The sequence below is a fragment of the Arthrobacter sp. sptzw32 genome, assembly GCF_059089735.1.
Window position 1 is genome coordinate 563813 of the sequence record NZ_JBNHEZ010000001.1, and the last position, 56636, is coordinate 620448.

Annotated in this window: 54 protein-coding genes (2 of these 54 running past the window's edge); 47 read left to right on the top strand and 7 right to left on the bottom strand. The window is 65.2% G+C overall.

Going from position 1 to position 56636, the window contains the following annotated elements; translation table 11 throughout:
• The 26 genes from argS to AC5RVN_RS02855 form a co-directional block, all read left to right on the top strand.
• Positions 1 to 322: the 3' end of an arginine--tRNA ligase gene (gene argS, locus AC5RVN_RS02730; RefSeq protein WP_494137030.1), read on the top strand. Its footprint begins 1343 nt before the window's first position; only the last 322 of its 1665 coding nucleotides appear in the window; its start codon lies beyond the left edge, outside the window; its stop codon occupies positions 320 to 322.
• A gap of 5 nt (positions 323 to 327) precedes the next feature.
• Entirely contained in the window at positions 328 to 1800 is a 1473-nt protein-coding gene (lysA, locus tag AC5RVN_RS02735; protein WP_494137031.1) for a diaminopimelate decarboxylase, read from the top strand.
• On the top strand, positions 1801 to 3129 hold the full coding sequence (locus tag AC5RVN_RS02740; protein ID WP_494137032.1) for a homoserine dehydrogenase: 1329 nt from the start codon (positions 1801 to 1803) through the stop codon (positions 3127 to 3129).
• Positions 3130 to 4236 (top strand): threonine synthase, encoded by a 1107-nt coding sequence (thrC, locus tag AC5RVN_RS02745; protein WP_494040059.1) that lies wholly within the window; start codon positions 3130 to 3132, stop codon positions 4234 to 4236. It begins immediately after the preceding gene.
• A gap of 2 nt (positions 4237 to 4238) precedes the next feature.
• Positions 4239 to 5213, top strand: a complete 975-nt coding sequence (gene thrB, locus AC5RVN_RS02750) for a homoserine kinase (RefSeq protein WP_494040058.1) — start codon at positions 4239 to 4241, stop codon at positions 5211 to 5213.
• Positions 5214 to 5509: 296 nt separating this feature from the next.
• Complete coding sequence (gene rho / locus AC5RVN_RS02755) at positions 5510 to 7690, top strand: transcription termination factor Rho (RefSeq protein WP_494040057.1); 2181 nt, start codon at positions 5510 to 5512, stop codon at positions 7688 to 7690.
• 233 nt (positions 7691 to 7923) lie between these two features.
• On the top strand, positions 7924 to 8997 hold the full coding sequence (gene prfA, locus AC5RVN_RS02760) for a peptide chain release factor 1 (protein ID WP_494040056.1): 1074 nt from the start codon (positions 7924 to 7926) through the stop codon (positions 8995 to 8997).
• 20 nt (positions 8998 to 9017) lie between these two features.
• Positions 9018 to 9890: a peptide chain release factor N(5)-glutamine methyltransferase gene (gene prmC / locus AC5RVN_RS02765; protein ID WP_494137033.1), complete on the top strand. Its 873-nt coding sequence runs from the start codon at positions 9018 to 9020 to the stop codon at positions 9888 to 9890.
• A 12-nt stretch (positions 9891 to 9902) separates the two neighbouring features.
• The gene (locus AC5RVN_RS02770) at positions 9903 to 10709 is read left to right on the top strand and encodes an L-threonylcarbamoyladenylate synthase (RefSeq protein ID WP_494040054.1); all 807 of its coding nucleotides are present in this window, start codon (positions 9903 to 9905) and stop codon (positions 10707 to 10709) included.
• A gap of 1 nt (position 10710) precedes the next feature.
• Positions 10711 to 11622, top strand: coding sequence for a glycosyltransferase (locus AC5RVN_RS02775; protein WP_494040053.1), 912 nt, complete (start codon positions 10711 to 10713; stop codon positions 11620 to 11622).
• Between the two features lie 6 nt (positions 11623 to 11628).
• Positions 11629 to 12591, top strand: a complete 963-nt coding sequence (locus AC5RVN_RS02780; RefSeq protein ID WP_494106428.1) for a glycosyltransferase — start codon at positions 11629 to 11631, stop codon at positions 12589 to 12591.
• A gap of 189 nt (positions 12592 to 12780) precedes the next feature.
• Positions 12781 to 14559, top strand: a complete 1779-nt coding sequence (locus AC5RVN_RS02785; protein ID WP_494040155.1) for a polysaccharide biosynthesis protein — start codon at positions 12781 to 12783, stop codon at positions 14557 to 14559.
• Positions 14556 to 15581 carry an MraY family glycosyltransferase gene (locus AC5RVN_RS02790; protein ID WP_494040051.1) on the top strand — a complete coding sequence of 342 codons (1026 nt, stop codon included), beginning with the start codon at positions 14556 to 14558 and terminating at the stop codon, positions 15579 to 15581. Before AC5RVN_RS02785 ends, AC5RVN_RS02790 begins: the two co-directional genes overlap by 4 nt.
• Before the next feature lie 96 nt (positions 15582 to 15677).
• Positions 15678 to 16160 (top strand): Cg1360 family ATP-synthase-associated protein, encoded by a 483-nt coding sequence (locus AC5RVN_RS02795; protein WP_494040154.1) that lies wholly within the window; start codon positions 15678 to 15680, stop codon positions 16158 to 16160.
• Positions 16153 to 16491 (top strand): AtpZ/AtpI family protein, encoded by a 339-nt coding sequence (locus AC5RVN_RS02800; protein WP_494106430.1) that lies wholly within the window; start codon positions 16153 to 16155, stop codon positions 16489 to 16491. Before AC5RVN_RS02795 ends, AC5RVN_RS02800 begins: the two co-directional genes overlap by 8 nt.
• An 81-nt stretch (positions 16492 to 16572) precedes the next feature.
• Entirely contained in the window at positions 16573 to 17373 is an 801-nt protein-coding gene (atpB, locus tag AC5RVN_RS02805) for a F0F1 ATP synthase subunit A (protein ID WP_494040049.1), read from the top strand.
• Between the two features lie 80 nt (positions 17374 to 17453).
• Positions 17454 to 17657 (top strand): ATP synthase F0 subunit C, encoded by a 204-nt coding sequence (atpE, locus tag AC5RVN_RS02810; protein ID WP_009356484.1) that lies wholly within the window; start codon positions 17454 to 17456, stop codon positions 17655 to 17657.
• Positions 17658 to 17709: 52 nt separating this feature from the next.
• Positions 17710 to 18261 (top strand): F0F1 ATP synthase subunit B, encoded by a 552-nt coding sequence (locus AC5RVN_RS02815; RefSeq protein ID WP_494040048.1) that lies wholly within the window; start codon positions 17710 to 17712, stop codon positions 18259 to 18261.
• Positions 18261 to 19088 carry a F0F1 ATP synthase subunit delta gene (locus AC5RVN_RS02820; protein ID WP_494137034.1) on the top strand — a complete coding sequence of 276 codons (828 nt, stop codon included), beginning with the start codon at positions 18261 to 18263 and terminating at the stop codon, positions 19086 to 19088. Before AC5RVN_RS02815 ends, AC5RVN_RS02820 begins: the two co-directional genes overlap by 1 nt.
• A gap of 79 nt (positions 19089 to 19167) precedes the next feature.
• Entirely contained in the window at positions 19168 to 20805 is a 1638-nt protein-coding gene (gene atpA / locus AC5RVN_RS02825) for a F0F1 ATP synthase subunit alpha (RefSeq protein WP_494040046.1), read from the top strand.
• A gap of 73 nt (positions 20806 to 20878) precedes the next feature.
• Positions 20879 to 21769 carry a F0F1 ATP synthase subunit gamma gene (locus AC5RVN_RS02830; protein ID WP_494137035.1) on the top strand — a complete coding sequence of 297 codons (891 nt, stop codon included), beginning with the start codon at positions 20879 to 20881 and terminating at the stop codon, positions 21767 to 21769.
• A gap of 83 nt (positions 21770 to 21852) precedes the next feature.
• Positions 21853 to 23307 (top strand): F0F1 ATP synthase subunit beta, encoded by a 1455-nt coding sequence (atpD, locus tag AC5RVN_RS02835; RefSeq protein ID WP_494040044.1) that lies wholly within the window; start codon positions 21853 to 21855, stop codon positions 23305 to 23307.
• Between the two features lies 1 nt (position 23308).
• The gene (locus tag AC5RVN_RS02840) at positions 23309 to 23593 is read left to right on the top strand and encodes a F0F1 ATP synthase subunit epsilon (RefSeq protein WP_494040043.1); all 285 of its coding nucleotides are present in this window, start codon (positions 23309 to 23311) and stop codon (positions 23591 to 23593) included.
• A gap of 10 nt (positions 23594 to 23603) precedes the next feature.
• The gene (locus AC5RVN_RS02845; RefSeq protein ID WP_494040042.1) at positions 23604 to 24035 is read left to right on the top strand and encodes a DUF2550 domain-containing protein; all 432 of its coding nucleotides are present in this window, start codon (positions 23604 to 23606) and stop codon (positions 24033 to 24035) included.
• 5 nt (positions 24036 to 24040) lie between these two features.
• Positions 24041 to 25351, top strand: a complete 1311-nt coding sequence (locus AC5RVN_RS02850) for an alpha/beta hydrolase (RefSeq protein ID WP_494137036.1) — start codon at positions 24041 to 24043, stop codon at positions 25349 to 25351.
• A complete protein-coding gene (locus tag AC5RVN_RS02855; protein ID WP_494137037.1) occupies positions 25348 to 27891 on the top strand; it encodes a bifunctional lysylphosphatidylglycerol flippase/synthetase MprF in 2544 nt (847 codons plus the stop codon). The genes AC5RVN_RS02850 and AC5RVN_RS02855 overlap by 4 nt, the downstream gene beginning before the upstream one ends.
• A 156-nt stretch (positions 27892 to 28047) precedes the next feature.
• Here the strand turns inward: AC5RVN_RS02855 and AC5RVN_RS02860 are convergent, their stop codons facing one another.
• On the bottom strand, positions 28048 to 28251 hold the full coding sequence (locus AC5RVN_RS02860) for a cold-shock protein (RefSeq protein WP_494137038.1): 204 nt from the start codon (positions 28249 to 28251) through the stop codon (positions 28048 to 28050).
• Positions 28252 to 28564: 313 nt separating this feature from the next.
• Entirely contained in the window at positions 28565 to 29260 is a 696-nt protein-coding gene (gene nucS, locus AC5RVN_RS02865; protein ID WP_494040039.1) for an endonuclease NucS, read from the bottom strand.
• A gap of 35 nt (positions 29261 to 29295) precedes the next feature.
• Between nucS and AC5RVN_RS02870 the strand changes: the two genes are divergently transcribed.
• Together AC5RVN_RS02870 and AC5RVN_RS02875 are read left to right on the top strand one after the other, a co-directional pair.
• The gene (locus tag AC5RVN_RS02870; protein ID WP_494040038.1) at positions 29296 to 29652 is read left to right on the top strand and encodes an Rv1322 family protein; all 357 of its coding nucleotides are present in this window, start codon (positions 29296 to 29298) and stop codon (positions 29650 to 29652) included.
• A 34-nt stretch (positions 29653 to 29686) separates the two neighbouring features.
• Positions 29687 to 30487, top strand: coding sequence for an alpha/beta hydrolase (locus tag AC5RVN_RS02875; RefSeq protein ID WP_494040037.1), 801 nt, complete (start codon positions 29687 to 29689; stop codon positions 30485 to 30487).
• A gap of 39 nt (positions 30488 to 30526) precedes the next feature.
• On the opposite strand, the gene AC5RVN_RS02880 is transcribed toward AC5RVN_RS02875, so the two are convergent.
• The gene (locus AC5RVN_RS02880; RefSeq protein WP_494040036.1) at positions 30527 to 31834 is read right to left on the bottom strand and encodes an AI-2E family transporter; all 1308 of its coding nucleotides are present in this window, start codon (positions 31832 to 31834) and stop codon (positions 30527 to 30529) included.
• A gap of 190 nt (positions 31835 to 32024) precedes the next feature.
• Here AC5RVN_RS02880 and AC5RVN_RS02885 point away from each other — a divergent pair, with 190 nt between their 5' ends.
• The 9 genes from AC5RVN_RS02885 to AC5RVN_RS02925 all read left to right on the top strand — a co-directional run bounded on the left by AC5RVN_RS02885 (position 32025) and on the right by AC5RVN_RS02925 (position 41700).
• Positions 32025 to 33731 (top strand): DUF8094 domain-containing protein, encoded by a 1707-nt coding sequence (locus AC5RVN_RS02885; protein ID WP_494040035.1) that lies wholly within the window; start codon positions 32025 to 32027, stop codon positions 33729 to 33731.
• Between the two features lie 53 nt (positions 33732 to 33784).
• Positions 33785 to 34777, top strand: coding sequence for a co-chaperone YbbN (locus tag AC5RVN_RS02890; protein WP_494106434.1), 993 nt, complete (start codon positions 33785 to 33787; stop codon positions 34775 to 34777).
• Positions 34777 to 35874 (top strand): NADH:flavin oxidoreductase/NADH oxidase, encoded by a 1098-nt coding sequence (locus AC5RVN_RS02895; RefSeq protein WP_494137039.1) that lies wholly within the window; start codon positions 34777 to 34779, stop codon positions 35872 to 35874. Before AC5RVN_RS02890 ends, AC5RVN_RS02895 begins: the two co-directional genes overlap by 1 nt.
• A gap of 14 nt (positions 35875 to 35888) precedes the next feature.
• The gene (locus AC5RVN_RS02900) at positions 35889 to 36176 is read left to right on the top strand and encodes a DUF3253 domain-containing protein (protein ID WP_494040032.1); all 288 of its coding nucleotides are present in this window, start codon (positions 35889 to 35891) and stop codon (positions 36174 to 36176) included.
• 90 nt (positions 36177 to 36266) lie between these two features.
• Positions 36267 to 37061: an ABC transporter ATP-binding protein gene (locus tag AC5RVN_RS02905; RefSeq protein ID WP_494106436.1), complete on the top strand. Its 795-nt coding sequence runs from the start codon at positions 36267 to 36269 to the stop codon at positions 37059 to 37061.
• Positions 37043 to 38614 carry a transporter gene (locus AC5RVN_RS02910; protein WP_494106437.1) on the top strand — a complete coding sequence of 524 codons (1572 nt, stop codon included), beginning with the start codon at positions 37043 to 37045 and terminating at the stop codon, positions 38612 to 38614. Before AC5RVN_RS02905 ends, AC5RVN_RS02910 begins: the two co-directional genes overlap by 19 nt.
• Positions 38615 to 38674: 60 nt before the next feature.
• Positions 38675 to 39457: a glucosamine-6-phosphate deaminase gene (nagB, locus tag AC5RVN_RS02915; protein WP_494106438.1), complete on the top strand. Its 783-nt coding sequence runs from the start codon at positions 38675 to 38677 to the stop codon at positions 39455 to 39457.
• A gap of 120 nt (positions 39458 to 39577) precedes the next feature.
• Positions 39578 to 39919, top strand: coding sequence for a DUF3039 domain-containing protein (locus AC5RVN_RS02920; RefSeq protein WP_494040153.1), 342 nt, complete (start codon positions 39578 to 39580; stop codon positions 39917 to 39919).
• On the top strand, positions 39919 to 41700 hold the full coding sequence (locus AC5RVN_RS02925; RefSeq protein ID WP_494040028.1) for a DEAD/DEAH box helicase: 1782 nt from the start codon (positions 39919 to 39921) through the stop codon (positions 41698 to 41700). The genes AC5RVN_RS02920 and AC5RVN_RS02925 overlap by 1 nt, the downstream gene beginning before the upstream one ends.
• 93 nt (positions 41701 to 41793) lie before the next feature.
• Here the strand turns inward: AC5RVN_RS02925 and AC5RVN_RS02930 are convergent, their stop codons facing one another.
• Positions 41794 to 42432 (bottom strand): isochorismatase family protein, encoded by a 639-nt coding sequence (locus AC5RVN_RS02930; RefSeq protein ID WP_494106439.1) that lies wholly within the window; start codon positions 42430 to 42432, stop codon positions 41794 to 41796.
• Between the two features lie 9 nt (positions 42433 to 42441).
• Positions 42442 to 43770 carry a nicotinate phosphoribosyltransferase gene (locus AC5RVN_RS02935; protein WP_494137040.1) on the bottom strand — a complete coding sequence of 443 codons (1329 nt, stop codon included), beginning with the start codon at positions 43768 to 43770 and terminating at the stop codon, positions 42442 to 42444.
• A 173-nt stretch (positions 43771 to 43943) separates the two neighbouring features.
• On the opposite strand from AC5RVN_RS02935, the gene clpS reads away from it, so the two are divergent.
• The 6 genes from clpS to rdgB all read left to right on the top strand — a co-directional run bounded on the left by clpS (position 43944) and on the right by rdgB (position 48286).
• The gene (gene clpS / locus AC5RVN_RS02940) at positions 43944 to 44327 is read left to right on the top strand and encodes an ATP-dependent Clp protease adapter ClpS (RefSeq protein ID WP_494040025.1); all 384 of its coding nucleotides are present in this window, start codon (positions 43944 to 43946) and stop codon (positions 44325 to 44327) included.
• Positions 44320 to 44886: a DUF2017 domain-containing protein gene (locus tag AC5RVN_RS02945; protein ID WP_494040024.1), complete on the top strand. Its 567-nt coding sequence runs from the start codon at positions 44320 to 44322 to the stop codon at positions 44884 to 44886. The genes clpS and AC5RVN_RS02945 overlap by 8 nt, the downstream gene beginning before the upstream one ends.
• A gap of 102 nt (positions 44887 to 44988) precedes the next feature.
• Positions 44989 to 46005: a glutamate racemase gene (gene murI / locus AC5RVN_RS02950; protein ID WP_494040023.1), complete on the top strand. Its 1017-nt coding sequence runs from the start codon at positions 44989 to 44991 to the stop codon at positions 46003 to 46005.
• A complete protein-coding gene (locus tag AC5RVN_RS02955) occupies positions 46002 to 46799 on the top strand; it encodes an MBL fold metallo-hydrolase (protein WP_494137041.1) in 798 nt (265 codons plus the stop codon). The genes murI and AC5RVN_RS02955 overlap by 4 nt, the downstream gene beginning before the upstream one ends.
• A gap of 75 nt (positions 46800 to 46874) precedes the next feature.
• Entirely contained in the window at positions 46875 to 47633 is a 759-nt protein-coding gene (rph, locus tag AC5RVN_RS02960) for a ribonuclease PH (RefSeq protein WP_494040021.1), read from the top strand.
• The gene (gene rdgB, locus AC5RVN_RS02965) at positions 47630 to 48286 is read left to right on the top strand and encodes an RdgB/HAM1 family non-canonical purine NTP pyrophosphatase (RefSeq protein ID WP_494106600.1); all 657 of its coding nucleotides are present in this window, start codon (positions 47630 to 47632) and stop codon (positions 48284 to 48286) included. Before rph ends, rdgB begins: the two co-directional genes overlap by 4 nt.
• A 101-nt stretch (positions 48287 to 48387) precedes the next feature.
• Here rdgB and AC5RVN_RS02970 read toward each other — a convergent pair whose 3' ends face one another.
• Positions 48388 to 49182 (bottom strand): DedA family protein, encoded by a 795-nt coding sequence (locus tag AC5RVN_RS02970; protein ID WP_494040152.1) that lies wholly within the window; start codon positions 49180 to 49182, stop codon positions 48388 to 48390.
• Positions 49183 to 49329: 147 nt separating this feature from the next.
• Between AC5RVN_RS02970 and AC5RVN_RS02975 the strand changes: the two genes are divergently transcribed.
• Positions 49330 to 50343: a 3'-5' exonuclease gene (locus tag AC5RVN_RS02975; protein ID WP_494106601.1), complete on the top strand. Its 1014-nt coding sequence runs from the start codon at positions 49330 to 49332 to the stop codon at positions 50341 to 50343.
• Positions 50344 to 50375: 32 nt separating this feature from the next.
• Here the strand turns inward: AC5RVN_RS02975 and AC5RVN_RS02980 are convergent, their stop codons facing one another.
• A complete protein-coding gene (locus tag AC5RVN_RS02980; RefSeq protein WP_494106602.1) occupies positions 50376 to 51479 on the bottom strand; it encodes an ADP-ribosylglycohydrolase family protein in 1104 nt (367 codons plus the stop codon).
• Between the two features lie 203 nt (positions 51480 to 51682).
• Here AC5RVN_RS02980 and AC5RVN_RS02985 point away from each other — a divergent pair, with 203 nt between their 5' ends.
• From AC5RVN_RS02985 to AC5RVN_RS02995, 3 genes are all read left to right on the top strand, one after another.
• Complete coding sequence (locus AC5RVN_RS02985; protein WP_494137042.1) at positions 51683 to 52873, top strand: exonuclease SbcCD subunit D; 1191 nt, start codon at positions 51683 to 51685, stop codon at positions 52871 to 52873.
• Complete coding sequence (locus AC5RVN_RS02990; protein WP_494137043.1) at positions 52870 to 55941, top strand: AAA family ATPase; 3072 nt, start codon at positions 52870 to 52872, stop codon at positions 55939 to 55941. Before AC5RVN_RS02985 ends, AC5RVN_RS02990 begins: the two co-directional genes overlap by 4 nt.
• Positions 55942 to 56031: 90 nt before the next feature.
• Positions 56032 to 56636: the 5' end (the start) of an MFS transporter gene (locus AC5RVN_RS02995; protein WP_494137044.1), read on the top strand. 727 nt of this gene lie beyond the right edge of the window; only the first 605 of its 1332 coding nucleotides appear in the window; its start codon is at positions 56032 to 56034; its stop codon lies beyond the right edge, outside the window.

Consider the following 56636-nt stretch of genomic DNA (forward strand, 5'->3'; position numbering starts at 1 on the left):
ACGCCGTGTGGACGGCACCGACAGCTTCGACGCCTCCCTCCTTGACCACGCCACGGAGAACGAACTGCTCTCATACCTGGGCAGCTACCCCTCGGTGGTGGCAAAGGCCGCGGAACTGCGTGAACCACACCGCGTGGCACGGCACCTGGAGACCATCGCCGGGGCATACCACCGCTGGTACGACGCCTGCCGCATTGCGCCCATGGGGGACGAACCGGTTACTGATGTCAACCGCACCCGCCTGTGGCTCAACGACGCCACCAGCCAGGTGCTGGCCAACGGCCTTAACCTCCTTGGCGTTTCCGCGCCGGAACGGATGTGACGGAAATGTCTGTAGAAACCACCAGGACCGCGTCGCCGCTGGCACCCGAGTGGCTCGCGGTGCCCGCTGACCTGAACGCCCTCCAGGAACCGATGTGGGCGGGCAGCGTGCAACGCAACGACGCCGGCTCGCTTACTGTGGGAGGCCTCACCGTCCAGGAGCTTAAGGAGCAGTTCGGCTCACCCCTCTTCGTCCTGGATGAGGCCGATTTCCGCTCCCGGGCACGGGCTTTCAAGGATTCCTTTGATGCTGCCTTCGCTGACATCTGCGGCGGGGTCGATGTTTACTACGCGGGAAAGTCCTTCCTCTGCACCGCTGTTGTGAAGTGGGTTGAGGAGGAAGGCCTGCGCCTGGACACGTCCTCCGGGGGAGAGCTGGCCGTGGCTGCACGCGCCGGAATTCCCGGTGAGCGGGTGGCGCTGCACGGGAACAACAAGTCCGACGGCGAGATCAACCGTGCCCTGGACATGGGACTCGGCCGGATTGTTGTGGACAGCCTGTCCGAGCTGGTGCGGGTGGGCGACATGGCCCAGGCCCGCGGAATACAGGCCAAAGTCATGCTGCGGCTGACCCCGGGCGTCCACGCCCACACGCATGAATTCATCGCCACCGCGCACGAGGACCAGAAGTTTGGCCTCTCCATGGCCGCAGACACCACGGAGCAGGCCGGCCTGTCTGCTGCCGAAGAAGCCGTAGCGGCCGCATCCGCGCACCCCGGCATCGAGCTCCTGGGCCTGCACTGCCACATCGGCTCCCAGATCTTTGAGCCCGACGGTTTCGCCCTGGCGGCGGAGAAGCTCCTTCGTTTCCTCGCCGCCATGCAGGAAAAGTACTCCATCGTCATGCCGGAACTTGATCTCGGCGGCGGCTACGGCATTGCCTACACCCCGGTGGACACCCCCCGCCCCGCAGCAGAGATTGCGGCGGCGATGGCCGCCGTCGTCCGATCCACCTGCGCTGAACTGGGCATTGACTCACCCCGGATCTCCATCGAACCGGGGCGCGCGATCGTGGGCAGCACCACCTTCACCCTGTACGAGGTGGGTACGCTCAAGACCGTCCGCGTGGATGCGCCCGGCCAGGATGCATCCGACGCTGCCGGCAACGTTACGTATCCGCGCCGCTATGTGTCGGTGGACGGCGGCATGAGCGACAACGCCCGGCCGGTGCTCTACGACGCGGATTATTCGGCCGTCGTGGCCTCCCGCACGTCAACCGCCGGGCCTCAGCTGTCCCGCGTGGTGGGCAAACATTGCGAGAGCGGCGACATAGTTGTTAGAGATGTATATCTGCCCGAGGACGTGGCAGCCGGTGATCTGCTTGCTGTACCGGGTACCGGCGCCTACTGCTGGGCCCTCTCGAGCAACTACAACTATCTGGCCCGGCCGGGCGTTGTCGCGGTGCGCGACGGATCTGCCCGGCTGATTGTCCGCGGGGAAACCGAAGAAGATCTGCTGAACCGCGACATGGGAGCCTGAATGTCTGAATTGCGAACCCTGAAAGTGGCCCTGCTGGGCTGTGGCAACGTTGGGGCCCAGGTTGCGCGGATTCTCATTGAAGACGCCGACGCCCTTGCCGCCCGCACAAGCGCCCGCCTGCAGCTGTCCGGCATCGCCGTGCGCAACGTCCACTCCAAGCGGGACGTTGAGTTGCCGCAGGAGCTCTTCACCACCGACGCCGAGACCCTGGTCAAGGACGCAGACCTGGTCATCGAACTGATGGGCGGCATCGAGCCGGCCCGCACACTGATCCTCTCCGCGCTGCAAAACGGCGCCTGCGTGGTCACCGGCAACAAGGCCCTGCTGGCCCAGGACGGACCCACCCTCTACGAAGAGGCGGACAAGGCGGGCGTGCAGCTGTCCTATGAAGCTGCCGTGGCCGGCGCCATCCCCATCCTGCGCCCCATCCGCGACAGCCTTTCCGGCGACCGCATCACCCGGGTCCTGGGCATTGTCAACGGCACCACCAACTTCATCCTGGACCAGATGGATTCCACCGGCGCCCAGTTCGCCGATGCCCTCGCTGAAGCCCAGCGGCTCGGCTATGCGGAAGCGGACCCGACGGCCGACGTCGAAGGGCACGACGCAGCCGCCAAAGCGGCCATCCTGGCCACACTGTCATTCCACACCCGGTTCGCTCTGGAAAACGTCCACTGCGAAGGCATCAGTTCAGTCAGCGCCGCTGACATCGCCGCGGCCAAGGAGGCCGGTTTCGTCATCAAGCTGCTGGCCATCGCTGAAAAGCTTCCCGCCGGAGGCACTGACACAGACGGCGCCGAAGGCATTTCCGTGCGCGTGCACCCCACGCTCCTTCCCCGGGAGCACCCGCTGGCTGCCGTCCACGGCGCCTTCAACGCTGTGTTTATCGAAGCCGAGAACGCCGGCGAATTGATGTTCTACGGCCAGGGCGCGGGTGGCACCCCTACCGCGTCCGCCGTCCTCGGCGACCTTGTCTCAGCTGCCCGGCGCCTGGTCCTGGGTGGGCCCCAGCGAACGGAAACCACCACTGGCCACGTTCCGGCCCTGCCCATCGATGCTGCGGTGACCAGCTACTACATCGGCCTTGATGTGGCGGACCAGCCCGGCGTACTGGCCAGAATCGCCCAGTTGTTCGCCGAGCACGGCGTCTCCATCGAAATCATGCGGCAGACCATCCACCGGGATGCGGATTCCAACGTGGAATCGGCCGAACTGCGGATTGTCACCCACCGCGCATCAGAGGCCGCCCTTGCGGCCACCGTTGAGGCTGTGAAGGGCCTCGACGTCATCAATTCAGTTACATCCGTTCTGCGGGTAGAAGGAGTCTAAGTGGCTCACCAATGGCGCGGCGTTATCCGCGAATACGCTGACCGTCTGCCCGTGACGGAGTCCACCCGGGTCATTACCCTGGGCGAGGGCGGCACCCCCCTGGTGCACGCGCAGAAACTCTCCGAGCTGACGGGCTCGGAGGTGTACCTCAAGGTGGAAGGCATGAACCCCACCGGCTCCTTTAAGGACCGCGGCATGACCATGGCCATGACCGCCGCCGTCGAATCCGGCGCCCAGGCCGTAGTCTGCGCCTCCACCGGCAACACGTCCGCCTCCGCAGCTGCCTACGCCACGGCCGCGGGCCTGAAGTGCGCGGTCCTGGTGCCCGAAGGCAAAATCTCCATGGGCAAGCTCAGCCAGGCCATCGCCCACGGCGCCACCCTCCTCCAGGTTGACGGCAACTTCGACAACTGCCTGGACATTGCCCGGAAGCTGGGGGAGTCCTACCCGGTGTTCCTGGTCAACTCCGTCAACCCCGCGCGCATCCAGGGGCAGAAGACCGGTGCTTTCGAGATCGTCGACGCCCTGGGTGACGCCCCCGACATCCACGTGCTTCCGGTGGGCAACGCCGGCAACATCACCGCCTACTGGAAGGGCTATAAGGAGTACGCGGCTCCGTTTGAGTCCGCAACTGCCGGCACCCTTCCCGCCGTTTCCACGAAGACCCCGGCCATGTGGGGCTTCCAGGCAGCGGGTGCCGCGCCCTTCGTTGCCGGCCACCCCATCACCGAACCGGACACCATCGCCACCGCCATCCGGATCGGAAATCCGGCGTCCTGGGAGGGTGCCATTGGTGCCCGCGACGAATCGGGCGGACTCATCGATGCCGTGACCGATGAGGAAATCCTCAACGCCCACCGCTGGCTCTCCTCCCGTGAAGGTGTCTTCGTTGAACCGGGTTCGGCAGCCGGCGTGGCGGGCCTGCTCAAGAAGCACGCCGCAGGTGAGGTTCCCGCAGGCAAGACCATCGTCATCACCGTCACGGGCCACGGCCTGAAGGATCCCCAGTGGGCCCTGCGCACCGAGGACGGCAGCGATGTGCAGCCGGTCAAGGTTTCCAATGACGTGGTTACCGTTGCAGCTGAGCTGGGACTGGAAGAAAAATAGCCTTGGACGCCACCTCGCAGACCGCCGTCGGACTGCAGCTTATTGAACCCGGGCAAAGCGTCACGGTCCGGGTACCGGGCACGTCGGCCAACCTTGGCCCCGGCTACGACAGCCTGGGCCTGGCCCTGGCCCTGCACGACACGCTCACAGTGGAGAGCCTTGAATCGGAGGAACTCCTGTTCAACCTTCGGGGCGAAGGCGCAGACACCCTTCCCCGGGACGCGAGCCACCTTGTCATCCGGGCCATGGAAGCGGCTTTCGAACGGCTGGGGTTCCGCCACGGCGGGCTGAAGGTCACCGCTGACAACGTGAATCCCCATGGACGGGGGCTGGGCTCGTCCGCATCGGCAGTAGTGGCAGCCGTTTCCGCCGCAAACGCTCTGGTTCCCGAGGCAAGCCGCCGCGGGAAGGATTGGATCCTTCAGCTCACCAGCGAACTCGAAGGGCATCCGGACAACGTGGCACCTGCCATTTTCGGCGGACTGGCGCTGTCATGGCAGGACAGTGACCAGTACAGCAGCACCAGCGCGACAGTGTGTGAAACCGTGGTTCCCGTTGTCGCGGTTCCCGATTTCGAACTGTCGACCGAGACCGCACGTGCGCTGCTTCCGGCCTCAATTGGTCATCATGCAGCCGCTATGAACTCCGGACGTGCGGCACTCCTGATCCATGCCTTAACCAGAAAGCCCGAGTTCCTGCTGGCCGGCACGGAGGACTACCTCCACCAGAGTTACCGTGCAGAAGCCATGCGCCCAAGCGCCGCCCTGATTTCGGCGCTCCGGGCGGCCGGGCACGCGGCAGTGGTTTCAGGTGCCGGGCCCACCGTGCTGGTCCTGGCCAATGGACAGGCTGAAGCGGCCGCCGTCGTTGCCTTCATTGAAGAGTTCACCGCCGTGAACGCGCCGGAAATTGGGTGGCGTGTTCTGAAGCTCGCAGTGGACGTCGAAGGTGCTAAGGTGGAGTTGCACCGGCGGTAATTGACGCCTATCTGATCTGCTATTGCACTAGTTGCCGCTTGGTCTCTTACTGCGCAATCTATTCCGGTGCCGCCTGCTTGGTCTGTCGCAGGAATCTGCAGCACACAAACTGCCCCTAAAGCGTCAGTCCTGCGTCCCGCCATGGGCGGAGCGCAAGGTGAATTAGTATCCGGCCCTGCTGGCCGATATCCAACCGGCAAGGCCGAACAATCCGGCTGCAGATCTGAACTGCAGCCCAGATCAAATCATCGCGTCCAGCTCCCAGTCTGGACGCCGTCGAGGGGGAAGGATCCTTCGTGACCGAAACCACTGAGCTGTCGCCAGCTGTGGAACTATCTTCTGCTGCCGAATCACCGGCCGCACCCGCCAAGAGCAGCGGGCTTGCCGGCCTTAAGCTCGCCCAGCTGCAGGCGCTTGCCAGCCAGCTCGGGATTTCCGGCGGTTCCCGGATGCGCAAGGGGGACCTGGTTTCAGCCATTTCCGCACACCGCGCCGGCACCCCTATGACCAAGGCCCCGGCCAAGGCAGCGGAAAAGGCTGTTGAGAACGTATCCGCCCCGGCCGTTGTCCCGGCAGTCTCCGCCCCCGCAGCGGCTGCTGAACCAACCGAGGCTCCTGCCGAGGGAACGCGGGCCCGCGGCCGTGGCCGCAGCCGCCGCGCCGTCAGCGACGGAGTCGTAGCCCCTGCAGCCGCCGAACCGGCTGTTGCCGAAGCCGCCCCCGCAGCTCCGGTGGAGGCTCCCGCCGCCGCTGAGGCTCCAGAAGCTGCTGAAGGCACTGCCGAGCGCCGCCAGCCGCGCACCCGCAACCGCCGCCGCAGCGAAGCAGCCGCAGCAGCGCCGCAGGGCGCCGAAGGTGTGGAGGCACCGGCAGAACAGGCCGACGCCGAGCAGCCCGCCGGAGCGCAGGCCAACACCGAAAACCGCACGGCAGAACGGGCCGCCGAGCGGACCGAAGCCGAAGCCGGCGACGCCGGGCAGCGCACGGACCGCCGCGAAGGTGGACGCACCCGCGGCCGGGACAACGCCGCACGCGAGAACGCCGACGGCGGCCGCGACAACGCCGGCAGCCGCGAGGCAGGGCAGCGTGAAGGCGCCCGCCGCGAGGACAACCGTGACACTGACGACGCCGACGGCGGCAGCCGCCGGAACCGCCGAAACCGCCGCGACCGCAACGATCGCAACGAGCGGAATGACCGCTCCGGCGGCCAGGACCGGGACAACTCCCGCAACGACCGTTTCCGGGACCGCAACGACCGCCGCCGTGGACGCGCCCAGGGACCGGACGTCGACGACGTCGAGGTCACCGAGGACGACGTCCTGCTCCCGGTTGCCGGCATCCTGGACGTGCTGGAGAACTACGCGTTCATCCGCACCTCCGGCTACCTTCCTGGCCCGAACGACGTGTATGTCTCCCTCGCCCAGGTGAAAAAGTACAACCTGCGCAAGGGTGACGCCGTGGTTGGCGCCATCCGCGCTCCCCGCGACGGCGAAGACCGCAGCCAGCAGTCGGCCCGCCAGAAGTTCAACGCCCTGGTCCGCGTCACGTCCGTGAACGGCAAGACCTCGGAAGAACTCAAGGACCGCGTCGAGTTCGCCAAACTGGTACCGCTGTACCCGTCCGAGCGCCTGCGCCTCGAGACCGACCCCAAGAAGATCGGCCCCCGCGTCATTGACCTGGTTGCCCCGATCGGCAAGGGCCAGCGCGGCCTGATCGTCTCCCCGCCGAAGGCCGGCAAGACGCTCATCCTGCAGTCCATCGCCAACGCCATCACCACCAACAATCCTGAGGTCCACCTCATGATGGTGCTCGTTGACGAACGTCCTGAAGAAGTCACGGATATGCAGCGCACGGTCAAGGGCGAGGTTATTGCCTCCACCTTCGACCGCCCGGCCGACGACCACACCACTGTGGCCGAACTTTCCATCGAACGCGCCAAGCGCCTCGTGGAAATGGGCATGGACGTGGTGGTCCTGCTGGACTCCATGACCCGCCTGGGCCGCGCCTACAACCTGGCAGCACCGGCCTCCGGCCGCATCCTGTCCGGCGGTGTCGACTCCGCAGCCCTGTACCCGCCCAAGCGCTTCTTTGGTGCGGCCCGCAACATCGAAAACGGCGGCTCGCTCACCATCCTGGCAACGGCTCTCGTGGAGACCGGTTCCAAGATGGACGAAGTCATCTTCGAAGAGTTCAAGGGCACCGGCAACATGGAGCTCCGCCTGTCCCGCCAGCTGGCGGACAAGCGCATCTTCCCGGCCGTGGACGTCAACGCGTCCGGCACCCGCCGCGAGGAAAACCTGCTTTCCCCCGAGGAAGTCAAGATCATGTGGAAGCTGCGCCGCGTCCTCTCCGGACTCGAAACCCAGCAGAGCCTTGAACTCCTGACTAACAAGATCCGGGAGACCCAGAGCAACGTCGAGTTCCTCATGCAGGTTCAGAAGACGACGCTTGGTGCAAAGTCCGATAACGACAAGTAACGCTTCGGTCAGCGGCTGATTCTGCTGCCCCGGTGCTGACGCCGCACAGATTTTTCCGCCCCCGCCCCTACGCTGGGAGGCTTCCGATCTTCGATCGTTAGCCTCCCAGCTCCGGCAGGCCCGATGCCACTCCCGGGGCGGAAAAATCTGTGCGGCTTCGTCGTTAAGCCCACCAGCCGCGGCACGTTCCCGTTTGTTACTAGACTTGTACAAGTCGAAAGAGGTTTTGAAAAATGTTTGAGTCCGTACAGGGCCTGCTTGATGAGCATGATGCTATCCAGGCGCAGCTGGGGGATCCTGCTGTTTATGCTGATCAGCGGCTTGCCCGGAAGCTTGGGCGGCGTTCGGCTCAGCTCAATGGGATTGTAGAGGCGTACCACAAGTGGGAAGGCCTGCGTGATGACCTCGCTGCTGCCAAGGAGATGGCTGACGAGGATCCCGAGTTTGCTGCTGAGGTGCCCGAGCTGGAGGAGGCGCTGGAAGCAGCGGCTGCCAAACTTCGGCGCCTGCTCATTCCCCGCGACCCTGACGACGCCCGCAATGTGATCCTCGAGGTCAAGGGCGGTGAAGGCGGCGATGAGGCTGCCCTGTTCGCCGCCGACCTTCTGCGGATGTACACCCGGTACGCGGAGTCCCGCGGCTGGAAGACGGAAATCATCTCCGCCACGGAATCAGACCTTGGCGGCTACAAAGACGTGCAGGTTGCCGTCAAGGGCAGCTCGAACGATCCGGCGGAGGGCGTTTTCGCCCGGCTCAAGTTCGAAGGCGGCGTGCACCGTGTGCAGCGCGTTCCCGTGACGGAGTCCCAGGGCCGCATCCACACTTCTGCCGCCGGCGTTCTCGTCCTCCCTGAAGTGGATGAGCCCGAAGAACTTGAAATCAACCAGAATGACCTCAAGATCGACGTATACCGGTCGTCCGGACCCGGTGGCCAGTCCGTGAACACCACCGACTCTGCTGTGCGCATCACCCACCTGCCTACCGGCATCGTGGTGGCCATGCAGAACGAGAAGTCGCAGCTGCAGAACCGTGAAGCCGGCATGCGCGTGCTGCGGGCCAGGATCCTCGCCCACCAGCAGGAGCAGATTGACGCGGAAAACTCTGCCCAGCGGAAATCGCAGATCCGCACCATGGACCGGTCCGAGCGCATCCGCACCTACAACTACCCGGAAAACCGGATTGCGGACCACCGCACCGGTTACAAGGCCTACAACCTGGACCAGGTGATGAACGGCGATCTGGAACCGGTTATCCAGTCCGCTATCGAGATGGACGAACAGGCCCGCCTGGACGCCATCGGCGACTGACGCGTCCCGGAATACAGCGCATGACACTCGGTCAAGGCCAGTCCCTCGCAGATGCCGTCAGCGAAGCTACGGGTATTCTGCGCGAGGCCGGCGTACCCAGCCCGCGGGTGGACGCCGAGCTGCTCGCCGACCACCTGCTGAACGTCGGGCTGGGCCGGCTGCGTGCCCTGATGCTCGGTGATACCCCTGTGCCTGCGGGTTACGCGGCTTTGGTGGCGGAGCGTGCCAGCAGAATACCGCTCCAGCACATCACCGGAGTGGCGCATTTCCGCTACCTCCAACTCGCCGTGGGGCCCGGAGTTTTTGTACCCCGGCCGGAAACCGAATCCGTTGTTCAGCTGGTCATCGACCACGTCAAAGGCATGCGGAATCCGCGGATTGTTGACCTCGGGACCGGATCCGGCGCCATTGCCGGATCCATCGCCCACGAAGTGCCCGGAGCGGAAGTGCATGCGGTGGAATTCAGCCCCCTCGCCCACGCCTGGGCGGCGAAGAACCTGGCCCCCCTGGGCGTCCGTCTCGTGCTGGGGGACCTGCGGGACGCGCTGCCGGAACTCGACGGGACCTTCGACGTCGTCATTTCCAACCCGCCCTACATCCCGGCCGAAGCGGTCCCCATTGAGCTCGAAGTGGCCCTGCACGACCCTCCGGAAGCACTGTACGGCGGGGGAGCGGACGGCATGGAACTTCCGACGGCGGCAGCCGCCTCGGCTGCCCGGCTACTGGTACCGGGGGGCTACTTTGTCATGGAACACGCCGAAGTCCAGGCGGGCTGGATCTCGGCCATGCTGGCACGGACAGGGAACTGGACCGCCATCAGCACGCATCGGGACCTCAACGGCAAGGAGCGCGCCACCAGTGCCCTGCTGACGGAACCGGACCACAGGGAATGAAAGAATAAGCCAGTGACCACAACCTATGACTGCACCAGCGACGACGAGCGCGCCCAAGGACTTGAGCACGCCCAGCGGGCCATTGGCGAGAAGAAATGCGTAGTTTTTCCCACCGATACGGTCTACGGGATTGCCGCCGATGCCTTCTCCCCACAGGCCGTAACCATGCTCCTGGTGTCCAAGGGACGCAGCCGCACCATGCCGCCGCCCGTGCTGATTCCGCGCATCAACGCCCTCGACGGGCTGGCCACTGACGTATCGGCGGACGCCCGAAAGCTTGCCGAAGCGTTCTGGCCCGGCGGCCTGACCCTCATCCTGCATGCCCAGCCGTCGCTGGACTGGGATCTTGGCGAAACCAAAGGCACAGTGGCGCTTCGGATGCCCGATGATGAGATCGCCCAGGAACTGCTGACGCTCACCGGGCCGCTGGCCGTTTCTTCCGCCAACCGCACCGGCCATGCTCCCGGGCAGACAGCCGCCGCAGCGCGCGAACAGCTGGCCGATTCGGTTGAGGTTTACCTTGAAGGCGGCGTCCGTCCCCTCGACGGTGCTGCTGCAGTACCGTCCACCATTGTTGACGCCACCGGCCCCCGCCTGCGCGTGGTCCGGAACGGTGCCGTGAGTTTGGACCAGCTCCGGGAGCATGTTCCCGGCGTCCTGGGACTCGGCGAAATTCCCATGGTTGCAGAAGAACCGGAGGTTCCGGAGCCCTCGGAGGCCCCGAAGGTTTCTGCGGCATCGGATGCACCGGAGGCCGGCGCCCGCCCCGCCGCCGGCAGCAGTGCCGTCAACAGCACCGACAACCTCCCGGGGATCTGACATGCAGCCCAAAGTGGCCGTCGCGGCCGTAACCTTTGACCGCCACGAGGAGCTTGCCCTCCTCCTGAAGGGTTTGGCGGCGCAGACAGCGCCCATCCACTCCATCGCACTGGTGGACTCCGGCACTGACCCGGCCACCGCCGTCGTCAATGCCGGGGGAGCGCAGAACATCAACTACCTTCGCTCCGAAGCCAATCTCGGCGGCGCAGGAGGATTCGCCTACGCCATCCTGGCGGCCATGGCCAGCGGCGCCGAGTGGATCTGGATGATGGACGACGACGGCCACCCCGAGGACGCCACCTGCCTGGCCGAACTGCTGCGCACCGCTGAGGAACACCAACTCGACATTGTCAGCCCGCTGGTGGCCGCCACCGCCGACCCCAACCGGCTCTCCTTCAACTTCCGCATCAACGGGCTGCTGACCAACGACAGGTCCCGGCTGGCGCCCATGGGCTACCTTCCGGACATGGTGCACTTTTTCAACGGTGCACTGATCAAAACCGAAGTTTTCTACAGGATTGGCATTCCCGACGTTAAGTTCTTCATCCGCGGCGACGAGGTTGATTTCCTGTCGCGCGTCAAGAAAGCAGGACTGAAGTACGGCACCCTCGCCACCGTCGCGGTGCAGCATCCCGCCACCTGGACGGAGATGAAACCGGTGTTCGGCGGATTCATCACCCCCGTGATCCCCGAAGGTGAGTTCAAGCGCTACTGCTACTTCCGGAACCGGGGCTACCTGACCCGCAAGTACCGGAACCTGCGCTGGTTCAGCGCGGACGTCGTCGGCTTCCCCTATTACTTCCTGAAAGCCGGGGACCTCAAAGGCCTGGCGCACTGGTTCAGGGCCTATTCAATCGGCTTCCGCGGCAAGGGTTTCGGCTCGCCCGCGGAACTGATGTCCGCAAACAGCTAGGCACCCGTGGAGAACCTTTACGCCGTCGTCGTCACCTACAACCGGGCAGAATTCCTGCGCAACCTGCTCGATTCCTTCGCCCGGCTGGACACTGCCCCTGCGCGGATCCTCGTAGTGGACAATGCCAGCACCGACCACACTCCGGACGTGGTCGCCCAGGCCATCGAAGCCGGCGGGCCGCCCATCCAGTACGAACGGCTTGACCGGAACGTTGGCGGGGCCGGCGGGTTTTCGCGCGGCGTGGAGCTGGCACTGGAGTCCGGGGCCGAATGGCTGTGGCTGATGGATGACGACGTCGAGGTTCTGCCCGGCGCGGTGGAGGCATTGGAGAAGTTCACGCCGGAGTACTCCTGCCTCATCGGCCGCCGGTACGACGCCAACGGCAAGCCGTTCTTCTGGCAGCACCATTTCGTCGAGGCGCTGGGCATCTTCCTTCCGGTTTCGCGCGATGTTTTCCGGCACTCTGAGGTCTTCCATACAAACGTAGGGAACTTTGAAGGCATGCTTATCCATGCTTCCGTTGCCCGTAGCATCGGCCTGCCGGATCCCCGTTTCTTCATCACCTGGGACGACCTGGTCTACGGCTGGCTTGCCGCGCAGCAAACACCGGTGGTGTACGTCAATGCCTTTGTCATCAAAAAGGTCCGCGCGCAGCGGCAGGTGGACCTGGGACTGCGCCATCTCAATGATTCCTCCGACCTGAGCCGCCGCTATGTGATGCGCAACCGCGGGCATGTGGCGCACTACCTGCGGGCATACGGCAAATTCAACCGGGCGGGTTTCGCAGCCGGCACCGCCCTGACCTTCCTCAAGGAACTTGTCCGCCTGGTCCTGGTCGAGAGGACCCTCAAGGGGGCGGGCGCACTCTGGCAGGGATGGCGTGAATCACGAATAATCCTTGCGGACAGGGGCTGGGAACCCATGCCGCCGCTGCCGGCATATCCGGGCAGCGGAACCCGAAGCAATTAGTATCGTCTTAGGCCCCTTCGCCGTCCGACGGTCTTGCGGCGGGGTATTTTGAAACAGGCGCCTGGCCGCCGTGGTATTGGAAGTCGGTTGCATCTTTCGTTGAGTACAAAATCAGAAACGCAGGCATCTGCCGCGGTACGGGACGAGAAACCCGCACTCTGGATCTGGATCCAGCTCTTCCTGGACTCAATGTCGTGGGTTGTGGCGATCGGACTGGCGCTGCTGCTGCGCTATGAGATGGGCATCCGGATGGAACAGTTCGCCGGAGCGGTCGTTATCGCTGCCATCGCGGTGGTGGCCCAGATGCTGGCCGGCTACTCCCTCGCCCTGTACCGCGGCCGGTATCCCTTCGGCAGCTTCCAGGAGGCCAAGGCGCTGGTCTTCGTCACCGTCATTGTCGCCGCCACCATCACTGCGAGCCTGCTGGTGCTCTACGAAGCCATCAGCATCGGCCGCAGCGTGGGCCTGATCGCCTTTCCCTTCGCCTGTCTCTTTATGTGCGCCGCCCGGTACGCGAAAAGGCTCTATGTGGAAGGCAAGGCACGGCCCGGGGACGGGGCACAAAACACGCTGGTTTACGGCGCCGGATTCCTCGGCAACTCCCTGGTGACACGGATGCTGCAGGATCCGGATTCCCCGTACTTCCCGGTGGGCCTGGTCGATGACGACCCGGCCAAAAAACACCTGCGGCTCTCCGGCGTCCAGGTACAGGGCCGCGGCGATGACCTGCCGGCCATCATCCGCCGCACCCGCGCCTCGGTCCTGGTCCTGGCCTTCGCCAACGTCGAGGCCTCCGTAGTCCGGCGCATTTCCGATGCCGTGGCGGGCCTGAACGTGCGTGTGCTGGTGCTTCCCCCGCTGCGGGACATGCTGGGCGGCGGCGCACCTGCCGGTTTTTCCGATTTCCGCGAGGTGGCGGTCGAGGACCTGATCGGCCGGCGGCCGGTGGACATCAAGGTCGACGAGATTGCGGGATACATCAAGGGCAAACGGGTTCTGGTGACCGGCGCCGGCGGATCCATCGGATCCGAGCTCTGCCGGCAGATCGTCCAGTTCGAGCCGGCGGAACTGATCATGCTGGACCACGACGAGACGGGCCTGCAGCAAACCCAGATCTCCATCACCGGCCACGGCCTGCTGGCAGGCCGGGACACAGTGCTGGCCAACATCCGCGACGCTGAAGCACTGCAGAACATCTTCGAGGACCGGCGCCCTGAAGTGGTCTTCCACGCCGCCGCCCTCAAACACGCGCCGCTGCTGCAGCAGTATCCGGTGGAGGCCTGGAAGACCAACGTCTGCGGCACCCTGAACGTCCTGCGTGCTGCCCAGCGGGCCGGTGTCTCGCACTTTGTGAACATTTCCACCGACAAGGCGGCCAACCCCACCACCGCCCTTGGCCACTCCAAGCGGGTGGCGGAAAAACTTACCGCCTGGATGGCAGGCCAGACCGGCAGCAAGTTCGTGTCGGTCCGCTTTGGCAACGTCATGGGCAGCCGCGGCTCGATGCTGCCGCTCTTCACCGAGCAGATCCGTGTAGGCGGTCCCGTCACCGTCACCGACCCCGATGTCACACGGTTCTTTATGACCATCCCCGAGGCATGCCAGCTGGTGATCCAGGCAGGTGCCATCGGTACCGGCGGCGACGTACTGATCCTGGACATGGGTGAACCGGTCCGCATCCTGGATGTCGCGCAGCGGATGATTGCCATGTCGGGCAAGGACGTGGAAATCATCTACACCGGGCTGCGGCCGGGGGAGAAGCTGCACGAAGTGCTGGTCGGCAGCGGTGAACGGGACCAGCGGCCCCTGCACCCAAAGATTTCACACACCAAGGCCACCGAGCAGGACCCGGACAAGCTTGACCTCAACGTCTGGCTGGCCCGCTGTGAGGCAGAACAAGGCGCCAATATCACCGCCATCCCCGATGATGAGGCCAACGACGCCGGTGAGATCCGGGTGGCCTCATGATGCCGTTGGCCCTGGTGGCCGGGATCACGCTGTTGGCCAGCCTGCTGCTTCCCTTTGCCGTGAAGCCCTGGCTGGTCCGGATGGGCGTGGTGGATGTTCCTTCCGCCCGTTCATCGCACGTCAAAGCGACCATCCGCGGCATGGGTGTCGCCGTGGCCCTGGCAACAGCACTTGGCTATGCCGCTGCGGTGCTGCTGGGGGTCGTGACAGTGGACCGCTCAGTATTCGCCGTCGTGCTTGGCATCATTGCCGCGTGCGCAGCCGTGGGGTGGGCCGAGGACCTGCGCGGCATGTCCATCCGCGGGCGCGCGGGCGCCCAGCTCGGCATCGGGGCCGTCGGCTCGGCGGTGCTCATCGCACTGACAGGACAGTCGTTCTGGTGGCTGCCGCTGGCTGCCGTGGCGATCGCGGCCTACGTGAACATCGCCAATTTCATGGACGGCGTCAATGGCATTTCGGGCCTGCACGGGGTGACAGCCGGGGCTGCCTATGCCGCGGCCGGCTGGCTGTCCGGACAGCCATGGCTCGCGGCCGGTGGTTTGGTGCTGGCCACGGCATTCCTCGGTTTTCTTCCATGGAACCTCAGCCGCGGTTCCGTCTTCCTTGGCGACGTCGGCAGCTACCTGCTGGGTGCCTCGATTGCCGCCCTCGCCGTAGCCGGCTTCCTCGGCGGCGTCTATGTCGAATACGTTCTTTCACCAATCCTGGTGTACGCCGCGGACACCGGCTACACCCTGCTGCGCCGGATCAAGGCAGGGGAGCGGTGGTACGCCTCGCACCGGGAGCATGTATACCAGCGGCTCACCGACGTGGGATTCTCGCACCTCCAGTCTGCAGCAACTGTCACGGTGTGCACCGCCGCCGTGATCATCCTGGGCTTTGCCGCCGCCACTGCGCCGCTTCCGGTCGTCGCCCTGTGCGTGGCCGCGACCGTGCTGGTGCTTGCCCTGTACCTCGCCAGCCCGGACCTCATCAGGCGGTACCGGCGCCCCTCCAAAGTCACACGGCTTCCGGTGAGCTAGCGGTGTTCTATCTCGTGTAGAATTCGAAGGCAGCCAAAGCTGCCCTTCAAACTGCCTCCTGGCTCCGTGCCTGATGCTGCCGACGATTGGGATCAAATGACCTCCAACGCCGAGTCCGGACCTGCCTCCGGCAACGGAAACGTTGGCGCATCCAGCCCCACAACGTCCCTGTGGCTGAACCTCCTGGGACGAAGTTCCGCAGCTGCTGCGGCCGGACTCGCCCTGTGCGCAGTCCCTGCAGCAATCCTCGACGGCGGAAGCGGCGCCGTGTCCAGTACTCTGGGCGGCCTGCTTGTGATGGTGTTCTTCGGGATCAGCCTGCTGGTGGGCCACTTCATGGGGCGCAACAATCCATCCGGGGCCATCGGCATGTTCGTCGCCACCTACTTCGTGAAGGTGGTTGGATTCGCGGCGGTCCTGTTCGTCATCGGGGCTCCGCAGTGGCTGCATGGCCGCTGGTTCGTTGCCGGTGCCGTCACCGCCGTCGTACTTTGGCAGGCTGCCGAACTTTACGGTTTCAGCAAAGCCCGCCTCCAGATCTACAACGATCCAGAAACCAAGGAAACCCGCGATGCGTGATCCCAGGAACCCCAACGAAGCATCCAACGGCACGGGCAAATCGGACGGCTCTGCCCCCGGTGTATCACGCGACGGAACCAGCGGCGGATACAACGCCGGCATGGCCGTATTCAGCTACATCATTGGCGGAATCATCGTCTGGAGTTTGATAGGGTGGGGTCTGGATTACGTGTGGGGAACGCGCTGGATTGTGCTCGCAGGCGCTCTGCTTGGAGCCGTCGGAGGTTTTTACCTTTCCCACATGCATGGCCTTACCAGTTCTCGAAAAATTGCTGGAGAGCGCCATGCTGCCAGCGGGCCGTCCCAGGACGGCGACACTAATGCCAAATAATTTCACAGGGGGAACAGCAGGCCTTTCGTCTGCCGGTCCCCGCCCAACGCCCAATGATGGACACTGCAGAGAGGAAACGCGTTGATCGCGCTTGCGCTCCCGGCCCAAGATTCAGGAGAGTTTACTCCTCCTGGAATTAACGAAATGCATTTGCCGGCAATCCTGCCGTGGGGTGCCGCAGAAGGATTCTCCAAGCAGATGCTGCTGGTCCTCCTCTCTGTTGTCTTTATCTCCGTCTTCTTCGTGCTCGCCGCACGCAAGCAGCAGCTGGTACCCGGCAAGCTCCAGTTCGCCGGCGAGGCCGCCTACGGCTTCGTCCGCAATGGAATCGCCAAGGACATCATCGGCGGCAGGGACTTCATTAAGTACGTCCCGCTGTTGTTCAGCCTGTTCTTCTTCATCCTGGTGAACAACATCTACGGTGCCATTCCGCTGTTCCAGCTCCCCACGTTCTCGCACGTGGGCGGCGCCTACGTACTGGCCGGCCTTGTCTACTTCACCTGGATCGCCATCGGCGTGAAGAAGAACGGACTCCGCTACTTCAAGCTGGCCACCGTGCCTTCCGGTGTTCCCTGGTTCATCCTTCCGATCGTGATCCCGATCGAGATCATCTCCAACTTCCTGGTCCGGCCCGTCACGCACAGCCTCCGTCTGTTCGCGACCATGCTCGCAGGACACCTCATCGTGATGATCGCCGGATCCGGCATCGAGTACCTCATCATGCAGGAGAACCTCCTGCTCAAGGGGACCTCCGTACTGGTTCTCGCCGGCGCCATCGCCATGTACATGCTTGAAGCCCTGATCATGGTCCTGCAGGCCTACGTCTTTACCCTGCTGACCGCGATCTACATTGAAGGCGCGCTTCACGCCGACAGCCACTAGGCACCCTTAAGCTTCCCCTCGCGGGGATGATAGCAACCCAAACAACCTGCCACATGGGTGGCATCTTGAAAGGAAGAAAAATGGAAGGCAATCTCAACCTCGTAGGTTACGGTCTGTCCGCAATCGGCGGTGGTATCGGTGTTGGTCTCGTATTCGCTGCCTACATCAACGGCGTCGCCCGCCAGCCGGAAGCACAGCGTGTCCTGCAGCCGATCGCGTTCCTCGGCCTTGCGCTTACCGAAGCCCTCGCCATCCTCGGCCTGGTCTTCGCCTTCGTTCTCTAGTCCTTAGAACGAAGCGAACTTACAGAACCGAGTAGAAAAGGACGGGTGAAATATGAATCAGCTGATCATCTCAGCCGCCACTGAGGGCGAAGTTAACCCCCTGATGCCCAACCTCTGGGAAATGGGCGTTACCCTGGTGGGCTTTGCCATCCTCATGTTCATCGTGGTCAAGTTCGTTGTCCCGATGTTTGAGAAGACCTTCGCCGAGCGTGCCGAGGCTATCGAAGGCGGCATTGCAAAGGCTGAAAAGGCCCAGGCTGAGGCGTCTGCTGCACTCGAAGAGTACAAGCAGCAGCTGACCGACGCCCGCGCCGAAGCCAACCGCATCCGTGAGGAAGCCCGGGCCGAAGGTGCCCAGATCCTCGCGGATCTCAAGGAAAAGGCAGCAGCAGAGTCTGCCCGCATCACGGCCCAGGCCCACACCCAGATCGAATCCGAGCGCCAGGCGGCCGTTGTGTCCCTGCGTTCGGAGGTGGGCACTTTGGCCACCACCCTGGCTGGCCGCATCGTTGGCGAATCGCTGAACGACGACCAGCGTGCAGCACGGGTAGTGGACCGCTTCCTGGCAGATCTGGAGACCCAGAACGCAGGTGCAGCTAAGTAATGGCAGGCGTATCGAGCGAATCGCTGGCAACAGGGCTGGCCATGTTGGAAGCCAAGCTTCCGACGGCGTCACTGCAGCTGGCAAAGGAACTCTTCGGAATTCTGGGAATGGTGGACAGCTCGGCTGGCTTGCGCCGCGCCCTGACTGACCCGTCCCGCAACGGTGACGAAAAGTCGGCGCTGGTCAGGCAGCTGGTTGGCGGGAAAGTCTCCGCTGATGCTGCAGAGATCGCGGGCGGACTGGCCGGCTCACGCTGGGCAACTGCCCGGGATATCGGCGATGCACTCGAGACTCTTGCCGCAACGGTGGTTATTTCCGTTGCTGAAAACAAGTCGGCCGTTTCTGCCTCCGGAATCTCTGGTCTGGAAGAGCTGGAGAACGATCTGTTCTCCTTCAACCAGGCCGTTGCCTCCAACCACGAGGTACAACGTGCTCTGTCCGAACCACAGGCCAGCGCTGCAGCCAAGGCTGCCCTCGCCGAGAAGCTGGTTCCCGGTGTGAGTGAGGAAGCAAAGGTCCTCATCACACAGGCAGTTACCCAGCCCCGCGGCATCAAGCCCACCCGGCTGGTGGAACGGTTCGCCGAACTGGCGGCCAAGCGGCAGCAGCGCTGGATTGCAACGGTCAGCGTGACCCGCCCCCTGACACCGATGCAGCTTGCACGCCTCCAGGCGGGCCTGAATGCAATGTACGGGCGGGAACTGAAGGTCAACGTCAACGTTGATCCGTCACTTATTGGCGGCATCCGCGTCCAGGTCGGTGACGAAGTGCTCGATGCTTCGGTCATCACCCGCCTTGGCGAGCTGCAACGCCAGCTGGCCGGCTAGCCGGACAAGCACAACAACACTGATAGAAACCCCGGTCATCGCAACGGTGATCACAAAAACAGGAGAGCAGGGACTGCAGATGGCCGAATTGACCATCAACGCCGACGACGTCCGTAATGCGCTGAACGAGTTCGCGGCGTCCTACGAACCCGGAAACGCAGAGCGCGTAGAGGTCGGCCGCGTAACCACCGCTAGTGACGGCATCGCCCGTGTTGAGGGCCTTCCCTCGGTCATGGCGAACGAGCTGCTGCGCTTCGAGGACGGCACCCTGGGCCTCGCCCAGAACCTTGACGTCCGCGAAATCGGCGTCATCATCCTCGGCGACTTCACCGGCATCGAAGAAGGCCAGGAAGTCCACCGCACCGGACAGGTTCTGTCCGTACCCGTGGGCGACGCCTTCCTCGGCCGCGTGGTCGATCCGCTGGGCGTGCCCATCGACGACCTCGGCGAGATCAAGGCCGAGACCACCCGCGCACTGGAGCTCCAGGCTCCCGGCGTAACGCAGCGCAAGTCGGTGCACGAGCCGATGCAGACCGGACTCAAGGCCATCGACGCCATGATTCCGATCGGCCGCGGCCAGCGCCAGCTCATCATTGGTGACCGCCAGACCGGCAAGTCCGCCATTGCGATTGACACCATCATCAACCAGAAGGCCAACTGGGCTTCGGGCGATGTGACCAAGCAGGTCCGCTGCATCTACGTGGCAATCGGCCAGAAGGCGTCAACCATTGCCGCCATCCGTCAGACCCTCGAGGACAACGGCGCACTGGAGTACACCACCATCGTGGCCTCTCCCGCTTCGGACCCCGCAGGCTTCAAGTACCTTGCACCGTACGCCGGCTCGGCCATCGGCCAGCACTGGATGTACGGCGGCAAGCACGTCCTCATCGTGTTCGATGACCTGTCCAAGCAGGCTGAGGCCTACCGTGCAGTGTCGCTGCTGCTCCGCCGTCCGCCGGGACGCGAAGCCTACCCGGGTGACGTGTTCTACTTGCACTCCCGCCTGCTGGAGCGTTGTGCAAAGCTCTCCGATGAGCTGGGCGCAGGGTCCATGACCGGCCTGCCGTTGATCGAGACCAAGGCGAACGACGTTTCGGCCTACATCCCGACTAACGTCATCTCCATCACCGACGGCCAGATCTTCCTGCAGTCGGACCTCTTCAACGCCAACCAGCGTCCTGCTGTTGATGTTGGTGTGTCCGTGTCCCGCGTGGGCGGCGCCGCACAGGTGAAGTCCATGAAGAAGGTCTCCGGTACGTTGAAGCTGGACCTCGCCCAGTACCGCGACATGCAGGCATTCGCCATGTTCGCCTCGGACCTGGACGCCGCTTCACGCCAGCAGCTCACCCGTGGCGCCCGCCTGATGGAACTGCTCAAGCAGGGCCAGTACTCGCCGTTCCCGGTCGAGAACCAGGTCGTCTCCATCTGGGCAGGCACCAACGGCTACCTCGATGACGTTCCGGTTGAGGACATCAACCGCTTCGAGTCGGAGTTCCTGGAGCACCTCACTCACAAGTCCTCCATCCTCACCACGCTGGCGCAGACCAACGTGCTGGACGATGACACCGCGGCAGCGCTGAAGTCCGCCATCGTGGCCTTCAAAAAAGGCTTCTTCGGCGAGGGTGACAACCACTTGGTAGGCGCCGGCCACGAGGAGCACAGCGCTATCTCCGAGGGCGATGTCGACCAGGAAAAAATCGTCAAGCAGAAGCGCTAATTCCACTGGCCGGGTGTGCCGGACCTCCAGGGTCCGGCACACCCGGTCTACGGAATGTTAGGAAAGGATAAGTATGGGAGCCCAGATTCGGGTCTACCGCCAGAAGATCAGCTCGACCACGTCGATGCGCAAGATCTTCAAGGCGATGGAACTGATCGCTACCTCGCGCATCGGCAAGGCCCGTGCGCGCGTAGCAGCTTCACTGCCTTACGCGAACGCGATCACGCGCGCCGTTTCTGCTGTCGCCAGCCAAAGCGAAATCGACCACCCGCTGACCACCGAGCCGGAGCAGATCCGCCGCGCCGCCGTCCTGGTAATCACCTCGGACCGTGGCCTGGCTGGTTCCTACTCGGCAAGCGTGCTGAAGCAGGTGGAGGGTCTCAACGAGCTGCTCCACGCTGAAGGCAAGGAAGTCAAGACGTACCTCGTCGGACGCAAGGCGCAGGCCTACTTTGAGTTCCGGAACCGTGAATACTCACGGGTCTGGACCGGAGGCACCGACGCACCCGAGTTCACTACCGCGCGCGAAGTCGGCGAAGCACTGCTGGCCGATTTCGCAACCGACTACGAAGAGGGCGGCGTGGATGAAATCCACGTGGTGTACACCCGCTTCAAGTCCATGGTCACCCAGGAGCCAACTGTCATCCGCCTGCTTCCCCTGGAAGTTGTGGAAGAGCAGGCGGCTTCAGAAACGGACCTGTTGCCGCTGTACGAGTTCGAGCCGGAAACCGAGAGTGTTCTTGACGCTCTGCTGCCGCGCTACATCGAGTCACGCATCTTCGCGGCCATGCTGCAGGCAGCAGCCTCGGAGCTCGCTGCCCGACAGCGTGCCATGAAGTCCGCAGGCGACAACGCCACGGACCTCATCAAGAAGTACACGCGTCTGCGCAACACGGCCCGCCAGGCTGAAATTACGCAGGAGCTGTCCGAGATCGTTGCCGGCGCCGACGCCCTCGCGTCCTAGCCTGCACGGCCCCGCGTTCAGCTGGACCTGCACCACCACAGATAAACTTAAATCCACGCCATCTACTGAGTGAAGTGAGAGAGATGACTGCCACTGCTACCGAACACGTAGCCGCAACGTCCGGTGCCACCGGCCGTATTGCGCGCGTAATCGGCCCGGTTGTCGACGTCGAATTCCCGGCTGACGCAATCCCGTCCATCTACAACGCCCTGACTACCGAGATCACCCTCAACGGTGTCACCAAAACCATCACGTTCGAGACCTCCCAGCACTTGGGCGACAACCTCGTGCGCGCCATCTCCCTCCAGGCCACCGACGGACTTGTCCGCGGCACGTCCGTGGTGGACAGCGGTGCCCCGATTTCCGTTCCGGTTGGCGACGGCGTCAAGGGCCACATCTTCAATGTCCTGGGCCAGCCCCTGGACGTCGCCGAGTCGGAACTGCAGATCAGCGAACGCTGGCCTATCCACCGCAAGGCTCCGAGCTTCGCCTCGCTTGAAGGTTCCACCGAGATGCTCGAAACGGGCATCAAGGTCATCGACCTTCTCACCCCCTACATCAAGGGTGGAAAAATTGGCCTGTTCGGCGGCGCCGGCGTGGGCAAGACCGTTCTGATTCAGGAAATGATCACCCGTGTTGCCCGTAACTTCGGTGGTACCTCGGTATTCGCCGGTGTTGGCGAGCGTACGCGTGAGGGCAACGACCTCTGGGTCGAAATGGAAGAGGCAGGCGTCCTCAAGGACACCGCCCTTGTGTTCGGCCAGATGGATGAGCCGCCGGGAACGCGCCTGCGCGTAGCCCTATCCGCCCTGACCATGGCGGAGTACTTCCGCGATGTGCAGAACCAGGACGTGCTGCTTTTCATCGACAACATCTTCCGGTTCACCCAGGCGGGTTCCGAGGTTTCCACCCTCCTCGGCCGCATGCCTTCGGCTGTGGGCTACCAGCCCAACCTGGCAGATGAGATGGGCCTCCTGCAGGAGCGCATCACCTCCACCAAGGGCCACTCCATCACCTCGATGCAGGCCATCTACGTTCCCGCAGATGACTACACCGACCCGGCTCCGGCCACGACCTTCGCACACCTCGACGCGACCACGGAACTCTCCCGTGAAATCGCTTCCCGTGGTCTGTACCCGGCCGTTGACCCGCTGACGTCGACCTCCCGCATCCTGGATCCCCAGTACATCGGCAAGGACCACTACACCACGGCTGTCCGGGTGAAGCAGATCCTGCAGAAGAACAAGGAACTCCAGGACATCATCGCCATCCTCGGTGTCGACGAACTCTCCGAAGAGGACAAGATCGTCGTGTCGCGTGCACGCCGCATCCAGCAGTTCCTCTCGCAGAACACCTACACGGCCAAGCAGTTCACCGGTGTTGAAGGCTCCACGGTTTCCATCAAGGACACCGTTGAGGGCTTCACGGCCATCTGCGACGGCGAGCTGGACCACATCGCGGAGCAGGCGTTCTTCAACGTCGGCGGCCTCGATGACGTTGAGCGCCAGTGGGCCAAGATCCAGGAACAGACCAAGTAATATGGCTGAGCTTGAGGTTGAGATTGTCGCAGCGGACCACTTCGTGTGGTCCGGAGCGGCCAGGATGGTCAAGGCCCGCACCAGCGATGGTGAAATCGGAATCCTGCCCGGCCACTCGCCCCTGCTGGCGATCCTGGCCGAAGGTGAACTGGCCATCCAGCCGGTGTCCGGTGACCGTATTGCCGTAGATGTGGACGGCGGATTCTTTTCCGTTGACAACAACCGCGTGGTTATTGTTGCCGACAACGCCCACCTGGGCGGCTCGGCTACCGCTGGGATCCGCTAGCACCACCTTGATGGACGCCCCTGGTTTTTCGTTCATCGCCATGGCAGTCGTGTTTGGACTGCTGATATTCGCACTGTGCCTTTCGGGGGTGCGCCGCTTCAACCTGCGGCGTGCCCTCGGCACGGTGGACGCCTCCATTTGCATGGCTGGAAACAGCTGGCAGATGGGGGTTTGTCGTTATCAGGACAACGACCTCGAGTGGTTCAGGCTGCTCTCGTTGAGTGTCCGCCCCAAGCATAAGTTCAAGCGTCATTCGCTTGAACTGCTGGGCCGCCGCAAGCCCACGGAAGCCGAGGCCGTCAAGGTCCAGCCCGACGTCGTCATTGTCGAATTGCGGTACGAAGGGCAGGACCTTCGCCTTGCCATGAAGTTCGACGCCTACGCAGGCCTGTCGTCCTGGCTGGAGGCCGGACCGGTCATCGGCGTGGGCACCTGGCGCTAGCCGGCGTGGACTGGTTCTTCGACCTCAGGCTCACCGAGGGCCCGGTATATTGGGTGTCCCTCATCCTGGGACTGGCTGGCGCGGCATATCTTTTGGCACGGCCGTCCCGCCTGCCTGCGAAGCGGTGGATCCTTCGTGCCATCGCCGCCGCTGCTGTTGCCTTCGCGCTGGTGGCCGGCGTTCACTGGGCCCTTATCAACGTCTTCTCCGTGTTCCCGGACAACATACCGGATCCGGTCCTGCTCTGGGTGGTGCCCGGTGTCGCCGCCGTGATCCTCTTTCTGCTGCGGCTGCCACGGAGCAGCTGGCGCCGCCGTGCCACAGGCCTGGCGGCAGTGCTCCTGGTGGCGGCCCTTGCATCCGTCCAAATCAACGCCTACTACGGCCTCCACCGCACGGTGAGCGATTTGTTCGGCACTGCGGTGGCCAGGATCCCTGCCCTCGAACCTGGGCTGATGCGCCAGTCCGGCGAGGCCGACGGCGTTCCCCTCCACACGTGGGCACCCCAGGGTGAACTGCCCGAGGGGGGAGCGCTGCGCAAGTCCGCCATCCCCGGCACCCTCTCCGGTATGAGTCCGCGCGAAGCCTACATCTACCTGCCCCCCGCCTATTCCACCGCAAACCGTCCCGCCCTTCCGGTGCTCGTCCTGGTTGCAGGGCAGCCGGGTGGCCCCGCCGATTGGCTCACCGGAGGTACCCTGCAGGCGCACATGGACTCCTTCGCTGAGTCCCACGGCGGCGTCGCCCCCGTGGTTGTAGTGCCCGACCCGAACGGGTCCCAGTCCGCCAACACCATGTGCATGGACAGCCGCATTGCCAAGGCTGATACGTACCTCTCGCGGGATGTGCCGGACTGGATCAGTTCCACCCTGGCGGTGGACACCAACCACGAGCACTGGGCCATCGGCGGATTTTCCTTCGGCGGCACCTGCGCCCTGCAAATGGGAACCCGGCACCCTGAACTGTTTCCGTCCGTGCTGTCCTTCTCAGGCGAAGCGGAGCCGGCCATCGCCAAGGAGCGGCAAAAGACCATAGACGCCGCCTTTCCGGGTGATCCGGCTGCGTTTGAACGGCAGACGCCCCTTGCCATCATGAAAGAGCGCCGCTTCGAGACTAGCGCCGTGTATTTGACCGCTGGACAGAACGACCCCGAATTCGTGACGTACCTCCGTACTGTGGCTGCCGCCGCCCGGGACGCTGGCTTCACGGTCCGGGCCCACGAGGTGGAAAACACCGGACACTCCTGGGATACATCGTCCAGGCGGATAGCCGATGCATTGGAGTTCCTGGCCGAGAGGTGGGGACTGCAGCAGTGAGTTCGGGACAGCAGGTCCGCACAGCGTCACTGGCGTGGGCAACAGTGGGACGCCCTGCCCGGGACCGGGGCATCGCCGCACTGAAATCCATGCCGTTCTCCGTGGCCGTGCTTGCGGTGTTCCTCACCACCGGCGCCGTGACCGGAAGCTACCTGGCCGGGCCCCCGGAACAGTTGCTGGACGTGGCGGGAGTGAGCGGGCCGGGGCTGCGCGCGGGCAACTGGTGGTCCTTGTTCACCAGCCTCTTTTTCGCCACCAACCCGGTGGCCTATGTGGCCGCGTTCCTGATGATCCTGCTCCTGCTGGGGCTTGCAGAACGGCGGATGGGTACGCCGGCGGCGGCCATAATCTTTTTTGGCGGCCAGTTCGCCGCTGTGACGCTGTTCCTGCTGCTCACCCAGCTGGCCGGCTACGTGGGCGACGGATGGCTCGACCGGATGGCTGATGACATCCTGATCGGGCCCTACCCGGCAGTCCTGACGGCGGCACTCGCGGCGAGCGGAAGGCTCCCCGTCCTCTGGCAGCGCCGGCTGCGCACCGGCGTGCTGTCCATCTCGCTCCTGCTGGTGCTCTACGTGGGGCATGCAGAAACGGTGATCGGGCTGCTTGGCGCCGTCCTGGGGCTCCTGGCCGGCTGGTGGATCCAGGGCGACCACGGCCACCTGCACCGGCACCGCTCCACCGGCCGGGAAACCCGTAACCTCCTGGCACTGACCGTTGCCGTCTTCGCAGTGGGCCCTATCCTCACAGGGATTGCGCGGGCTCCCACCGGACCGCTGGCGCTCCTGCGTGACGTCGTGCTGAACCCTATGCCCACCCTCAGCCAGCTCGCCTTCAACTGCGGCGCCACAGTGGAAGCAGAATGCATTGAAGCCGGCAGGGCAGGTTTCGCCGGACCCTTCGGCCTTGCGCTGGCAGTAGTTCCGGTGGTCCTGCTGCTGATCTGCGCGGACGGCATGCGCCGCGGCCGGCGGCTTGCCCTGAATATGGCGCTCGCCATCCAGCTGGCCGTGACCGGGCTGGCGGCCGTCTACCTGGCGCTGTTCGCCCTGGTTCCATCCCGTCTTCACGGGCCTTCCGCCCCGCCTATGGGTTCCGCCTTTGCCCACGTGCTGCCGCTGGTGGGGGTGCCCCTGCTGCTGTCGTTACTCCTGTGGGTCAACCGGCGGCAGTTCCGCGTCCAGACCCTTCCCTCCGCCCGCCGGAAGCTGGCCCTGGTGGTGGGCGGAACGTGGCTTCTCCTTGCCAGTACCTATGCGGCCGCCTGGTTCTGGGCCGGCGGTCTAACGCGCGACGGCGGGCTGCTGGGATTGTTCGCCGAGCTCGCCCGGCAGTATGTCCCGGTTCCCATCCCGCAGCATTACCACCGGGTTTTCGCTGACCGGAACAGCGTGGAGGCCGTCCTTTTCGCTTACTCCGGTCCGGTGTTCTGGGTGGTGGCGCTGGCCGCGGTGTGGTGGGCACTGCTGGGCGGACACCATGGGAACGACTCCGGGCGGCAGGACCGCATCAGGGCACGGAACCTGCTTCATCAGGGCGGGGGACCACTGTCCTGGATGGCGCTCTGGGAACCCAACCAGTACTGGTTCAGCCCTGACGGCCACGGTGCGGTGGCTTTCCAGCGGCACGGCAGCGTGGCCCTCACACTGGGCGGAGCCTTTGGTCCGCGGCAGTGGCAGAAGGACGTCACGGCGGGGTTTTTGGCCCACTGCAGCCGTCAGGCGCTGGTCCCCGCGCTTTACTCCTGCGACGATGCTTTCTGGCCCATGCTCCAGGAGCGCGGTTTTTCGCGGGTCGCCGTGGCCCAGGAGACGCGGCTGGCGGTCCGGGAACTCGAATTCAAAGGCAAGGAATGGCAGAACGTCCGGACGGCGCTGAACCGCGCGGCAAAGCTGGGAGTGAAAGCTGTCTGGGGGTCCTATGAGTCGTTGCCTGCAGCGCTTCGCTCCCGGCTGAGTGAGGTCTCGGAGGAGTGGGCGGCCGGAAAGACCGTCCCGGAGATGGGTTTCACCCTTGGCGGCATTGATGAACTTGATGACCCGGAGGTCCTGTGCTGCCTTGCCGTTGACGAGGACGGCACGGTCCACGGGGTCACCAGCTGGTTGCCGGTTTACGATGGCGGGAGGCTGGTCAGCCGGACCCTTGACGTCATGCGCCGGGGAAGCGGGGGATTTCCGGGGGTGATGGAATTCCTTATCGCCTCCGCGGTGCTCGAGCTGCGCGGTTCGGTGGAGGTCATTTCCCTCTCGGGTTCGCCGCTGGCGAGCATCCCTGGAACAGCGGATGATCCAGCCGCGGAAAGCGGCGCTGATAATCTGGTCCGGATTCTCGATCTGGTTGGACACGCGTTGGAACCGGTTTACGGATTCCGGTCCCTGGCAGCATTCAAATCAAGGTTCAAACCGGAGTACCGCGCCCTTTACCTGTATTATCAGGACCCGCTGCACTTACCCGCTATTGGCCGCGCATTAACGCGTGCCTACCTCCCGGGGCTTTCCCTTCCGCAGGGTGCGCGCCTGGTGCGCAAATTGGTGAAGTGAACTCATCCTGTTACCACCAACAAAGCGGGTCGCCACTTAACAGGGTTAACCTATGAGGCAGCACCAACCATCCCGGTAATCAACAAAATGATCCCCGGCACAATTGCCGGGGATCATTTTTCGCTGCCGGCTGCCCTTAGCGGCCGGACGGCGGGACTAGACCAGTGTTACGCCGGTAGCCTGGGGGCCCTTGGCGCCCTGACCGATCTCGAACTGAACACGCTGGTTCTCGTCGAGGGTCTTGAAGCCACCGGTCTGGATCTCCGAGTAGTGCACGAAGACATCACCCTCGGAGTCATCCGGGGTGATGAAGCCGAAGCCCTTTTCAGCGTTGAACCACTTGACGGTTCCCTGTGCCATTTATTTCTCCTCAGTATGGAACTTGTTTAAGATCGGCACACCTCGTACCGGCCTTGGTCACTCCGTGAGAAGAATCCTGGATTGCCCGTCCGCAAAAGGAACCGGCGCTGCAGGAGCTTCGCACTCGCAACATGTCTTGCGAGCATGAAAAACACCTACACAAAGACTGAGATAAGAATTTCACGCTGCCCAGCGGAGGTCAACGGTTTGGGCAGGAAAACAAACAAAATTTGGGTGAAAAGAAGGTAAAAAGACCTCTCGGTAACTGACAGGACGCAAATGAGGCACACGGCAGGCGGCGGTAAAGCGGCCGCTAAAAGAGCCTCGATTCGCTGTCGTCCACGCCACGCATGGCGTCGTAATCCAGGGTGACGCAGTCAATGCCGCGGTCGTTCGCGAGGACCTTCGCCTGCGGCTTGATTTGCTGTGCTGCGAAAATCCCGCGGACCGGGGCGAGCAACGGATCGCGGTTGAGCAGCTCAAGATACCGGGTAAGCTGCTCCACGCCGTCGATGTCACCCCGCCGTTTGAGCTCAATGGCCACGGTGCCGCCACCCGAGTCGCGCGCCAGGATGTCCACCGGCCCGATAGCCGTAAAGTACTCGCGGCGGATCAGGGAGTAGCCCTCGCCAAGAGTTTCGATCTGTTCCGCAAGCAACCGCTGCAGATCCGCCTCCACGCCGTCCTTGATCAAGCCGGGATCCACTCCGAGGTCATGGGAGGAATCACTGAGTTTTTCGTGGATGTTGATAATCAGCCGGTCGTCGGTCTTGGCCGACTGTACGGTCCACTGTTCTATGACACCCAGTTCCAGGTCCACGTCTTCGGGGGAAGAGACGCGGAGCGTTGCCGGCGGGCTCATCCAGTTCAGGGGCTTGTAGGAGCCGCCGTCCGAGTGGACCAGGACAGAGCCGTCAGCCTTGACCAGCAGCAGCCGGGTGGCAAGGGGGAGATGGGCTTTGAGCCGGCCAACGTAATCAACGGAGCATCGGGCTATGACAAGTTGCACGCCGTACAGACTACCGGCTGGGGCAGAATGGATGCATGCCGCGTTCCAACCGACCCCGCCGCCCCGTGTCCGGGAAACCAGGTGCCGCTGCAGGCAGGGCGGGCGGAAAGAAGGGAAGCAGCCAGGTCCCGGAACTGGACCTGGAACGTGCCCGGGCCGGCATCGCGCGGCGGGAGAGCGCTCCCGACGGCGAGTGGATGGTCCGCACGATGACGGCCAGGAACGCTGAGAAGACGTATATCTGCCCCGAGTGTTCCACCGCGGTCCTGCCTGGAGTTGCCCACCTTGTGGTCTGGAAGGATGACCACCTTTTTGGTGCTGCTGCGGGGTTGGCGGAACGCCGCCACTGGCACACCAACTGCTGGATGACCCGCAGCTACCGCTACCGGTAAGGTCCGGGGCGCTGCTGTCGCTAAGCTGGCAGGCATGACTTTTGATCCGGCGTCGTATGAATTCAGCCAGTCCACCGGTCCCACACCCATCCGTGCTTCAACAGTCCTGCCGGCCAGGCGCGAAAACGTGGAGCTTGAGACGGCGGACGGCCACACCCTGGTGGGTGAACTGGCGCTGCCGGAGTCCGGACCGGTCAAGGCCACGCTCATCACCCTTCACCCGCTGCCCACCCACGGCGGGTTCATGGACTCACACGTCTACCGCAAGGCCTCCTACCGGCTGCCCGCGTTGGCCGGCATCGCGGTGCTGCGGTTCAACACCCGCGGCACTGAGTCCCCGCGGGGCACCAGCACCGGTGCCTTCGAGGAAGGTATCGGCGAGCGGCATGACGTGGAGGCCGCCGTCCGCTTCGCCGTCGAACGGGGCCTGCCCAACCGGTGGCTTGTGGGCTGGTCCTTTGGCACCGAACTGGCCCTGATGTACGGGGCTGCAGAGCCGGTTGCTTCACAGATTGAGGGTGCTGTGCTGCTGTCCCCGCCGCTGCACCGGGCGCAGGACGCGCACCTGCTGGAGTGGGCACAGTCCGGAAAACCGCTCAAGGTGCTGGTGCCTGAGCATGATGATTATCTGCAGCCTGATGCCGCCGCCGGCCGCTTCAGCCTGGTGCCCCAGGCGCGCGTTGTGGGGGTCAAGGGCGCCAAACACCTGTGGGTGGGGGAGAAGTACGCAGCCCGCGTGCTGAACGAAATAGTAGAAGAAGTTACTGCCTCCGGCAGTGGCGGCACCGGCCTGCCGCAGGAATGGGACGGCCCGGCTGCCAGCGCCCCGGCCTAGGTGCAGGGATTCCGTTGCTGACGCTGCGGTGCCGGGGCGTCAGTGCTTATCCTGGCGCACGATGTAGATTTCGCGGATCAGCAACAGGACGGCTGCCGCCGTCGGAATGGCTATCAGGGCGCCGAGCACACCCAGCAGGCTGCCGCCGGCAATGACAGAGATAACGGCCACCGCACCCGGCACCGCCACTGCCTTCTGCATGATGCGCGGGGAGATGAAGTAGGCCTCGAACTGCAGGTAGGCAAAGTAGCAGATGCCGTAGGCGGCGGCGCTTTGCCAGCCTTCTGTCAGCGCGATGAGGACTACCAGAACGCCCGCAATCAGCCCGCCCACCAGCGGGATAAACGCCAGCAGGGCAACCACGAACGCCAGCAGGAGCGCGAAGGGGATCCCCACGATGGACATCACGATGAAGGCAAATGTCGCGTTGAGCAGGGCCACGCACGCCTGCCCGATAACGTAATTGCCCACCGAACGGGTGATCTCCTCTGACAATGCCTCCACCCGCGCGCGGCGGGAGCGGGGTGCCAGCCGGTAACCCCACTTCTTCATGGCCGGCAGGGCCGCCAGGAAATACAGGCTCAGGACCAGCACAATCAACGTGCCGAACAGACCGTTGGCCACCGTTGACCCGAACGTCACTACCCCGCCGAAAATCCCGCCCACCGCAGCGGGGTCGTTGACGAACTTGTCCAGCTCCTCCGTTATCCGTTCCCGGACACCGAACTGGTCATCGAGGCTGCGGAAAAAATCGGAATCGATAAAGTCCCGCACCCACACGGGTGCCTGCTGGACAATCTCCGTCACCTGCTCCACGATCGTGGGGATCAGGGTGGCGAAAAATCCGACGACGGCACTCACCAGCACCGTGACGGACACCAGGATTCCAGCCGGGCGGGGGATCTTCCGGCTCTCCAGCCAGCTGACCACCGGCTCCAGGCCGAGGGCGATAAACAGCGCCGCCACGATCCACAGCAGCAGCTGAGTGGTGTTTGAGCCGATCCAGTAGACAAGCAGTGCCAGCCCCACGCCTACGGTGCCCATAAAACCCATATAGAGGGGATGCTGCGGCGACATCCGCGGGCCTGGAGCACCGAACTGGGGCTCCACCTGGCCGGGCTCGCCATCGGCCTGGTCCTGGTGGAAGTACTCGGGCGGCATTTCAAAACGGAGCCTTGGCTGCGCCCCGGGCAGCGGCTGGCGAAGGCGGTGTACCACCACACCGAGGGCCGCGGCGGCAGCGCCCCTTCGGCGCACCGGCGCCGGGACCTCCGGAGCGCCTGCCGAAGGCTCGGCACCCGCCGGATTCTCGTGTGCCGGGGAGGACTCGTCCGTCTTGTCAGTCACTGGGAATTAGGGCCTGTCCGATGCATGGGCCCTGCTTGCGCGGGCCGGTGTGATGATCATCGCAAACACTATCAGCAGCCTTGTCAACACCTGCGGAGCGCCCGTCCCCAATGAACCAGAAGCAGCGTTTCAGGCACCGGCGCCGGGCCCGTGGTAACGAAACCGTTACTATTGAACGTAAACCCCGCTGATGATAGGTGTTCCCTTGCGTTTAAAGACTGCAGCCGCACTCGTGCTGCTCGGCCTCCTGACACTGCTGGCCGGCATCGGCCAGAAAACCATCTGGGCCCCGTCCGAGACTTTCACGGCTACCGCGCCCGCTGATGCCGGCGCGGCTCCGCTGACGGTGATCGACCAGAACCTGCGCACCCTGCATGGCGGCACCGTCAGGATCAACATCGAGGGTGATGGCAACTTCCTGCTGGCGTCAGCGCGTCCCGATGACGTGGACGCCTGGGTAGGCCAGACTGCGCACAACACCGTCACAGGGGTATCCGAGGACGGTAAGTCACTCCAGGTTGAACACGCCGACGGCGAAGCCACCGCGCCTAACCCCGCAGGATCAGACCTCTGGGTTTCCACCGAGAACGCAAGCGGGGAACTGGAGTACTCCTGGACCCCGCCGGCGGACGGCGACTGGACCCTCCTGCTGGCTTCGGACGGGACCCAGCCTGCTCCGGCCTCAATCTCCATGACGTTCCCGAACGATACCTCCACCCCTTGGGCCATTCCCCTGATGGTGCTGGGCTCGCTCCTGATCCTGGGCGGAATCGTCCTCGCCCTGCTCTCGGTCCGCAAGCGCAACGGCGACCGTGACGGAGAGGGCAGCGGGTTTGCCCAGCGCGCCCGCGCCAGGACAGAAGCGCGCTCGTCCTCGCGGGTAAGCATGGCTGCTGCCGGCGTGGTTGCCGCGGCTGTAGTTGCCGGAACCGGTGTGGCAGCGAACGCCACCTCGCCTTCGCCTGAGCCTTCTCCTGAGTCGTCAGCGTCCTCCCCGGCGCAGGAGCAGTCCGGCTCGCCGGTGCTGCTTGATGCCCAGTTCCGCCGCATCCTGGAGCAGGTCTCCAGCGCAGCGGACGCCGGCGACGCAGCAAAGGATGCAGCGAAACTTGCAGACCGCGTTGGCGGGACTGAGCTTGAAGTCCGGACGCAGAACTACAAGATCCGCTCACAGGTGGGATCCTACGAGGCACGGATGCCTGTTCGCTCCACCAAGCTTCTTACCACGGTGGTCACAAGCAACCGTGACTGGCCCCGGTCGGTGCTCGCCGTAACCCAGGGCGAGGGCAACGTGGTCCCGCAGCTGCTGACGCTCGTCCAGTCATCTGCCCGCGAAAACTACAAGCTGGTGGAAACAAATCCGCTGCAGCCCGGCACCACCTTCCCCACCATCAACCGTGATGGCACGGAAACGCTGGCCGCCGGTGACAAGACCGGGCTCCTGTACAGCGGAGAAGAAGCTATGTCCGGCCTTGCCGACCGCCTCACCTCCGCTGAGTCCGCCTTCAAGGACAAGCTGGTGGAGGGGGAGTCCTCGCCGTACATTGCAGACACGCTGTCCTACCAGGCAGAGGTGGTTAAGGCAGGCGAAAACGGCAACTTCACCTTCACGCACAAGGTGGTTCCGGAAAACACCGTTGTGTTCCGCACGGCGGACGGTGGCGCCCTGGTCCTGGGCCGGATCAACTTCGGCTTCGAAGGAACGCCCAAGGCTGCCGGTGACAAACTGACCATCGGTGACGACGCCGCAGCACTCGCCGGCGGCAAGGAAACCACCACGGGCATGGTCCTGAACTTCGCCGAGTCCATGGCTGTTTACGTTCCCCCCGCAGGCTCCACAGACCCCATGCGCCTTGTGGCTGCCACCCGCGGCCTGGTCGGGGCCAGCTTCAAGTAGGCGCCTTACGCCCATTACCCCCGGCAGCGGCCGGAGTGGCTAGAGTGGAAAGCATGAGTTCGCCAGCTTCCCGCCCAGTCCCTCCTGCCGCTGCCAGCCTGCTTAACCTGCGCGGCGCCGTCGACCTTTCCTCGCTGAAGCAGCGCCCGGCTGCACCGGCCCCGGCCACGCCGCCAGCTGGACCGGAAGCGCCCGGGGGAGCTCATCCCGGCGCCGCTCCCGGCACTCCCGAACTGGTGGTCAACGTGACCGAGGGCAACTTCCAGCAACTGGTGGAGTTGTCCACGCAGGTACCGGTGGTCTTCGCCCTCGGGGCCTCCTACTCACCCGAATCGGCAACCATGCTGGACGTCCTGGAACGCGTGGTGGAAAGCTATGGCGGCAGGCTGGTCCTGGGAGCCGCCGACATCGAAGCGTTTCCGCAGCTGGCCCAGGCGTTCCAGGTGCAGGCTGTGCCTACCGCCGTCGCGGTGCTCAAGGGCCAGCCGGTTCCGCTTTTCCAGGGCGGCGCCGACGAACAGCAGATCCGCGGCCTTTTTGACGAGCTGCTGAAGGTGGCAGCGGCCAACGGGGTGACCGGCAGCCTGGGCGGTGGGGCCGGGCAGGAAGCCGGGCCTGCCCCGCTGCCGCCGCTTCACCAGAAAGCCTTTGACGCCATTGAAGCCGGTGATTACGCGGCGGCGGCGGAAGCGTACCGCCAGGCCCTGAACGAGATGCCGGCGGATCACGAAGCGAAGGCGGGGCTGGCCCAGGTGGAACTGATGGAGCGCCTGCAGCCGCTCTCGGCCCAGGACAGTGAAGCGCTCCGTGGCCGGGCAGCCAATGAGCCCGACAACCTGGAGGCACAGCTCGCCGTCGCCGACCTGGACGTGGCGGGCGGGCACGTGGAGGACGCGCTGAACCGCCTGGTCAGCTTCATCGGCAGAAACTTTGGACCGGAGCGCGAGACTGCCCGCCTCCGCCTGCTTGAGCTGTTCGATGTGGTGGGCGCGGCAGATGAGCGTGTGGCCAAGGCGCGCCAGGCGCTCGCGAGGGTGCTGTTCTGATGTCCGCTTTGTTTGAGCCGCTGAAGCTCCGCTCCCTTGAGCTCCAGCACCGCGGCTGGGTGTCGCCCATGTGCCAGTACAGCTGCGATGCCGACGCCGCGCCCGGCGTCCCGCACGATTGGCACCTGATGCACCTCGGTTCCTTCGCCGCAGGCGGCGCGGCACTCATCCTCACCGAGGCTGCCGCAGTGAACCATGAAGGCATGATCAGTCCACGCGATGCAGGCCTCTACAACGACGCGCAGGCCGAGGCCTGGCAGCGGATTACGTCCTTTGTGCATCGGTACGGGGCGGCAGAAGCGAAGATTGGTGTCCAACTGGCCCATGCCGGCCGGAAGGCCTCCACGTATTGGCCATTCTCCGGCAAACACGGCAGCGTCCCGGCATCTGACGGCGGGTGGACCACAGTAGGGCCTTCGTCCTCGGCCTTCGACGGGTATGCCGAACCCGCCGTGATGAGCGGGGAACAAATCGTCGGCGTGATCCGCGACTTCGCCGACGCTGCTGTCCGGGCCGTGGATGCAGGCTTCGATACGGTGGAAATCCACGCGGCCCACGGTTACCTTCTGCACCAGTTCCAAAGCCCGCTTATCAACACGCGGACTGACGCCTGGGGTGGTGATGAGGCGGGCCGGAACCGCCTGGTGCTTGCGGTGATTGACGCGGTGCGTGCTGTAATTCCTGACTCGATGCCCCTGCTCCTTAGGATCTCCGCCAGTGACTGGGCCGACGGCGGAGTGGATCTCGCCGCGTCCGTGCGGCTTGCCCAGGAGGCGGCGCAACACGGCGTGGACCTTCTTGACGTTTCCAGCGGCGGTGCCGTTGCCCATCAGCAGATCAAAGCTGGCCCCGGATACCAGACGGGATTCTCCGCCGCCATCCGCAGGGACGCTGGAGTGCCCACCGGAACCGTAGGGCTTCTGACCTCCGCCGGCCAGGCCGAACATGCTGTTGCGACCGGACAGGCCGACGGCGTCTTCATTGCCAGGGCAGCGCTTCGGGATCCGCACTGGTGGCTCCGCGCAGCATTCGAGCTGGGCCATGACATCAAGTGGGCGCCGCAGTATGACCGCGCCGTCCCGCGGCGCACCTTCTGAATACGGCTATCGTCATGACGAAAGGGCAGGACGGCAAGGGGCAGGACCCTGGCGACGGCATCAACCGGCAGCTGGAAAACACCATCCTGGAACTGCTTGCCGCCAGGGCTGCAACCTCCACCATCTGCCCTTCGGACGCAGCCCGGGCTGTTGGCGATGAGAATTGGCGCGACCTCATGGAGCCTGCCCGCAGGGCCGCCCGGCGGCTGGTTGATGCCGGCGAGGTGGTGATCACCCAGGGCGGTTCGGTGGTTGATCCCGCCACGGCCAAAGGACCCATCCGGATCCGCAAGGCTCGGTAGCAACAGGCCGCCCGGCCGGGGGTCCTGCGCTTTTTCCGCTGTTCCTGCAGGGGGACCCGGCTTCCCCGCCGCGGGGACTAGTCTGGCATCATGACTGACCAGCAACGTCACCCGGCTCCGCCGGCCGGTCCCGCAGCCGCACTGTCCATCCGGGGGCTGGTTAAGCGGTTCGGGCAAAAGATCGCGGTGGACGGCATCAGCCTGGACGTCCCTGCAGGGTCCTTTTTCGGAATCGTCGGCCCCAACGGCGCGGGCAAGACCACCACCCTGTCAATGGCCACGGGGCTGCTGCGCCCGGACTTCGGCACCGCCGTGGTTCATGGCGTGGACGTCTGGGCCCGGCCGCTGGAGGCCAAGCGGATGATGGGGATCCTGCCGGACGGGGTGCGGCTCTTTGACCGCCTGACCGGCGAACAGCTCATCACCTATGCCGGGCTGCTGCGCGGCATGGACAAGGAGGTGGTGGCCAGCCGCGTGGGCGAATTGCTTGCTGCCCTGGACCTGGCGCAGGACGCCGGCACACTGGTGGTTGACTACTCGGCGGGAATGACCAAAAAAATCGCCCTGGCGTCTGCCTTGATCCACGCGCCCAGGCTGTTGGTGCTTGACGAGCCGTTCGAAGCCGTTGACCCGGTGTCCGCAGCCAACATCCGATCAATCCTGGACAGCTACGTGGCCTCCGGCGGCACGGTGATCGTCTCAAGCCATGTGATGGACCTGGTACAGCGCATGTGCGACCACGTCGCAGTGGTAGCCGGCGGCAGGCTGTTGGCTGCGGGGACTGTGGACGAGGTGCGCGGGGGAGTGCCCCTGGAAGACCGGTTCGTGCAGCTGGTGGGCGGGCGCAGCCACACGGAGGGGCTGGAATGGTTGCGCACCTTCTAAGGCTCAAACTCACGCTGCTGCGCAACGGACTTCGCCGCAGCCCCTGGCAGCTGGTCGGCATGGCCTTCGCCGGGCTCTATGCCCTGGGCATCGTGGCCACGCTGGTGGTGGTGCTGGTCCTGCTGCGCGGGGCCGAACACGAGCTGGTGTACACCGCCGTGGTTCTCGGCGGCTCGGCGGCGGTCCTGGGCTGGGGCATTATTCCGGTGGTGGCGTCGGCTATCGACCTGACGCTGGACCCGGCCCGCTTCACCACGTTCGCCGTTCCGATGAAACAGATGCTGGCGGGGCTGGCGCTGGGCGGTCTGATCGGCATTCCGGGCCTGGCAACAGCTTTGGTGGCACTGTCCACGGTGGTGACCTGGTCCCGGGGCGTGCTGCCCGCGCTCGCAGCCCTGGTGGGGGCAGCGCTCGGCGTGCTGACCTGCATCGTGCTGTCCAAAGTGGTGACCACGGGAACGGCGGGCCTCGCGTCGTCGCGCCGTTTCAAGGACGTCAGCGCGGTCGCATTTATGGTGCCGCTGGTCCTCCTGGGTCCGATCCTGGCGGGAGCAGGACGCGGCATCACTGCCTCAAGCGAATTCCTTCCGGACGTCGCCCGGGTGTTGTCGTGGACTCCGCTGGGCGCCCCATGGGCCCTTGCCGGCGACGTCGCGGCCGGCGCGCCAGGCGCAGCGGCCTTGAAGCTGGTCATTTCCATCGCGGTGCTCGCCGGCTTGGGGTGGTGCTGGAAGCTGCTGCTGGAGCGGGCACTTGTCACCCCGCCCTACTCCGGCGGCGGCAAGCGGACGGGCGGCAAACTGGGGCTGCTCGGCGTCCTGCCCGCTGTTCCTGCCGGCGCGGTCATGGCCAGGGCGCTCACTTACTGGATCCGGGACCCCCGCTACTCCGGCTCCCTCATCGTGATCCCGCTCCTTCCGGTGGTGCTCGTGTTCCAGGGCAGCCAAACCGGCGATTTCGGCACTTTGGCGCTCCTGGCCCCGATGACAGCCTTCATCCTCGCCTGGTCCATCTCCGCTGATGTCTCCTACGACAACACCGCTTTTGCCCTGCACCTGGCCTGCGGGGTCCGCGGCGTGGACGACAGGCTGGGACGGGCCCTGGCGTGCCTGGCCTTCGCACTGCCGGTGGTCCTGCTGTTCGCCGCCGGTTACCCTGCCTTCACCGGCGATTGGGGCCTGTTGCCTGGCCAGCTGGGACTGAGTCTGGGGATCCTTTTTACGGGACTGGGATTGTCCTCCGTGGTCTCGGCCCGGTACACGGTGGCGGTTCCGCTGCCCGGCGACAGCCCCTTCAAGAAGCCCCCTGGAAACGTGGGCCAGACCCTCGCCGTGCAGTTCGCCGGGCTGGGCGTCCTGATGGTCCTGGTGCTGCCCGAGGCCGCCCTCCTGGCCGCACAACTGCTCACTGGCAACAGCTTGTTCGGCTGGCTGAACCTTGCCGTCGGGCCCATGCTGGGCGCGGGCCTGTTGGTGGTGGGGGTCCGGCTCGGCGGAAGATGGCTGGACGCCCGTGGCCCCGAGCTGCTGGCCCAGGTAACAGTGAACCGCTGAGGAGTGCATGATGGAGCAGTTGACAGGCAACGAAGTTGACACGGCCCCGAAGGGAACAGCATGGAAGTAGTCATCCTCAACGGCAGCAAACAGATTGCAAAGCTCGCCGCGGAGGCGATCGGGGAGCTCCTGCGGCGCAAGCCGGACACAGTCCTGGGGCTTGCTACCGGATCGTCGCCGCTGCCGGTCTACGATGAGCTCGCCACCCGCCACGAGCGTGACGGCCTGGACTTCAGCGGAGCCTCCGGCTTTGCACTGGACGAGTACGTGGGCCTGCCGGCCGGCCACCGCGAGTCCTACCGCGAGGTCATCCGGCGGGAATTTACGGACCGCGTCAACATCGCTCCGGAAAATGTCCACGGCCCGGACGGGACTGCCGCGGACATTCCCGGGGCCTGCCGTGCCTACGAGGAGTCAATCGCCGCTGCCGGCGGCATCGACCTGCAACTCCTCGGCGTCGGCACCGACGGCCACATCGGCTTCAACGAGCCAGGTTCCTCCTTCACATCCCGGACCCGGATCAAGAGCCTGATTGAACAGACACGCCGGGACAACGCCCGGTTTTTCGGCAGCCTGGCCGAGGTCCCGCACCACGTCCTGACGCAGGGCCTGGGAACGATCATGGATGCCCGCCATGTGATCCTCCTGGCAACCGGAGCGCAAAAGGCGCAGGCGGTCCGCGATTTTGTTGAAGGGCCGGTGTCCGCCATCTGCCCTGCGTCAGTGCTGCAATTCCATCCCCACGCCACCGTCCTGCTGGACGAGGCAGCGGCCTCAGCGCTGAAACTGGCCGACTTTTACCGGCACACCTACGACAACAAGCCCGCCTGGCAGGGCATCTGAATGGCTGGCAACAACCGTGGGCAGGCAGGGAAAAAGTACGACGACGGCAGGCAGCGGGGTGCCGTTTCCCCCGACGGGGGAGGCGCCGCCGTCGAACTTCCCGTTGAGGGAAAGGCTAAGATGGGTGGCATGACTAGCATGACGGACCCTCTCGAAAACGACCCGATGCGCGAGCTTTCCGGGACTGGAACGTCCACGGCCACCATTGAGCGCGAGGAACTGCGCCAGGAAGTGGAACCCGGAGACCGGGAGCGCTTTTCGCACTACGTGCGCAAGGAAAAGATCATGGAGTCCGCGCTGACAGGCGAACCCGTCATCGCCCTGTGCGGTAAAGTCTGGACGCCCGGCCGGGACCCGCAGAAGTTCCCGGTGTGCCCGATGTGCAAAGAGGTCTATGACGGCCTCCGCCCGGGCAACGACGGCGGCAAGGGTCCCGGAGGGGACTCAGGCAACAACAAGTAGTGACGGAGACGCTTTTTGGCGGCCCCACCCTGCCTCCGGCTTATCCGGAACGCGCAGCCTGGGGAACCGCCCCGAAACTCCGTGCCTGGCAGCAGGAAGCCCTGGACCTCTACCTGAGGACAAGCCCCCGGGACTTCCTGGCCGTGGCAACGCCCGGCGCCGGTAAAACCACCTTCGCGCTGCGGGTCGCGTCAACCCTTATTGACTCCGGCGCGGTCAACCGGGTCACCATCGTTGCGCCCACGGACCACCTCAAGCGCCAGTGGGCAGATGCCGCGGCGAAGGTGGGAATAGCCATCGACCCCAACTTCAAGAACTCTGACGGCCAGCACGGCCGGGGATTTATAGGCGTCGCTGTTACGTACGCGCAGGTTGCCAGCAAGCCCATGCTGCACCGGGCCAAAACAGAGGCCGCACGAACGTTGGTGATCCTGGACGAAATCCACCACGGCGGCGAGGCGCTGTCCTGGGGCGACGGCCTCCGCGAGGCGTTCGATCCCGCGGTGCGCCGGCTTTCCCTGACCGGTACGCCGTTCCGCTCGGACACCTCACCCATCCCCTTCGTGGAGTACGCCGAGGACCGGGACGGGATCCGCCGGTCCAGGGCGGATTACACCTATGGCTATGGCAACGCCCTGCGGGATCACGTGGTCCGGCCGGTGATGTTCATGGCCTACTCCGGGCAGATGCGCTGGCGGACCAGCGCGGGAGAGGAGATGGCGGCATCCCTGGGCGAGGCTGCGGTCACCAAGGACATCACCTCGCACGCATGGCGCACGGCGCTGAACCCGGCAGGCGAATGGATCCCTGCCGTGCTTGCCGGGGCGGACAAGCGTCTCAGCGAGGTGCGCCGCACCGTCCCCGACGCCGGCGGGCTGGTCATCGCCACTGACCACGAGGATGCCCGGGCATATGCCGGACAGCTGAAGCGCATCACCGGGGAGTCACCCACGGTCATCCTTTCCGACGACGCCAAGGCCTCCAGCAAGATCGAGGAATTCACGGCCAGCGAGAAGCGCTGGATGGTTGCCGTGCGGATGGTGTCCGAAGGCGTTGACGTGCCCCGCTTGTCCGTGGGGGTATATGCGACGTCAACGTCCACCCCGCTCTTCTTCGCCCAGGCGGTGGGCCGCTTTGTGCGTGCCCGCAAGCGGGGTGAGACGGCGTCAGTCTTCCTGCCGTCCGTGCCGCAGCTGATGGCCCTGGCCAACTCCATGGAAGCCGAGCGCGACCACGCCCTTGACCGCCCCGAGAAAGAGGACGGGGACGGCCTCTTCAACCCCGAGGACTCGCTGATGGCGGAAGCCAACCGCGAGGACAAGGCCTCGGACAGCCTCGCGAAGGGCAAGTTCGAGGCCCTGGACTCGCAGGCGTCCTTTGACCGTGTCCTGTTCGACGGCGGCGAATTCGGCACCGGCGGTGAGGTGGGGTCTGATGACGAGATGGACTTTTTGGGGATTCCCGGGCTGCTGGACGCCGAACAGGTGGGCACGCTGCTTCGCCAGCGCCAGCATGAGCAGCTCAACCGCAAGAGCCGGCGTGCTCCCGCGGCGGCAGAAACCGCGGCTCCGGCCGTTCCGGACCACCGGATGCTGATGGACCTGCGGAATGAACTGGCCAAGAACGTCGCTGCCTGGTCAGCCCGTACCGGGACGCCCCACGGCGTGGTCCACACCAAGCTGCGGACTGTTTGCGGCGGTCCACCGGTTGCACAGGCCAATGAGGAACAGCTGCAGTCCCGCCTGCGGAAGCTTCAGGACTGGTTTATCGGCCGCAAGTAGGCGGGCCGGCAGAAGTGCTGTGGAAGTGAAAGTGGCCCGGTGCTGAGCACCGGGCCACCCGAGTCACTGCGTACCTGCGCGGCGAAGAAGCGCTCAGGCGACGTCCACGCCACCCAGCTCCATTTCGGTGATCGCTTCCTCAAGGTCCTCCGCGATTCCCGCCGTCAGGGAACGGATGACCGTCACCGAATAGCCCGCCTGGACTGCGTCAAGGGACGTCGCCTTGACGCAGTAGTCGGTGGCGATGCCCACCACCACCACGTCCTCGACGTCGTTGCTTTGCAGCCAGTCGTCCAGGCCGATGGCATCCTCGGCTGCGGCATACCGGTCAGCGTCGCCGGCGCCGGGAAGTGCCCCCGGTTGCCGTTCCCCGGTGGGAACGGCGTCTTCCGGCGCCTGCAGTCCCTCAAAGCCGGAGTACGCGGCAGCGAACTGGCCCTTCTGGAAATAGGCGTCGATGTACTCGGTGTCCAGGTCGGGGTGCAGCTCCGCGCCGCGGGTTCCGGCCACACAGTGTGGCGGCCAGCTGTCGATGAAGTCCGGGGTTTCTGAGAAGTGGCCGCCGGGATTGATGTGCCAGTCCTGCGTGGCCACGATGTGGTCAAACTCAGTGTGGTGGGCATCGACGTATTCGCTGATGGCGCCTGCCACCGCTGCGCCGCCGGCTACGGCAAGCGACCCCCCTTCGCAGAAATCGTTCTGGACATCAACGATGATCAGGGCGCGGGACATCAGTCCTCCTCAGTTGTCTTCATAAATAGTGGGGATGGCTGCTTCACCGCGCTGAAGGCGGTTGACCACGGCCGGAAGTTCAGCCATGGATTCGGCGTGCCGCCGGCGCGCCCGGAGCACACCTTCGGAGCCGGTCCAGCCCGGCATCAGTTCGCCGTTTTTCATGAACTGCTGCAGCAGCGGGCGGTCATTCCCGTCATCCTCCGGCCGGACGCCCACACCCACAACCTCCGCCGTGGCTATGCCCCGTTCGTTCAGTTTCCGCAGCGCATACTTGCGCCCGCCCACACTCGCCTTGTTCTTGGCCGCCTTGGCAACGGAGACGAAGTTGCCGTCATCGTCCGTGCGGCTCACCAGCTTGTACACCATGCTGGCGGTCGGGGCGCCGGACCCGGTGACCAGGGAGGTGCCCACGCCGTAGGAGTCCACGGGGGCTGACTGGAGCGCGGCGATGGCGAACTCGTCCAGGTCGGAAGTGACCACAATCTTGGTGTTTTCGTTTCCCAGGCTGTCCAGGAGCTGGCGGACCCATTGGGCCTGCGCCACCAGGTCTCCTGAATCCAGCCGGACCGCCCCGAGCCGCGGACCTGCAAGGTCCACCGCCGTGCGCACGGCCGCTTCGACGTCGTAGGTGTCCACGAGCAGGGACGTCGCATCACCGAGGGACGCAAGCTGGGCTTCAAAGGCATCACGCTCGGTGTCATGCAGAAGGGTGAAGGAGTGCGCGGCAGTGCCCACGGTCTTGATCCCGTAGCGGATGCCCGCCTCCAGGTTGGACGTGCTGTCAAAGCCGGCAATGATGGCAGCCCTTGCGGAGGCGGTGGCGGCTTCCTCGTGGGTGCGCCGTGAGCCCATCTCGATACAGGGACGGCCGCCGGCGGCGCTGACCATCCGGGATGCGGCGGAGGCGATGGCGCTGTCGTGGTTGAGCACGGACAGCAGGTACGTTTCCAGCATGCACGCTTCGGCGAAGGTGGCTTCGACGATCAGGATGGGGGAGTTCGGGAAGTACGCTTCCCCTTCCGGATAGCCCCAGATATCACCGGAGAAACGGTAGGACGCCAGGTACTCGAGCGTCTCCTCGTTGACCACCTTGGTCCGGGCCAGGAAGTCCAGTTCGGCCTCGCCAAAGCGGAAATTTGCGATGCCCTCAAGGAGACGTCCGGTACCTGCCACAATGCCGTAACGCCGGCCGTCCGGTAGCCGCCGGGCAAAGGCCTCGAACACGGACTTGCGGTGCGCGGCGCCGGAATGAAGCGATGCCTGCAGCATGGTCAGCTCGTAGTGGTCAGTGTAAAAGGACGTGCGGGGATGGTTCCAGCCGGCAGAGGTGCTCACGAAAGTCACTCTAGTCCCCGCCGGCTCCCACGTCTTGCTTCGCTTCGCCGCGGGTCCCTCGCCTGCGTGGGCCCACCCGCCGGCTCCCACGTCTTGCTTCGCTTCGCCGCGGGTCCCTCGCCTGCGTGGGCTCATCCGCCGGCGTGGGCGCGTCCTCCCCATAGAATGGACAGATGACCTTAAGCGTTGCGCTCGGCCCTGATACCCAGGAGGGCACCCGGACCGGCACCGCGGAGTCAACAGACTTCCTTGCCGCACCGGACATCCCCTGGAACCTGGTGATCTGGAATGACCCCGTCAATCTGATGAGCTATGTCAGCTACGTGTTCCAAAGCTACTTCGGCTACTCCGAAAGCAAAGCGAACAAGCTCATGATGGAGGTCCACAAAAAGGGGCGTTCCATTGTTGCCTCCGGCAGCAAGGAGCAGGTGGAGCGCCATGCGGTCGCCATGCACGGCTTCGGGCTGTGGGCAACGGTGGAGAAGGCCAGCGGCGGGCCGGGCGGCAATTCGGGAAAGTCCGGCGGGCCGGGCCAGGGCAAGGGGAAACGTGGCTAAGGCATTCAAGTACGGATTCAAAGGCATCACTGGCTATTTGGAGCCGGCCGAACGTGAACTGCTGCGCAGCCTCATCAACGACGTCATCTCCATGCTTCAGCCCGAGGAGCGGAAGGGCCAGGATCCACTGGCTGCCCTGATCGGCCTCGACATGGAGGTTGCGGTCCCCACCGACCGGGCGGTGAAGCGGCTCCTGCCCAACGTGATGAAGGACGACGACGGCGCGTCCCTTGAGTTCCGCCAGCTCACCGAGCGGTCGCTGCGGGAAACAAAGATCGGCGCGCTCCGGGCCGCGGCGCTTGACTTGGATAAAGACGAGATCGTGCTGACCGCTGACGGTGCCCGCCACTGGTCGATGGCCTTGAACGACGTCCGGCTTGTTTTGGCAGAGCGGCTGGACATCCAGGACGAGGAGGACGCCGAGCACGTCCACCTGATGCAGGACTGGTCCCAGGCCGAGGACGTTGAGAGCTACCTGGCCCTGGTCTACAACTTCGCCACCTGGCTGCAGGAGTCACTGGTCCAGGCCATGCTGCAGTCCATGGAAACCCGCCGTTGACCCGCGGGGCGCCCCGGTCCCGGCGCTGTGACAAATTAGACATGAGTCGCAGGCCACAAGATGGTGCCTGACGCTGCAGGGAAGACCTATCCTCGAATAATCATGACAAGAGCCTCGAGCACGGACCCGTCAACTCAAGCCGCAGCGGTGTCCGAAGCCGGTGACCTCCCGGCTGCCGCCGTGGAATCACGGCCCATCGGCGTTTTCGACTCCGGCGTAGGCGGCCTGACGGTGGCGCGGTCCATCATCGACCAGCTTCCCAACGAGTCCATCTTGTATGTGGGGGACACGGCGCACGGCCCCTACGGCCCCCTGCCCATCGCGGAAGTCCGGGCCAACGCCCTGGGCGTGATGGACGAACTGGTGGACTCCGGTGTCAAGCTGCTCACCATAGCCTGCAACTCAGCGTCGGCCGCTGTGCTGCGCGACGCCCGGGAGCGGTACACCGCCAAGTACGGCATTCCCGTCATCGAAGTCATCCAGCCTGCTGTGCGCCGCGCCGTTGCCGCAACACGGAGCGGCAGGGTGGGCGTGATCGGCACCTCAGCCACCGTCGGTTCCCGTGCCTACGAGGACACCTTCGCGGCCGCGCCGGACCTAAACATCACCTCCGTGGCCTGCCCCGAGTTCGTCAGCTACGTGGAGGCCGGCATCACCACCGGCCCGGCCCTGCTGGCCGTCGCGGAGGAATACCTGGCACCGCTCAAGGCTGCCGGCGTGGACACCGTAGTCCTGGGCTGCACCCACTACCCGCTGCTCACCGGCGTCATCTCCTACGTCATGGGAGCGGACGTGACCCTGGTGTCCAGTGCCGAGGAAACCGCCAAGGACGTTTACCGCGCCCTGGCCACCCACAACCTCCAGCGGACCGGCGATATACCTCCGGAACACCACTTTGTGGCAACCGGCGACGCCCATCAGTTCGAGGCCCTGGCCCGCAGGTTCCTGGGGCCCGAAGTGCTCTCGGTCCGGCACGTCGACCATGTGGCCGCGCAGTACCCCACAGGCAGCCTTGCCCGCATCACGCCCGAGATGATCGCTGCGGCCCAAAGCGCCGGAAGCCGACGCCGGATCTCCAACTTCGTGGGCAGTTCCGTCATGGGGGGTTCCGGCCAGTGAAGCTCACCATCGTAGGCTGCACGGGGTCCTTTCCCGGCCCCGGTTCACCGGCGTCGTGCTACCTCCTGACGGCGAACGACGGCGAGCGGACCTGGAAGGTGGTCATGGACCTGGGCAGCGGTGCCCTGGGCGCCATCCAGCGGTACACCGACCTTGAGGATATCGACGCAATCTTCCTCACCCACCTCCATCCGGACCACTGCATGGACCTGTGCGGCCTGCACGTTGCCGTCCGGTGGAAGCCCGGCGGCTGGGGCCGCGGCCGGATTCCGGTGTGGGGACCGGCCGCCACGGCAGACCGGATGGCGACCGCCTACGGGCTGGAGCTGGACCCGGGGATGCACGAGGAGTTCGACTTCTCCAACTGGGCCGACCGGGAAGCCGTGACCGTGGGCCCGTTCACCGTGACCCCCTTCGCAGTAAACCACCCCATCGAGGAGTGCTACGCCCTCCGCGTGGAAGTGGTGGAGCCGGACAAGGACGGCAACAACATTTCCCGGACTTTGACCTACTCCGGTGATACGGACTCCTGCGCCGGGCTCGAGGAGGCGGCCAAGGATTCTGACCTTTTCCTCTGCGAAGCCGCCTTTGAGGAAGGCCGGGACGACGGCATCAAGGATGTGCACCTGACCGGCAAACGTGCAGGAGAGGCTGCTGCCGCTGCCGGGGCGAGGCGGCTCCTGCTGACCCATATTCCGGTATGGACGTCACCGAGCACTGTCATGGCCGAGGCCCGCCCGGTGTTCGGCGGCGACGTCGCCGTGGCTGTGGCCGGGGTGCACTACACCATCTAAAGGCTTCCCCGTGCATGCCGTGGCAGGCCGTGGCACCGGACTCCCGCTGCTGCCGGCAGTGGATAAGCTAAAGGCATGACTTCTGAAGCAACTGCAGTGCCCATCGTGCGCGCCGACGGCCGCGCCCCGGACCAGCTCCGGCCCATCAGCATCACCCGCGGATGGTCCAACCAGGCCGAAGGATCGGCCCTGATCGAGTTCGGCAACACCAGGGTCCTGTGCACCGCGTCATTGACGGCCGGAGTGCCGCGCTGGCTCAAGGGGGAGGGCCGCGGCTGGGTCACCGCCGAATACGCCATGCTGCCCCGCGCCACGAACACCCGCTCCGACCGCGAATCGGTCAAGGGCAAAATCGGCGGCCGGACCCACGAGATCTCCCGGCTCATCGGCCGTTCCCTGCGGTCCATCATCGATACCAAGGCCCTGGGCGAGAACACCATCGTGCTGGACTGCGACGTTCTCCAGGCTGATGGCGGAACCCGGACCGCTGCCATCACCGGCGCCTACGTTGCCCTCGCCGACTCCATCAGGTTCGCCCGCGACAACAAACTGATCGCCAGGAACGCCCAGCCCCTTATCGACACCATCGCGGCTGTGTCGGTGGGCATCATCGACGGCGTTCCGATGCTGGACCTGCCCTACGTTGAGGACGTGCGGGCGGAGACCGACATGAACGTGGTGGTCACAGGCTCCGGCAAGTTTGTGGAAGTGCAGGGCACCGCCGAAGGAGCGCCCTTCGACCGCACCGAACTTGACCAGCTCCTGGACCTGGCCCTGCTGGGAACCACCCAGCTCGCCGCCATCCAGCGCGAAACCCTGGCAGACACCCTGTGAGCGCGGTGCCCGCTGCGCCGCGCCTGGTGCTTGCCACCCACAACAAAGGCAAACTCCGCGAGCTGCGCGAACTGCTGCGCGGGCAAGTGCCGGGGCTCGACGTCGATACCCAGGTGGTGGACGCGGCGGCAGCAGGCGCCCCCGACGTCGTCGAAACGGGTGTGACCTTCGCCGAGAATTCGCTGCTGAAAGCGCGCGCTGTCGCCGATGCGACGGGCCTTGTGGCCATCGCCGATGACTCCGGCCTCGCTGTGGACGTAATGGGCGGGGCTCCCGGAATCTTCTCGGCACGGTGGGCCGGCAGGCACGGCGACGACGACGCGAACCTGCGGCTCCTGCTCAACCAGCTCGCCGACGTGCCGGACGCCCACCGGGGTGCTGCCTTTGTCTGCGCCGCTGCCCTTGCTGTTCCCGGTTCGGCCGCCGGCCACGGGCGCGAGGTGGTGGAATACGGCCAGCTTGAGGGTGTCCTGCTGCGTGAACCCCGGGGCGGGGGCGGGTTCGGCTACGACCCGGTGCTGCAGCCGGCAGGGGAGAACCGCAGCTGCGCGGAGTTGCCAGCTGATGAGAAAAACGCGATCAGCCACCGGGGCAAGGCCTTCCGTGCGCTGCTGCCGGCCGTGGTCGACGCGCTCCAAAACGCCAGCCGGTAACCCAAACTGGTTAAACAGCTGTGCTCCCCGCCGGAACGGGGAGCACAGCTGTTTAACCGAAGGGAAAGGCCCGCAGCCGGCAGGGCCGGCGGCGCTGCAGGCTACTCGGAGCGGCTGCCCTGGACATTGCGGGGCGTTTTATGCTCGTTTTCAGGAGCATGCTCTTCGATGAACTCGTCCACCGGGTCCGTGCCGTAAGCCTTCGCCTGGCGTTTCGCCGACAGGCCGCGGAGTACCTCGATGCCGATGGGCAGGACCGACACAAGGACGATGGCGATGAAGATTATGTCCAGGTTGTCGCGGACCCAGGGGATACGGTCGCCCAGCAGGTAACCCAGCAGCGTCACGCCGCCGCCCCAAAGCACTGCGCCAATCACATTGAAGAGGAAGAACTTCTTCTTGTTCATCTGGGCGACCCCGACAATGACGGGAACGAAGGTCCGGATGATGGGAACGAAGCGCGCCAGGATCAGCGCTTTGCCGCCGTGCTTTTCGAAGAAGGCATGGGCGTTTTCAACGTTCTCACGCTTGAAAAGGCGGGAATTGGGCTTATTGAAGATGGCCGGCCCGGCTTTGGAACCAATCAGGTAGCCGGTCTGGTTGCCGATGATGGCGGCCACAATGATCAGCAGCGCGAAAAGCCACACATTGAACTTGATGGTGTCGGTAGCCACCAGCAGGCCTGCGGTGAAGAGCATGGAGTCGCCCGGCAGGAAGAAGCCCACCAGAAGCCCGGTTTCCGCGAAGACGATGCCGCACACAAGCAGGACCACCCAGGGTGCCAGGGCAGGATCAGCCAGGAAGACCTGGGGGTTCAGCCAGTCGGGCAGGAAGGATGCCAGCTGTGGCTGCACCGGTCCCGCACCTCCCAGCATGGACACAGCGAAGTCGTTCATCACAGGAAAGTTCACCTTCCAAGGGTACTTGACGCGCTTCCGGCACCAGCCGCTGGAGGACCCTCCAGGAAGGCCCTGCTGGTGATCTCCATGACAGGGCCGCGAAGCTGACAAGGGAAGGACGGTCTCCGGAGGTAAGGTTGGCGCGTGGGTTTGGACTTTACGGCGATCGACTTCGAGACTGCGAACGGGTTCCGGGGCTCGCCCTGCGCCGTAGGACTGACCAAGGTCCGGGGCGGACGGATCGTTGAGGAAGCCTCGTGGCTGATGCGCCCGCCTGCCAGTTACGACCACTTTGATTACCACAACGTCCGCATCCACGGCATTACGGCTCGTGACGTGGCGGGAATGCCGCGCTTTGGCGAGCTCTTCCCCGAGATCGGCGCCTTCATCGGCGATGACATCCTGGCCGCCCACAATGCAGCCTTCGACCTTGGGGTCATCCGTTCCGGCCTTGAAGTCTCCGGCCTCGCCGGCCCGGGCTACGACTACGTCTGCACCGTGATGCTGTCCCGGCGGTGCTACTCGCTGGTGTCAAACTCGCTGCCGTTCGCGGCCGAGGAAGCCGGCGTGCCGCTGGTCAACCACCACGACGCCGCCGAAGATGCCCGGGCCTGCGCAGGCATCCTGATCGACATCGCCGGCCGCAACGGAGCCAACAGCATCGCTGAGCTCTATCTTTCCCTGGGGCTGGTGATGCCCCGCCAGGAAGCCTTCGACCCCGCACGGGACGGGTTGTCAAAGCCCAGCCTGGCCGCGCTCGCCAGTGCAGCCGGCAGCGGAGCGGCGCTGCTCCGGCCGTTCCAGACGGGCTGGCCGGAGGAGGGGGCGAACCCGGACCCCAATCCCGACGCCCATCCCGGTCATCCGCTCTACGGGCAGACAGTCGTTTTCACCGGACAGCTTTCCATGGGCCGGCCCGAAGCGAAGGTCCGGTCCGCCGAGCTGGGTGCCCGGCCCGAAAGCCGCGTTACCGGCCGCACCACGGTCCTGGTGGTGGGGGACGGTTTCGTGGCTTCGGACCTTCGCTCCGGCAGGCTCACCGGCAAGGCACGGCGCGTACTTGAGCTCCATGACCGCGGCCAGGCCATCGAGGTCCTCTCCGAGGGGGAATTCCTGCAGATGGTGGGCAGCTTCGCGGCAGCGCCGGTCAGCGCCTGAATGCGTGGAAGTCGGCGGAACCGCTGGGAATGTCAGCCTTCGCCGGTGGTGACCTTTACGAGCAGGTCCGCCATGCCACGGATCACTTCCGGCGCCTCCAGGGCCTCCAGCCATTCGGCGGGCAGGCACTCCTCGCCGTAAAAGGCGCCGAGGATGTTCCCGGCCAGCGAGCCGGTGGAGTCGCTGTCGCCGCTGTGGTTCACCGCCAGGGCGATTGCATCGCGGAAGTGCTGCGCCGGGTCCGCGGCCGTTGCGCCGGGGGCCTGCCCGCCGCCGTCGGGGAAGGTGGCAAGGACGGCGTAAAGCGCGACGGCGAATGCCTCCTCCGCCACCCAACCCCCGCCAAGTGCCTGGGCCAGTTCCTCCGGCGGCACGATTCCCTTGCCGGCCAGCCGGAGAGCGCCCTCCAGCCTGTCAGGGAGCTCCGGGGACACGCCCTCGAACCCGGCGGCATGCGCCGCTGCTGCTGCCGCCGCTTCCCGCAGCCCGTCACCGGCGACGAGGTGGTGGATGAGCAGGCTGAAGGTTCCTGCGCTCTGGCGCGCTGACGGGTGGCCGTGCGTCAGGGAGGCGGCGTCGGAACTCAGCTTGTAGACGGCGTCGGCCGTTATGTGCGGGATCAGCCCGAACGGGGCGGACCGCATCACTGTCCCGCAACCCTTCGATTGCGGGTTGACGGGCCGGACCGAGGTGCCCATTTCGCCCGTTGCCAGGCCGGAAATGCACGCCTTGCCCGGATGCCGCCGCTGGTGCAGCACCGGCTGTTCGTCGATCCACCGGGGCTGGGGCACGGGGGCCGATGCCGGAGCTGCTTCCCCCTGCGTTGCAAGCCACCGCAGGTACGCCAGCCACAGGCAGGCGTTAACGTCCGCGCCCACTCCGGAGTTCGCCCACTCCAGAGCCTCCACCAGGCCGTCAACGGTATACAGCGTCATCTGCGTGTCGTCCGAAAAGTGGCTGCTCGCTGCGATGGCATCAAAACCGGTCAGGCCGGAAGCGCCAAAGCGGTCGCGGATCTGATCAATCGAGTCGAACTCCACGGCGTAGCCCAGGGAATCCCCCAGTGCACCACCCAGGAGGCAGCCGTGGATGCGGGACTTCAGGGAGGGCTTGGATGTGTCCGGCTCGATGCTCATGCAGTAAATTTACCGTGGTGCGCCGCGGCTGCCTTCCGCAGCTGCGGGCAGCCGAAAGCGCACCGCAATCCGTCTACCCTAAGGTCCCACCATGTGCCCGCCTGTCCCGGCCCCTCACGACGCACTGCAGCCGGACAAACGCCGGTGATGGTGGCAGCTGCGGTGTGTCCGGAAGTGTCAGTGGCAGCCGATAGCTTAGAAACATGAGGCTACTTCACACATCGGATTGGCATCTGGGCCGGTCCTTCCACGGCGTCGGCATGCTGGATGCTCAGCGCGCCTTTGTTGACCAGCTGGTGGACACCGTCACCCGGAAAGCCGTGGATGTTGTGCTTATCGCCGGGGACGTCTACGACCGCGCCCTTCCGGGGGTGGATGTGGTCCACCTGCTGGACGACGCCCTGGTAAGGCTGACGGCGGCAGGAGCCCAGGTGGTGCTCACCAGCGGCAACCATGACTCAGCCATCAGGCTGGGGTTCGCCTCCCGGTTGCTGGAGCGGGGCGGAGTGCACCTGCGGACCAGGCTGGAGAGCCTGGACCAGCCCCTGCTGCTCCCTGCAGGCGCAACCGCTGGCGGGGGAACCTCTACGGGTGAAGCCGTCGTGGCAATCTACGGCATACCCTGGCTCGAGCCGCGGCTCGTGGCCGAACAGCTCGGCGCCCAGGCTGCCAGCCACTTTGAAGTTACCCGCGCGGCAACGGAACTGATCCGGCAGGACATCGCGCGCCGTTCAGAGTCGGCAACAGTCCACTCTGTGGTCCTCGCCCACACCTTTGCCAGCGGTGGGATCAGCTCGGACAGCGAACGCGATCTCAGCATCGGCGGTGTGGGCGCGGTTCCCCTGGACCTCTTTGACGGCTTCAGCTACACCGCCCTGGGCCACCTTCACGGGCGGCAGGCTCTTTCTCCCCAGGTCAGGTATTCGGGATCGCCGCTGGCCTACTCCTTCTCCGAGGCCTCCCATCGAAAAGGCGCCTGGCTGGTAGACATGGGGCCGGAAGGGCTGGCCGGTGTTGAGGAAGTCCTGTGGGATGCCCCGCGGACCCTGGCCGTACTGCGCGGCTCCCTGGCTGACCTGCTCGAGTCGCCCGAACACGCGTGGGCTGAAAGCGCCTACTGCCAGGTCACCCTGACAGATGCGCAACGTCCCGCCCGTGCCATGGACCGCCTTCGTTCGCGCTTCCCGGACACTCTGGTGCTGGGGTTTGATCCCGAGGGCGGAGCTCCCGCCTCCGCAACAACCTACAGCAGCAGGCTTGCCGAAGCGCCCGATGACCTTGCCGTGTGCTGCGGTTTCCTCGAGCACGTCCGCGGCCGCACCCCGGACGAGGCAGAGAAAGCCGCGCTCGCAGGAGTACTGGAAAACGTACGCCTCCAGGAGGCCTCCCGATGAGGATCCACCACCTCAGTATTTCGGCATTCGGCCCCTTTGCCGGCACCGAGGACATCGATTTCGACGCGCTCAGCGCCCATGGCCTTTTCCTGCTCAACGGCCCCACCGGTGCGGGCAAAACAAGTGTGCTGGACGCCATCTGTTACGCCTTGTACGGTTCGGTACCGGGAGCGCGCCAGGACGGCAAACGCCTGCGCAGCGACCACGCCGAGCCGGGCCACGAACCTGCCGTCAGCTGTGAGTTCTCCGCGCAGGGCCGTCGGTACGAGGTCACGCGTTCGCCCGCCTGGGAGAAGCCCAGCGCCAGGGGCAGGAACGGGTTCACCACGCAGCAGGCAAAGACCCTCCTGCGGGAGCGCGTGGACGGGGCGTGGATTGAAAAGTCAGCCCGCAATGACGAGGCAGGCGCGGAGATACTCGCCCTGCTGGGAATGGACCGTGAACAATTTACCCGCGTGGTGATGCTGCCCCAGGGGGACTTCGCAGCGTTCCTGCGGTCAAAGGCCACAGACCGGCTCGAGCTGCTGCAGAAACTCTTTGGCACCCAGCGGTTCGAAGCAGTCGAGCAGGAGCTGTCCCGCCAGGCGCAGGCAGCGAAAGAAGATGTCTCGGTCCTGTCCGGCCAGCTTGAGCTGTTGGCGGCCCGGGCAGAGTCGGAAGCGGCAACCCTGCACCTGGCAGACGAAGGCCCGGCCCCTGACAACAGTGCTGCACGGCTCGCCTGGCTGGAGGAGGCTGCGGCCGAACGCGTGCGCGAATTGACGCACCAGGCCAAGGCTGCGGACTCGGTCAGCCGCGAGCGTGACAACTGCGTTGAAGCGGAGACCGCCCGCCGGGACCGGCACCGCAGGCTGGCGGAAGCAACCACACGGCAGGCCGGCGTGCAGGAAGCGCTGCCGAGGCTGGAAGAGGTAATTAGCCGGCTTGGCCGGCACCGCCAGGCGGAGGTACTGGCCGGACAGCTGCGCAATGTCGACGCCGGTGCCGTCAAGGTCAGGCGCGCCGCCGCCGCACTGGAATCGGCATCTACTTTGCTTCGCCTCGCCGCCGAGGAAGACCCCGAACTTGCCCAGCTGGACTTCGGCTCCGCGGCAGCCAAGGGGCCGGATCTGGCCGAGCCGGACACATTCCCCGGCGCCGCGGACGAACTGAACCGGATCCGGTCCCTGCTCGCGGTGGTGGAAGCGAGAATTCCAGACGAGGACCGTCTTAAAGCGCTCCGCTCCAGGCACAAGCAGCTGATGGCCAAACAGGAGGACCTCACTGGGGCTGTTGCCGCGCTGGCCGGCCGGGTGGAGAGCCTCCTCAGTGAACGGTCATGCCTCACCGACAGCCTGGGGCCCTTGGAGGTGTGTGCGGGAGCGGCGGCCCTGCGTGCGAAGGAAGCAACGGCGGCCGAGGAACTGCTCGACGTGGTCCGGCAGTACGCTGCGGCAGCGTCCTCCCGGAACGCGGCGGTCCTTGCACACGATGCTGCCCGGGAGGACCAGCTGGAGACCAAACGGCGCTGGCTTGACGTCAGGGAAAAGCGGCTGGCGAACGCCGCCTCCGAACTCGCGGCCAAGCTGGTGGAGGGGGAACAGTGCCCGGTGTGCGGAAGCCCTCACCACCCCATGCCGGCGCCCGTGGATGGCGGCGGCTCCCGGCTTGCCCAGGATGAGGAAGCAGCCCACCAGCTGTATGAAGCCGCTGAAGCCGCGTACGCCTCAGCCGGCCACAGGCTGGCCGAGGCAAACCAGCTGGTAGCCGTCCTCGCAGGCCAAGGCGGGGAAACTCCCCGGGAAGAGGCAGCGGGCACAGCCGAAGAAGCGCGACGGGCTGCCGCCGACTCCGAACAGGCGGTCGGGGAGCTGGCCGCGGCCCGGTTGCGGCTTGAAGCACTCGAAGCGGGCATTGCAGCTGCCCAGTCCTCGCGGGCGGGCACCGAGGCGGAATTGGCCCAGATCGCGACTTCACTACAGGACACGGCTGAACAGTCGTCGCTGCTCGACGAGGCCTTGGCCGGGCTGAGGGCAGGCCACCGCAGCCTTGCCCACCGGTTGCGTGCCCTGGAAAACGCCGCCGGTATGCTCGGCAAAGCCGTCGACGCCCAGGCGGGGTTCGTCAGCGCCAAAGCCCAGGCCGCTGAGGCGCTGGAACAGTTGGAGCAGGCGTTGCCGGACGCCGGGTTTGCCACCGCTGACGAGGCCCGGGAACATCTGCTGACCGGCAGTGAAGCTGCTGCCGTGGAGGCCGAGATGCGCTCTGCGCAGGATGAAGCAGCAAGGGTGGCGGAACTGTTCGCATCCGAGGACGTTGTGCTCGCCCTCGAGGAAGCGGCTGCCGGACTTGTACCGGACAAGCAGCAACTCGCCGTTTTGGAGGCCGGGGCCGCAGCTGCCCGCAAGGAAGCACGTGACGCGGACCTGGCAGCCGGGCTGGCGGGACGCTGCCTTGAGTCCCTCGGCTCCATCCGTGCCGACTACGAGGAGCTGTCCGGCTCAGCGCGGGGGCCGGCGGAGCGGGCACGCATGCTCACCGCCCTGGCCGATGCGGCAGCCGGCCGGGGGGACAACACGTACCGGATGAGCCTGAACAGCTACGTGCTGGCGGCGCGGTTGGAGCAGGTTGCCCTGGCGGCCTCTGAACGGCTCGTTGCCATGAGCGACGGCCGCTACCTCCTGCAGCACACCGACGCGAAGGCGGCGCGCGGTGCAAAGTCCGGACTCGGCCTTGAAGTGGTGGATCAGTGGACCGGGCACCGCCGGGACACCTCCACCTTGTCCGGCGGTGAATCATTTATGGCGTCACTCTCCCTGGCACTCGGGCTCGCAGACGTCGTCCAGCAGGAGGCGGGCGGGGTCGAAATTGAAACGCTTTTTGTTGATGAGGGGTTCGGCAGCCTGGATGAACAATCCCTGGAGCAGGTGATGGATGCCCTGGAGGGCCTGCGGGACGGGGGCAGGGTAGTGGGGCTTGTCAGCCATGTCGGGGAGATGAAGCAGCGCATCGGAACGCAGCTGCAGGTGTTGAAGACCAGGAACGGATCCACCCTGCGGATAGCAGACGCCCTCGACGTCCCGGCCTAGGGAGGCTGGGAGGGGCGGATATACTTGAACCGTTACCGGGTTCGGCGCATCGGGAGGAGGGACGATGCGCATGATTGAACGAGCCCGGAAATGACATCATCCAGTTCCCTCTCACCCGCCCCGGCTTCGGCGCCGCCTTCGGTTCCCGTGCCGGAATCTGCATCTGCCGCCCAGAGCCCGCCTCAGCCTGCTCCCGGCGGCCGTTTCGCCCGGCTTCCCCAACTTGCCGGCCGCGGCTTCATTCCCCTGGGTCTACTGGCCCGCCTGCCATTGGCCATGCTTACAGTGGGCACCCTGACCCTGGTCACCTCCAGCAGCGGTTCCTATGCGCTTGGCGGTACTGCGGCAGGTGCGGTGGGCGTCGGTTCGGCCCTCGGGGCTCCGGTCCTGGGCTCCCTTGCGGACAGGCGGGGCCAACGTCCCGTACTGCTGTGGGCAGCCGTCTTCAATACAGCCGCCGTGGTGCTGCTGATCCTTGCAGCCTCTGCCATGGGAACGTCGGGAAGTTTCCCGGCCGCCGTCCTGGCCGCCTCGTTCCTCTCAGGGGCAAGCTGCCCGCAGGTAGGCCCGCTGGCCCGGGTCCGGTGGATGGCGCTGACGTCACGGGGCAAGGCGCCGGATAACAGGCGGGACCTGGACACGGCGCTCTCGTACGAGAGCACGGCCGACGAAGTAACTTTTGTGCTGGGACCGGC

What these genes read in the sequence shown, in the direction of transcription:
- lysA (WP_494137031.1), top strand. Translation starts at nt 328, where the DNA reads ATGTCTGTAGAAACCACCAGGACCGCGTCGCCGCTGGCACCCGAGTGG.
- AC5RVN_RS02740 (WP_494137032.1), top strand. Translation starts at nt 1,801, where the DNA reads ATGTCTGAATTGCGAACCCTGAAAGTGGCCCTGCTGGGCTGTGGCAAC.
- prfA (WP_494040056.1), top strand. Translation starts at nt 7,924, where the DNA reads ATGTTTGAGTCCGTACAGGGCCTGCTTGATGAGCATGATGCTATCCAG.
- prmC (WP_494137033.1), top strand. Translation starts at nt 9,018, where the DNA reads ATGACACTCGGTCAAGGCCAGTCCCTCGCAGATGCCGTCAGCGAAGCT.
- AC5RVN_RS02775 (WP_494040053.1), top strand. Translation starts at nt 10,711, where the DNA reads ATGCAGCCCAAAGTGGCCGTCGCGGCCGTAACCTTTGACCGCCACGAG.
- AC5RVN_RS02785 (WP_494040155.1), top strand. Translation starts at nt 12,781, where the DNA reads ATGTCGTGGGTTGTGGCGATCGGACTGGCGCTGCTGCTGCGCTATGAG.
- AC5RVN_RS02790 (WP_494040051.1), top strand. Translation starts at nt 14,556, where the DNA reads ATGATGCCGTTGGCCCTGGTGGCCGGGATCACGCTGTTGGCCAGCCTG.
- AC5RVN_RS02795 (WP_494040154.1), top strand. Translation starts at nt 15,678, where the DNA reads ATGACCTCCAACGCCGAGTCCGGACCTGCCTCCGGCAACGGAAACGTT.
- AC5RVN_RS02800 (WP_494106430.1), top strand. Translation starts at nt 16,153, where the DNA reads ATGCGTGATCCCAGGAACCCCAACGAAGCATCCAACGGCACGGGCAAA.
- atpE (WP_009356484.1), top strand. Translation starts at nt 17,454, where the DNA reads ATGGAAGGCAATCTCAACCTCGTAGGTTACGGTCTGTCCGCAATCGGC.
- AC5RVN_RS02815 (WP_494040048.1), top strand. Translation starts at nt 17,710, where the DNA reads ATGAATCAGCTGATCATCTCAGCCGCCACTGAGGGCGAAGTTAACCCC.
- AC5RVN_RS02820 (WP_494137034.1), top strand. Translation starts at nt 18,261, where the DNA reads ATGGCAGGCGTATCGAGCGAATCGCTGGCAACAGGGCTGGCCATGTTG.
- atpA (WP_494040046.1), top strand. Translation starts at nt 19,168, where the DNA reads ATGGCCGAATTGACCATCAACGCCGACGACGTCCGTAATGCGCTGAAC.
- AC5RVN_RS02830 (WP_494137035.1), top strand. Translation starts at nt 20,879, where the DNA reads ATGGGAGCCCAGATTCGGGTCTACCGCCAGAAGATCAGCTCGACCACG.
- atpD (WP_494040044.1), top strand. Translation starts at nt 21,853, where the DNA reads ATGACTGCCACTGCTACCGAACACGTAGCCGCAACGTCCGGTGCCACC.
- AC5RVN_RS02840 (WP_494040043.1), top strand. Translation starts at nt 23,309, where the DNA reads ATGGCTGAGCTTGAGGTTGAGATTGTCGCAGCGGACCACTTCGTGTGG.
- AC5RVN_RS02845 (WP_494040042.1), top strand. Translation starts at nt 23,604, where the DNA reads ATGGACGCCCCTGGTTTTTCGTTCATCGCCATGGCAGTCGTGTTTGGA.
- AC5RVN_RS02860 (WP_494137038.1), bottom strand. Translation starts at nt 28,251, where the DNA reads ATGGCACAGGGAACCGTCAAGTGGTTCAACGCTGAAAAGGGCTTCGGC.
- AC5RVN_RS02870 (WP_494040038.1), top strand. Translation starts at nt 29,296, where the DNA reads ATGCCGCGTTCCAACCGACCCCGCCGCCCCGTGTCCGGGAAACCAGGT.
- AC5RVN_RS02875 (WP_494040037.1), top strand. Translation starts at nt 29,687, where the DNA reads ATGACTTTTGATCCGGCGTCGTATGAATTCAGCCAGTCCACCGGTCCC.
- AC5RVN_RS02885 (WP_494040035.1), top strand. Translation starts at nt 32,025, where the DNA reads ATGATAGGTGTTCCCTTGCGTTTAAAGACTGCAGCCGCACTCGTGCTG.
- AC5RVN_RS02890 (WP_494106434.1), top strand. Translation starts at nt 33,785, where the DNA reads ATGAGTTCGCCAGCTTCCCGCCCAGTCCCTCCTGCCGCTGCCAGCCTG.
- AC5RVN_RS02895 (WP_494137039.1), top strand. Translation starts at nt 34,777, where the DNA reads ATGTCCGCTTTGTTTGAGCCGCTGAAGCTCCGCTCCCTTGAGCTCCAG.
- AC5RVN_RS02900 (WP_494040032.1), top strand. Translation starts at nt 35,889, where the DNA reads ATGACGAAAGGGCAGGACGGCAAGGGGCAGGACCCTGGCGACGGCATC.
- AC5RVN_RS02905 (WP_494106436.1), top strand. Translation starts at nt 36,267, where the DNA reads ATGACTGACCAGCAACGTCACCCGGCTCCGCCGGCCGGTCCCGCAGCC.
- AC5RVN_RS02910 (WP_494106437.1), top strand. Translation starts at nt 37,043, where the DNA reads ATGGTTGCGCACCTTCTAAGGCTCAAACTCACGCTGCTGCGCAACGGA.
- nagB (WP_494106438.1), top strand. Translation starts at nt 38,675, where the DNA reads ATGGAAGTAGTCATCCTCAACGGCAGCAAACAGATTGCAAAGCTCGCC.
- AC5RVN_RS02920 (WP_494040153.1), top strand. Translation starts at nt 39,578, where the DNA reads ATGGGTGGCATGACTAGCATGACGGACCCTCTCGAAAACGACCCGATG.
- AC5RVN_RS02930 (WP_494106439.1), bottom strand. Translation starts at nt 42,432, where the DNA reads ATGTCCCGCGCCCTGATCATCGTTGATGTCCAGAACGATTTCTGCGAA.
- clpS (WP_494040025.1), top strand. Translation starts at nt 43,944, where the DNA reads ATGACCTTAAGCGTTGCGCTCGGCCCTGATACCCAGGAGGGCACCCGG.
- murI (WP_494040023.1), top strand. Translation starts at nt 44,989, where the DNA reads ATGACAAGAGCCTCGAGCACGGACCCGTCAACTCAAGCCGCAGCGGTG.
- rph (WP_494040021.1), top strand. Translation starts at nt 46,875, where the DNA reads ATGACTTCTGAAGCAACTGCAGTGCCCATCGTGCGCGCCGACGGCCGC.
- AC5RVN_RS02970 (WP_494040152.1), bottom strand. Translation starts at nt 49,182, where the DNA reads ATGAACGACTTCGCTGTGTCCATGCTGGGAGGTGCGGGACCGGTGCAG.
- AC5RVN_RS02980 (WP_494106602.1), bottom strand. Translation starts at nt 51,479, where the DNA reads ATGAGCATCGAGCCGGACACATCCAAGCCCTCCCTGAAGTCCCGCATC.
- AC5RVN_RS02985 (WP_494137042.1), top strand. Translation starts at nt 51,683, where the DNA reads ATGAGGCTACTTCACACATCGGATTGGCATCTGGGCCGGTCCTTCCAC.
- AC5RVN_RS02990 (WP_494137043.1), top strand. Translation starts at nt 52,870, where the DNA reads ATGAGGATCCACCACCTCAGTATTTCGGCATTCGGCCCCTTTGCCGGC.